General features: G+C 73.7%; 42 protein-coding genes and 1 riboswitch (1 of these 43 running past the window's edge). Of the genes, 17 read left to right on the forward strand and 25 right to left on the reverse strand.

Features of this window, described 5'->3' with window-relative positions; translation table 11 throughout:
- Positions 1–254: 254 nt before the first annotated feature.
- The gene (locus tag K304_RS0124765) at positions 255–1,166 is read right to left on the reverse strand and encodes an aminoglycoside phosphotransferase family protein (protein WP_027765903.1); all 912 of its coding nucleotides are present in this window, start codon (positions 1,164–1,166) and stop codon (positions 255–257) included.
- A 377-nt stretch (positions 1,167–1,543) separates the two neighbouring features.
- Positions 1,544–2,266 (reverse strand): peptidoglycan recognition protein family protein, encoded by a 723-nt coding sequence (locus K304_RS0124770; RefSeq protein WP_027765904.1) that lies wholly within the window; start codon positions 2,264–2,266, stop codon positions 1,544–1,546.
- Between the two features lie 62 nt (positions 2,267–2,328).
- Between K304_RS0124770 and mnmA the strand changes: the two genes are divergently transcribed.
- Together mnmA and K304_RS0124780 are read left to right on the forward strand one after the other, a co-directional pair.
- On the forward strand, positions 2,329–3,516 hold the full coding sequence (gene mnmA / locus K304_RS0124775; RefSeq protein ID WP_486591800.1) for a tRNA 2-thiouridine(34) synthase MnmA: 1,188 nt from the start codon (positions 2,329–2,331) through the stop codon (positions 3,514–3,516).
- A 23-nt stretch (positions 3,517–3,539) separates the two neighbouring features.
- On the forward strand, positions 3,540–4,355 hold the full coding sequence (locus K304_RS0124780) for a thioesterase family protein (RefSeq protein ID WP_037792040.1): 816 nt from the start codon (positions 3,540–3,542) through the stop codon (positions 4,353–4,355).
- A gap of 19 nt (positions 4,356–4,374) precedes the next feature.
- On the opposite strand, the gene K304_RS0124785 is transcribed toward K304_RS0124780, so the two are convergent.
- The 10 genes from K304_RS0124785 to K304_RS0124830 form a co-directional block, all read right to left on the reverse strand.
- A complete protein-coding gene (locus K304_RS0124785; RefSeq protein ID WP_027765907.1) occupies positions 4,375–5,916 on the reverse strand; it encodes a condensation domain-containing protein in 1,542 nt (513 codons plus the stop codon).
- Positions 5,913–19,601 carry a hybrid non-ribosomal peptide synthetase/type I polyketide synthase gene (locus K304_RS34250; RefSeq protein WP_027765908.1) on the reverse strand — a complete coding sequence of 4,563 codons (13,689 nt, stop codon included), beginning with the start codon at positions 19,599–19,601 and terminating at the stop codon, positions 5,913–5,915. Before K304_RS34250 ends, K304_RS0124785 begins: the two co-directional genes overlap by 4 nt.
- Positions 19,583–21,184: an MFS transporter gene (locus K304_RS31155; protein ID WP_051308822.1), complete on the reverse strand. Its 1,602-nt coding sequence runs from the start codon at positions 21,182–21,184 to the stop codon at positions 19,583–19,585. Before K304_RS31155 ends, K304_RS34250 begins: the two co-directional genes overlap by 19 nt.
- Positions 21,181–22,410, reverse strand: coding sequence for a dipeptide ABC transporter ATP-binding protein (locus K304_RS0124800; RefSeq protein ID WP_106965674.1), 1,230 nt, complete (start codon positions 22,408–22,410; stop codon positions 21,181–21,183). The genes K304_RS31155 and K304_RS0124800 overlap by 4 nt, the downstream gene beginning before the upstream one ends.
- Before the next feature lie 14 nt (positions 22,411–22,424).
- Positions 22,425–23,531: an ABC transporter ATP-binding protein gene (locus K304_RS0124805; protein ID WP_027765910.1), complete on the reverse strand. Its 1,107-nt coding sequence runs from the start codon at positions 23,529–23,531 to the stop codon at positions 22,425–22,427.
- Positions 23,528–24,526 carry an ABC transporter permease gene (locus K304_RS0124810; RefSeq protein WP_027765911.1) on the reverse strand — a complete coding sequence of 333 codons (999 nt, stop codon included), beginning with the start codon at positions 24,524–24,526 and terminating at the stop codon, positions 23,528–23,530. The genes K304_RS0124805 and K304_RS0124810 overlap by 4 nt, the downstream gene beginning before the upstream one ends.
- A gap of 110 nt (positions 24,527–24,636) precedes the next feature.
- Positions 24,637–26,406, reverse strand: coding sequence for an ABC transporter substrate-binding protein (locus K304_RS0124815; protein WP_037791968.1), 1,770 nt, complete (start codon positions 26,404–26,406; stop codon positions 24,637–24,639).
- 56 nt (positions 26,407–26,462) lie between these two features.
- Positions 26,463–27,464 carry an ABC transporter permease gene (locus K304_RS0124820; RefSeq protein WP_027765913.1) on the reverse strand — a complete coding sequence of 334 codons (1,002 nt, stop codon included), beginning with the start codon at positions 27,462–27,464 and terminating at the stop codon, positions 26,463–26,465.
- A 279-nt stretch (positions 27,465–27,743) separates the two neighbouring features.
- Positions 27,744–28,565 (reverse strand): enhanced serine sensitivity protein SseB C-terminal domain-containing protein, encoded by an 822-nt coding sequence (locus K304_RS0124825; protein WP_051308823.1) that lies wholly within the window; start codon positions 28,563–28,565, stop codon positions 27,744–27,746.
- Between the two features lie 56 nt (positions 28,566–28,621).
- Positions 28,622–29,413, reverse strand: a complete 792-nt coding sequence (locus K304_RS0124830; protein ID WP_027765915.1) for an enhanced serine sensitivity protein SseB — start codon at positions 29,411–29,413, stop codon at positions 28,622–28,624.
- Positions 29,414–29,618: 205 nt separating this feature from the next.
- On the opposite strand from K304_RS0124830, the gene K304_RS0124835 reads away from it, so the two are divergent.
- Complete coding sequence (locus K304_RS0124835) at positions 29,619–30,308, forward strand: hypothetical protein (protein WP_027765916.1); 690 nt, start codon at positions 29,619–29,621, stop codon at positions 30,306–30,308.
- A gap of 474 nt (positions 30,309–30,782) precedes the next feature.
- On the opposite strand, the gene K304_RS31160 is transcribed toward K304_RS0124835, so the two are convergent.
- Positions 30,783–31,427, reverse strand: a complete 645-nt coding sequence (locus tag K304_RS31160; protein WP_037791970.1) for an AAA family ATPase — start codon at positions 31,425–31,427, stop codon at positions 30,783–30,785.
- A 369-nt stretch (positions 31,428–31,796) separates the two neighbouring features.
- Positions 31,797–31,908: riboswitch (glycine riboswitch) on the forward strand.
- A 144-nt stretch (positions 31,909–32,052) separates the two neighbouring features.
- Here K304_RS31160 and gcvT point away from each other — a divergent pair.
- The 5 genes from gcvT (at position 32,053) to K304_RS34255 (ending at position 36,856) form a co-directional block, all read left to right on the forward strand.
- Positions 32,053–33,195, forward strand: coding sequence for a glycine cleavage system aminomethyltransferase GcvT (gcvT, locus tag K304_RS0124845; RefSeq protein WP_027765917.1), 1,143 nt, complete (start codon positions 32,053–32,055; stop codon positions 33,193–33,195).
- An 88-nt stretch (positions 33,196–33,283) separates the two neighbouring features.
- A complete protein-coding gene (gene gcvH, locus K304_RS0124850) occupies positions 33,284–33,664 on the forward strand; it encodes a glycine cleavage system protein GcvH (RefSeq protein ID WP_027765918.1) in 381 nt (126 codons plus the stop codon).
- Between the two features lie 61 nt (positions 33,665–33,725).
- The gene (glyA, locus tag K304_RS0124855) at positions 33,726–35,000 is read left to right on the forward strand and encodes a serine hydroxymethyltransferase (RefSeq protein ID WP_027765919.1); all 1,275 of its coding nucleotides are present in this window, start codon (positions 33,726–33,728) and stop codon (positions 34,998–35,000) included.
- 74 nt (positions 35,001–35,074) lie between these two features.
- The gene (locus tag K304_RS0124860; protein ID WP_027765920.1) at positions 35,075–36,457 is read left to right on the forward strand and encodes an L-serine ammonia-lyase; all 1,383 of its coding nucleotides are present in this window, start codon (positions 35,075–35,077) and stop codon (positions 36,455–36,457) included.
- A 267-nt stretch (positions 36,458–36,724) separates the two neighbouring features.
- Entirely contained in the window at positions 36,725–36,856 is a 132-nt protein-coding gene (locus K304_RS34255) for a hypothetical protein (RefSeq protein WP_486591801.1), read from the forward strand.
- A gap of 17 nt (positions 36,857–36,873) precedes the next feature.
- Here the strand turns inward: K304_RS34255 and K304_RS0124870 are convergent, their stop codons facing one another.
- Positions 36,874–37,920 carry a hypothetical protein gene (locus K304_RS0124870; protein ID WP_027765921.1) on the reverse strand — a complete coding sequence of 349 codons (1,047 nt, stop codon included), beginning with the start codon at positions 37,918–37,920 and terminating at the stop codon, positions 36,874–36,876.
- A 101-nt stretch (positions 37,921–38,021) separates the two neighbouring features.
- Positions 38,022–38,849: a helix-turn-helix domain-containing protein gene (locus tag K304_RS0124875; protein WP_037791972.1), complete on the reverse strand. Its 828-nt coding sequence runs from the start codon at positions 38,847–38,849 to the stop codon at positions 38,022–38,024.
- Between the two features lie 158 nt (positions 38,850–39,007).
- Between K304_RS0124875 and K304_RS0124880 the strand changes: the two genes are divergently transcribed.
- Both K304_RS0124880 and K304_RS0124885 read left to right on the forward strand, forming a co-directional pair.
- Positions 39,008–39,919 (forward strand): hypothetical protein, encoded by a 912-nt coding sequence (locus K304_RS0124880; RefSeq protein WP_027765923.1) that lies wholly within the window; start codon positions 39,008–39,010, stop codon positions 39,917–39,919.
- A gap of 58 nt (positions 39,920–39,977) precedes the next feature.
- Positions 39,978–40,502 carry a hypothetical protein gene (locus K304_RS0124885; protein ID WP_027765924.1) on the forward strand — a complete coding sequence of 175 codons (525 nt, stop codon included), beginning with the start codon at positions 39,978–39,980 and terminating at the stop codon, positions 40,500–40,502.
- Positions 40,503–40,530: 28 nt separating this feature from the next.
- Here the strand turns inward: K304_RS0124885 and K304_RS0124890 are convergent, their stop codons facing one another.
- The 3 genes from K304_RS0124890 to K304_RS31165 all read right to left on the reverse strand — a co-directional run bounded on the left by K304_RS0124890 (position 40,531) and on the right by K304_RS31165 (position 44,389).
- Positions 40,531–41,556 (reverse strand): LacI family DNA-binding transcriptional regulator, encoded by a 1,026-nt coding sequence (locus K304_RS0124890; RefSeq protein WP_027765925.1) that lies wholly within the window; start codon positions 41,554–41,556, stop codon positions 40,531–40,533.
- Positions 41,557–41,811: 255 nt separating this feature from the next.
- Complete coding sequence (locus K304_RS0124895) at positions 41,812–42,612, reverse strand: SAM-dependent methyltransferase (RefSeq protein WP_027765926.1); 801 nt, start codon at positions 42,610–42,612, stop codon at positions 41,812–41,814.
- 169 nt (positions 42,613–42,781) lie between these two features.
- Positions 42,782–44,389 carry a DHA2 family efflux MFS transporter permease subunit gene (locus K304_RS31165; RefSeq protein WP_486591802.1) on the reverse strand — a complete coding sequence of 536 codons (1,608 nt, stop codon included), beginning with the start codon at positions 44,387–44,389 and terminating at the stop codon, positions 42,782–42,784.
- 328 nt (positions 44,390–44,717) lie between these two features.
- Between K304_RS31165 and K304_RS31170 the strand changes: the two genes are divergently transcribed.
- The gene (locus tag K304_RS31170; protein WP_051308825.1) at positions 44,718–45,377 is read left to right on the forward strand and encodes a PAS and ANTAR domain-containing protein; all 660 of its coding nucleotides are present in this window, start codon (positions 44,718–44,720) and stop codon (positions 45,375–45,377) included.
- Here K304_RS31170 and K304_RS31175 read toward each other — a convergent pair.
- Entirely contained in the window at positions 45,368–46,234 is an 867-nt protein-coding gene (locus K304_RS31175) for a class I SAM-dependent methyltransferase (protein ID WP_078529701.1), read from the reverse strand. The two genes, K304_RS31170 and K304_RS31175, sit on opposite strands and share 10 nt — an antisense overlap.
- Positions 46,235–46,355: 121 nt before the next feature.
- Positions 46,356–46,799, reverse strand: a complete 444-nt coding sequence (locus K304_RS31180; protein ID WP_037791974.1) for an SsgA family sporulation/cell division regulator — start codon at positions 46,797–46,799, stop codon at positions 46,356–46,358.
- 355 nt (positions 46,800–47,154) lie between these two features.
- Here K304_RS31180 and K304_RS0124920 point away from each other — a divergent pair, with 355 nt between their 5' ends.
- Entirely contained in the window at positions 47,155–48,636 is a 1,482-nt protein-coding gene (locus K304_RS0124920) for an NsdA family TPR-like regulatory protein (protein WP_027765927.1), read from the forward strand.
- 290 nt (positions 48,637–48,926) lie between these two features.
- Positions 48,927–50,213, forward strand: a complete 1,287-nt coding sequence (locus K304_RS0124925; RefSeq protein WP_027765928.1) for an MFS transporter — start codon at positions 48,927–48,929, stop codon at positions 50,211–50,213.
- 4 nt (positions 50,214–50,217) lie between these two features.
- Here the strand turns inward: K304_RS0124925 and K304_RS0124930 are convergent, their stop codons facing one another.
- Positions 50,218–50,430 (reverse strand): hypothetical protein, encoded by a 213-nt coding sequence (locus tag K304_RS0124930; protein ID WP_027765929.1) that lies wholly within the window; start codon positions 50,428–50,430, stop codon positions 50,218–50,220.
- 170 nt (positions 50,431–50,600) lie between these two features.
- Here K304_RS0124930 and K304_RS34260 point away from each other — a divergent pair, with 170 nt between their 5' ends.
- Both K304_RS34260 and K304_RS34265 read left to right on the forward strand, forming a co-directional pair.
- Entirely contained in the window at positions 50,601–51,710 is a 1,110-nt protein-coding gene (locus tag K304_RS34260) for a histidine kinase (RefSeq protein ID WP_027765930.1), read from the forward strand.
- Positions 51,698–52,384 (forward strand): response regulator transcription factor, encoded by a 687-nt coding sequence (locus tag K304_RS34265; protein WP_027765931.1) that lies wholly within the window; start codon positions 51,698–51,700, stop codon positions 52,382–52,384. The genes K304_RS34260 and K304_RS34265 overlap by 13 nt, the downstream gene beginning before the upstream one ends.
- Before the next feature lie 102 nt (positions 52,385–52,486).
- Here the strand turns inward: K304_RS34265 and K304_RS31185 are convergent, their stop codons facing one another.
- Positions 52,487–54,103 carry an extracellular catalytic domain type 1 short-chain-length polyhydroxyalkanoate depolymerase gene (locus tag K304_RS31185; protein ID WP_078529703.1) on the reverse strand — a complete coding sequence of 539 codons (1,617 nt, stop codon included), beginning with the start codon at positions 54,101–54,103 and terminating at the stop codon, positions 52,487–52,489.
- 265 nt (positions 54,104–54,368) lie between these two features.
- Here K304_RS31185 and K304_RS0124950 point away from each other — a divergent pair, with 265 nt between their 5' ends.
- Positions 54,369–55,199, forward strand: a complete 831-nt coding sequence (locus K304_RS0124950; protein WP_027765932.1) for a MerR family transcriptional regulator — start codon at positions 54,369–54,371, stop codon at positions 55,197–55,199.
- A gap of 73 nt (positions 55,200–55,272) precedes the next feature.
- On the opposite strand, the gene K304_RS0124955 is transcribed toward K304_RS0124950, so the two are convergent.
- A complete protein-coding gene (locus K304_RS0124955; protein WP_027765933.1) occupies positions 55,273–55,701 on the reverse strand; it encodes a pyridoxamine 5'-phosphate oxidase family protein in 429 nt (142 codons plus the stop codon).
- 94 nt (positions 55,702–55,795) lie between these two features.
- On the opposite strand from K304_RS0124955, the gene K304_RS31190 reads away from it, so the two are divergent.
- On the forward strand, positions 55,796–56,707 hold the full coding sequence (locus tag K304_RS31190) for a S41 family peptidase (RefSeq protein ID WP_037791977.1): 912 nt from the start codon (positions 55,796–55,798) through the stop codon (positions 56,705–56,707).
- Here K304_RS31190 and K304_RS0124965 read toward each other — a convergent pair whose 3' ends face one another.
- Positions 56,708–57,271, reverse strand: coding sequence for a Uma2 family endonuclease (locus tag K304_RS0124965; RefSeq protein ID WP_027765934.1), 564 nt, complete (start codon positions 57,269–57,271; stop codon positions 56,708–56,710).
- Positions 57,272–57,352: 81 nt separating this feature from the next.
- A protein-coding gene (locus tag K304_RS0124970; protein ID WP_027765935.1) for an SDR family oxidoreductase crosses the window boundary here: on the reverse strand, positions 57,353–57,671 show its final stretch. The gene runs 449 nt beyond the window's last position; 319 of the gene's 768 nt are visible here — the last part of the coding sequence; its start codon lies off the right edge, out of view — the gene reads right to left on this strand; it ends in the stop codon at positions 57,353–57,355.

A 57,671-nucleotide genomic window follows, 5' to 3' on the forward strand; every position in this document is an offset into this window, starting at 1 on the left:
ACGGGCAAGTGTTTCCGGGCGCATCGACCCTGCCCTCCGCCCACGCCCCCTCACGTCCCCTGCCGCCGCCCCCGGCCCACCCCCGTGCCCCTGGGGAAGGGAAAGGCGAGGGGGAACCCGGCGCAGGACCGTACCCTCCCCCCGGGCGACCCCGGGGGAAGTCACCGGAGGCACCTTCCCGAGGGGAGTAAGCCCTCCGAGGAGCCCTGGCGAAGACGCCTGGACATGGGCCGGGCACCGCAGAAGGTGGGCTCTCAGCCGGCCGTCGTGGTGAGGCGGCGCAGGGTGGCGTGGGCAGGCGGGCCCCAGGACGGTTTGCCGCCTGGACGGCCGTGGACTCCGGCATCGCCGATCAGGATGCATACCAGGGCCCGCAGCACCGCCCAGCCGCGGGCGCGCCGCAGGGTCGCCGCGTCCGGGGTCGGCCGGTAGGCACCGTAGAACCGGTCGACGGCGCCGTCCGGCAGCAGCACCCACGGAGCAGCGAGGTCGCAGGCGGGGTCTCCCGCGCAGAGCTCACCGAAGTCGATCACCCCGCAGAAGGTGCCGCCTGCGGTCAGGACGTTGGCCGGATGCAGGTCGCCGTGAATCCACAGCGCGGGCCCGTCCCATGCGGGCGCGGCGGCGGCGTCCTCCCAGATCGCGCGGACGGCGTCCGGCTCGGGGATCAGCCCCAGCCCGTCCGCCGTAGCAAGATGCCGGTCGAACCCCTCCGCCAGGTCGGCCAGCGGACCTCCGCGGAGACCGACGGGGGCCCCGGCGGGAGCGGGCTTGTGCAGAGCCGTCAGGAAGGCGGCCAAGGAGTCGGCCGCACCGATTCCGGTCGTGGCGGGCGCACGGTCGGCAGATTCCCCCGGCACCCAGGTGGTGACGATCCACGGCCGCGGAAACCGCTCGCAGGGTTCCCCCAGCCGCTGCGGAACCGGAGTGGGCAGCGGAAGGTGCGGGGCGAGAGCCGGAAGCCAGGCATGCTCCTTGCGCAGCAGCTCGTCCGCGGACTCCGTCGCCCACGGCAGACGGACAGCCAGGTCCTCCCCCAGCCGCCACAACTGGTTGTCCCAGCCCCGCGCCCCGAGCCGCAACGGCTGCCCGGCCAAGTCCGGATGCTGCTCCCGAAGCAAGTCCCGGATCAGTCCCGCATCGATGTCGATCTCCCCGTGTCCCATGCGGTGCGACCCTAGCGAGCCCCGGCCCGCAAGCGCCGACACTTCCCCAGGGGTCGCCCGGGGGGGGGAGGGTACGGTCCTGCGCCGGGCACCCCTTGCAACCTCCCCTCTCCCAGGGGCACGGGGGTGGGCCGGGGGCGGCGGCAGGGGACGTGAGGGGGCGTGGGCGGAGGGCAGGGTCGATGCGCCCGGAAACACTTGCCCGTGATTTGTGGGCCGCGAAATACGAGTCGTGCCCACCGTTCGCCGAGAACGCGGCCCGTAAATCATGGGTTTCCGGGTCGTCGGCCCGGACCGCAGCCCACGCCCCCGACCCGCACCCACACACACCAGCCACCGCCCCGCGCCCACACCGAGCCCCAACACCCCCACCCCCGTCACCCCCGCCGAGAAGCCGTGGCGCGCCGTACGAGCGACAGGTACCGGTCCCAGTCCCAGTGCGGCCCCGGGTCGGTGTGGTCGGCCCCCGGCACCTCGTGGTGGGCGATGATGTGCTCCCGGTCGACGGGTATGCCGTACCGGGCGCAGATGCCGGCGGCGAGCTTCGCCGACGACTCGTACATCGCGTCCGTGAACCCCTCGGGCCGGTCGACGAAGCCCTCGTGCTCGATGCCGATGCTGCGCCGGTTGTACTCCATGTTGCCGGCGTGGTGGCCGACGTCGAGTTCCCGGATCGTCTGCGCGACGTGCCCGTCCTCGGCGCGCACGACGTAGTGGGCGGCGGCGCCGTGTTCCGGGTCCTGGAAGACCTTGAGCGCCACGGCGTAGCTTCCCTGCACGACGTGGACGACGATTTTGTCGATCTCCCAGTCGTACGGGCGGTCGGCGAGGTTGTAGTTCTCCTCGGAGGCGGGCACCCATTCGGCGCCGGGGTGGTCGACGGCGCCGGGCTCACGGTCGCGCTGGTTGCCGGGCATCCGCCACCACCACCGTTCGAGGTCCTCGTGGACGAGGTAGCCGGCGCCGCCGAGTGTCGCGGCGACGGCGCCGAGAACGACGGCGCGGCGACCGGGCCCGCGGCCGGGCCCCCGGCGGCGCTGCTGGTGACGGCCGTCGGCGCGGCGGGAGGATCCGGACTGGGATTCTGTGGTGCGGCTCACGGCCGGAACAACGCGGACGGGACCCCGTTCGGTTCCACGGCGGGCCGTACCCTGGAGGGGTTATGTCTGACTCCCCCGCTGTCCCCACCGAGACCACCGCGCCGTCGAGGCGGTCCGCGCCGCCGAGCCGGTCCGCGCCGCCGAGGCGGCTGAAGGTGCTGGCCGCCATGTCGGGCGGTGTCGATTCGGCGGTCGCCGCCGCCCGCGCCGCCGAGGCCGGGCACGACGTCACCGGCGTGCACCTCGCGCTGTCGGCGAACCCGCAGTCGTTCCGTACGGGTGCGCGCGGCTGCTGCACGCTGGAGGATTCGCGGGACGCGCGCCGCGCGGCGGACGTGATCGGCATCCCGTTCTACGTGTGGGATCTGGCCGAGCGCTTCCGGGAGGACGTGGTCGAGGACTTCGTCGCCGAGTACGAGGCGGGCCGTACGCCGAACCCGTGCCTGCGCTGCAACGAGAAGATCAAGTTCGCGGCCCTGCTGGACAAGGCGCTGGCGCTGGGCTTCGACGCGGTGTGCACGGGTCACTACGCGACGGTCGTGGTGCGGGAGGACGGCTCGCGTGAGCTGCACCGGGCGAGCGACGAGGCGAAGGACCAGAGCTACGTGCTGGGGGTGCTGGACGAGCGGCAGCTGGCGCACGCGATGTTCCCGCTGGGCGAGACGCTGACGACGAAGGACGAGATCCGGGCGGAGGCGGAGCGGCGCGGTCTGGCGGTGGCGAAGAAGCCGGACAGCCACGACATCTGCTTCATCGCCGACGGCGACACCCGCGGGTTCCTGGCGGACCGGTTGGGCCGCGCGGAGGGCGACATCGTGGACGAGGCGGGGACGAAGGTCGGCTCGCACGAGGGTGCTTACGGTTTCACGATCGGCCAGCGCAAGGGCCTCAAGATCGGTCATCCGGCGGCGGACGGCAAGCCGCGGTACGTGCTGGACATCTCGCCGGTGGACAACACGGTCACGGTGGGGCCGGCGGCGGCGCTGGACGTGGCGGGTCTGACCGCGGTCCGGCCCCGGTGGTGCGGGACGCCGCCGCGCGGTCCCGGCCGGTACACCGCACAGCTGCGGGCGCACGGCGGGGAGACGCCGGTGGCGGCGGAGTGGGCCGGGGACGAGCTGCGGGTGCGGTTCGACGCGCCGGTGCGCGGCGTCGCCCCGGGGCAGGCGATCGTGCTGTACGACGGCACGCGGGTCGTCGGTTCGGCGACCATCGCCACCACCGAGCGCGCGGTGCCTACCCACCGGTAACAACTGCGGTGTACGGTGCACGCATGAGCCTCAGCGAGTTCGACCGGGACACCGCCGTCACTCTGCGGGAGCCGGGCGTGTACGACGCCGACCTGTCCGGCGGATGGGCCATCGGGAGCGCCCTCAACGGCGGTTACCTGCTGGCGACGATGGCCCGTGCACTCGGCGACACGATGCCGCACCCGCATCCGTTCACGGTCAGCACGCACTACCTGACGGCCACGGCGGCCGGGCCGGCGACCGTACGGGCGGAGACCGTACGCGCCGGGCGCACCCTGTCCACCGGCGCGGCCTCGCTGTTCCAGACCGGCCCCGACGGCCGGGAGGTCGAGCGCATCCGGGTGCTGGCGACGTACGGCGACCTGGCGACGTTGTCCGAGGACGTGCGGACGGCCGCGAAGCCGCCGGAGATGCCGCCGTACGAGCACTGCCTCGGGTCGGAGCACGCGCCGAGCGGATCGTCGCCGGCGATGGCGGACCGGCTGGACATGCGGCTGGACCCGGCCACGGTCGGCTGGGCGGTCGGCGCGCCGTCCGGGAAGGGTGAGATGCGGGCCTGGTTCGGCCTGGCGGACGGCCGGGACCCGGATCCGCTGTCGCTGCTGATGACGGTCGACGCGCTGCCGCCCACGGCGTTCGAGCTGGGCATCGGCGGCTGGGTGCCGACCGTCGAACTCACCGCGCACGTGCGGGCGCTGCCCGCTCCGGGACCGCTGCGCGTGGCGCTCAGCACGCGGAACCTGGCCGGCGGCTTCCTGGAGGAGGACGCCGAGGTCTGGGACAGCGCGGACCGGCTGGTCGCCCAGTCACGCCAGCTGGCCCGCGCCGTACGGGGCTGACGCCGGCGCGCGGCCCGCGTCAGGTGGTGGGGGGCCCGGTCGTCGCACGCGGTGCCCGGGGCTCGGTGACGGCCTCCCGCAGCAGGCCGACGTAGGCCGTGGCCCAGCTCTCGGCGGTCGCCGCGTCGAACAGGTCCCGGGCGTACCGCAGATGGCCCCGGATCCGGTCCGTCTCCGGCACGAGGACGAGGCAGACCTCCGAGCGCATGCCGTCGACGGTGAGGTCGTGGACCTCGCCGGCCACGTCCGGCAGGTCGAGTGCGGGCGCCGCCTGGTTCTGCATCACCACGACGGCCTGGGGGAACCGGTCGTCGGCCGGCCGGCCCCGGGCCGCCCTGTCCTCCAGGAGCAGGGCGAGCGGGTGATCCTGGTGTGCGGCGGCGCCGAAGAACGCGCGGGCCGCCGCGTCGACGGGCACCACGGGGTCCCCGTCCCCGCCGGAACGCAGCCGCAGCGGCACGTTGTTGGTGAACGGTGCGACGAGCGGCTCGTGCTCCAGCCGGATGCGATTGGCGATGTTGCAGGCGACGACCACCTCCGGGCGGCCGCTCAGCCGGCACAGCAGGGTGCCGTACGCGCTGAGCATCACGGTGAAGACCGTGGTGTCCCGTCGGCGGGCGAGCGCCTCCACCTCGGCCGACAGGTCCGGGGGGACGGTGAACTCCACCGTGGCGCCCCGGTTGGTGTGGCGCTCGGGGCGGGGGACGTCGAGCGGAAGCGGGAGGTCGAACGGCGCGTCCGCGAGTTCCTCGTCCCAGTAGGCGCGCAATTCCCGGACCCGCGGGCCGGAGAGGTGGTCCCGCTGCCAGCGGCCCACGTCGGGGTAGGTGACGGCGAGCGGGGGCAGGGAGGCCTGCTCGTCGGTGGGCGGGGCGTCGCCGGGGTGACGTAGCGCAGCCGTGTAGAGGGCGGTCAGGTCGCGCAGCAGGACGTCCAGGCCCCAGCCGTCGATCACGATGTGGTGGACCACCAGCAGGAACGTCCACTCCTGAGGGCCGCGGCGGAGCAGCGCGGTGCGCAGAAACGGCGCGACGGCCAGGTCGAACGGTTCGCCCGCGGTGCGCCGCACCCAGTCGTCGTCCACCGCGCCCCGTTCCCCGGGTGGCAGGGTGGACAGGTCGGTGACGGGCAGCGGGACCGGTGAGACGGGCAGCACCTCCTGCACCAGTTCCTCGCCGTACTGGACCAGGCGGCAGCGCAGTGTGCCCTGCCGGGCGGTGAGGGCCGTCAGGGCGCGGCCGAGGGCGTTCACGTCGAGTGGGCCGGTCAATTCGATGCGCTGGGCGACGTTCAGCCCGGCGGGCAGCCTGCCGGCGTGGTGCTGCGCGTGCATGCGGCGCTGGAAGTACGTGGCGGGCCCGCTGGACTCGACCGGCGGCTCGTCAGCGTGCGCGGCGAGCCGGCGCAGCAGGCCGGCCTTGTGCGTGCGCAGCCGTTCCAGCAGGTCGCCGGTCATCGCGTGCTCGGGCGCGTCGTAGTGCAGGCTGTCGCCGTCCGGGTGGAGCCGGACGTCGCGGGCGCGCAGCGTTCCGAGCAGGTCGGTGAGAGCGTCGACGGTCATATCGTGCCCCTCACCCTCGCATCGCCGTTCGCGGCTGCGCTCTGCTCCGGTGGCCCGGCGGGGATGTCGGCCTCCGTCGGGACCGGGTCCTCCCGGGTCATCCGGTCGGCCGCCGCCCGTACGGTCGGCGCGCGGAAGAACTCCAGCACCGACATCTCCGTGCCCAGCGCGGCCCGCATCCGGTTCAGCAGCCGCACCACGTTGAGCGAGTGCCCGCCGAGGTCGAAGAAGGAGCGCTCCACCGAGAGGCGCGCCAGTCCGAGTTCGGCGGCCCACAGGTCGTGCAGGCGCCGTTCGAGGTCGGTACGCGGCGGGGCGTCGCCCGCGTCGGACGACAGGTCCGGCAGCGGCAGGTTCAGCCGGTCGACCTTGCCGCTGGACCCCTTCGGCAGGGACGGCGGGAACACCCAGGCACGCGGCACCAGGTGGTCGGGGAGCCGGTCGCCGAGGGCGCGCACGAGCCGGGTGCGTGTCCGCTCCTCCCCGGCCGGGTTCGGCGGGCCGCCGTCGAGGACGGCGTGGGCGACCAGGTAGGGCGCTCCGTCCCGGTCGGTGCGGGCGACGACGGCCGCCTCCCGCACGCCCGGAAGTTCCGTCAGCACCTGCTCCACCTCCCCGGGTTCGGCCCGGTGGCCGCGGATCTTGACCTGGCGGTCCGCACGGCCCAGGAACTCCAGCATGCCGTCGTTGCGGCGCCGGACCAGGTCACCCGTGCGGTACAGCGGTCCGGCGACGCGTCCGTGCGGGTCCTTGAGGAACCGCTCCCCGGTGAGCTCGGACTGACCGACGTAGCCCGCCGCCAGGTGGGCGCCGGCCACGTACAGTTCGCCGGCGACGCCCACCGGGACGCCGTCCAGTTCGTCGTTCAGGACGAACGCCTGGGTCCCCGGCACCGGCAGTCCGATCGACGGTGCCCCGGAGCGGGTGCCGCGCTCGGGCACCTCGGTCCAGGTCGACACGACCGTGTTCTCGGTGGGCCCGTAGATGTTGACCAGCCGGAACGGCGCGCCGTCCGGGCGCCAGCTGCGGAGCCGTTCGCCGCCGGTGATCAGCAGCCGCAGCGCGGCGTCCTGCGGCCATCGCGCCGCCAGCAGCTGTTCGGCCAGCGGGGTGGTGAAGAACGTGCTGGTGATCCGTTCCGCGACCAGCCAGTCGCGCAGCGCCTCGGGGTCCGCCCGCACTTCTTCGGGAACGACGTGCAGGCTCGCGCCCGCGGCGAGGTGCGCCCACAGCTCCAGCCCGCAGGCGTCGAAGGCGGGGCTGGAGATCCAGGCGGCCCGGTCCACGGCGGTCGTGCCGAACTCGCGGTGGTGCCAGTCGGTCACGTTGGCCATGCCGCCGTGGCGGATACCCACGCCCTTCGGCCGTCCGGTGGAGCCGGAGGTGTGGAGCACGCACAGCAGTGCTTCCGGTCCGGAGGCCGCCTCGTCCGGCACGAGGTCGCCGTCGCCGTCCCGGCCCGCGTCGCCGTCCTCGTGGGAGCCGGGGGTCACGGTGAGGACGGGGTACTCGGCGCCGGGGAAGTGGTCCGCGTACGGCTCGTCGGTGAGCAGGGCGACGGCGCCGCTCTCGGCCAGCATGGACGCGTGCCGTTGCCAGGGGTGGCTCACGTCGAGCGGGAGGGCCGCGGCGCCCGTGCGCGCCACGGCGAGGAGGGCCGCCGCCAGTGCGGGGCCGCGGGGCAGCAGCACGCCCACCACGTCGCCCGGTGCACACCCCAGGTCGAGCAGGGTGCGGGCCGTCCGGGCGGACCGGGCGGCGAGTTCGCCGTAGGTGAGCCGGGTGTCGCCGCACCGCACCGCGAGTGCGTCCGGCTGCGCCGCGGCGCGCCGCAGCACCCGGTGGTGCACCGGTTCGCCGGGCTCCGCCCCGTCATGCGTGCCGGTGTAGGCGGGGGTGGCCTCGGTGCGGGCCAGCAGCTCGCGGTCCTCGGGCATGGGAATGTTCAGCGCGGAGAGCGGGCGTCCCGGATCGTCGGCGGCGGCGGCGAGGATCTGCCGGAAGCAGTCCAGGAAGCGCCGCACGGTCGTCTCTTCGAACAGGTCGGTGCTGTACTCCGCGCGGCAGCGCAGCCCGTCTTCCAGGTCGGTCAGGAACAGCGTGAGGTCGAACGGCGCCTTGCGCAGTCGGAGGTCCACGGCGGTGGCCCGGACGCCGGGCAGGTCCATCTCCAGCACCGGCTTGGTCTCGTACTCCAGGAAGACCTGGGCGATCGGTGCCCGGGCCGGGTCGCGTTCCGGTTCGAGTTCCCGCACCACTTCCTCGAACGGGCACTCCTGGTGCTCGAACGCGTCGAAGGCGGTGTCCCGCACCCGGCCCAGGGCCTCCAGGAAAGTCGGATCACCGCCGAGGTCGGTGCGCAGGGCGAGGGTGTTGACGAAGAATCCGACGCGTTCCTCGGTGCCCGGCGGCCGGTTGGCCACCGGTGTGCCCACCACCAGGTCGTCCCGCCCGGTGAAGCGCCGCAGGGTGGCGTAGAAGGCGGTCAGCAGCACCATGAAGGCGGTGGCCCGGCGTTCGCGGCCCAGGGCACGCACGGCGTGGGTGAGCTGAGGGTCCAGCCGGAGGTGGACCGAGTCGCCGTGCCCGGTGGGCGCAGCGGGGCGGGGCCGGTCGGCGGGCAGCTCCAGGTACGGCGGGGCGCCGTCCAGGCGGTCGCGCCAGTGGGCCAGGCTGCGCCGCCCCTCGGGGGAGGCCAGTGCCTGCCGTTCCCGCTCCGCGTGGCGGCCGTCGCCGGCGGGTGCGGGCAGGCGGTCGGGCCGGCCCTCGACGGCCGCGGAGTACAGCTCACCGAGGTCGCGGGTGAGCACCTCGGCCGACACGCTGTCGAAGACGAGGTGGTGAGCGGTGAGCACGAGGACGTGCCGGTGCGGGGAGAACCGCAGCAGCCGGGTGCGCAGCAGGGGGCCGCGGCCCAGGTCGAAGGAGTGCGCGCACTCCTCCGCCACGATCCGCTCCAGTTCCTCGGCCTCGTCAGCTTCCGGTGCCGCGCCCCGCGCGGCGTCGTCGGTGGCGAGGTCCAGCAGCGGAAGGCCGGCGTGCGGCGTGCGGGTGACCACGAGGCGGGGTTCCCCCTCGACCTCGCGGAACACGGAGCGCAGCGCGGGGTGGCGCTCGACGGCGCGGTGGACGGCGGCACGCAGCGCCTCGACGTCCAGCGGTCCTTCCAGGCGGACGGCGGAGCACTCGTTGTACGCGGTGAGGCCGGGGTGCATGCGGTCCAGGAACCACAGGCGCTGCTGGGCGAACGTCAGCGGCTCGCCCGCCTGCTCGGGTTCCGGTTGCCTTTCAGTTTCCGGTTCCGGTTGCGGTGCCGGTTCCGTCTGCGCCGCCGGGCCGGACTCCGGCTCCTGGTACCTGCGCCGGAGCCGGTCGAGGTACGGCAGGCTGTCCAGGGCCTGCTGCGGGGTGACGCCGAAGTCGACGAAGTAGGCGATCTCGTCGACGCCTGCCGCGAGGACGGAGTCCACGACCCTCGCGGCGCCGTCGGGCGTGCCGATGAGGGCGCGGGACTCGCAGTAGCGCCGGTAGGCGCGTTCGAGGAGGAACTCCAGGTCGTCCTCCGGGGTGTTCTGGTAGTCGATCTCCATTCCGAGGCTGTTGCCGACCTGGCCGAACAGGGACAGGGAGGAGCGCATGTAGCGGCTGAAGGCGGGGAGCGCCTCTTCTCGCGCGCGTGTCTCGTCGGCGCCGAGGTAGCTGTGCAGCAGCACGACGACGCGTCCCGCCGCAGGGTCCAGACCGGCCGCCGCGCGCTCGCTCCGGTACAGGGCGATGTTCTCCGCCAGGTCCTCCACGGACTGCGTCATCAGGTTGGTGATGACGCCGAGGTCGTTCCGGGCGGCCTGCCGGTAGCTGTCCGGATTGCCGACGATCGCGGTGTAGAAGGGCGGCATCTCCTGAACCGGGCGGGGGTAGAGGCGCACCGCCACGTCGTCGCCGTGGCCGTTCGGCGCGGTGATCTCCTCGCCCCGCCACAGCCGCCGGACCGTGTCCAGGTGGTCGTACATGACCTCCTTGTGCCGCCCGTAGTTCTCCGGCCGGAGCACGAAGTCGTTGGCGTGCCATCCGCTCGCGCAGCCGATGCCGACCCGGCCGCCGGAGAGGTTGTCGATGACCGACCACTCCTCGGCGACCCGTACCGGATGGTGCAGCGGCAGCACGACGCTACCGGCGTTGATACGGATGCGGCTGGTCTCGCGGGCCAGCGCGGCGCCGAGCACGGCCGGGTTGGGGAAGACGCCGCCGAAGGAGTGGAAGTGCCGTTCCGGCAGCCACACCGCGTGGAAGCCGTTCCGGTCGGCGAAGCGGGCGCCGTCCACGACGATGGCGTACTTGTCGTCGGTTTCACTCTCGCGCGGGTAGTCGCCGAAGAAATACAGGCTGAAGTCCGGCGCGCCCGGGGCCTTGGACCGGAGCTCGCCGCGGCGCGGTGCGGGAAGCGGACGGCCGCCGGCGGACTCCTGCCGCGGCCGGGGGGCGACCGGCGAACCCTCCGCCACCGGTGCGGCAGTGTGCTGCGGCGGCTCGGGCACGTGCGGCACGGGCAGCGGCGGCGCGTAGGCGGGGACGGGCCGCGCAGCCCCCTGCGGGACGAGGAATCCGCCGCGGCGCATGTCCCACAGGGCGTTCCGCACGGCGTGTTCGAGGAACGCGAGGTCGTCGTCGGTGTGGGCGGTGGAGAGGAAGAAGTTCCGCCACTCCCACACGTACACCCCGCGCAGCAGCAGGTGGTGGAAGAACAGCTCCAGGTTGCCGCGGTACTCGAAGCGGAACATCGACCCGAAGCGGGCGATGCGGACCGGGAACTCCTCGTCCTCGAAGTACCGGTTCAGGCTGCCGGTCAGCCGTTCGGTGCGGGTGTTCAGGTCGTCCTGCAGGCCGGGACCGGCCTGCTCGAGCCGACCGAGCACGGCCTCCGCCGCGGCCATGGCCACGGGGTGCTGGATGTAGGTGCCGCCGAAGAAGGTGGTGTCGCGCGGCGGGTAGCTGTCGTCGCCGTAGGACCAGTGGCCGCCGTCGATGCCGTCCATCAGGTCGGCGCGGCCCGCGATGGCACCGACCGGGTAGCCGCCGCCGAGTACCTTGCCGTAGGTGGCGAGGTCGGGGGTGACGCCGAAGACGCCCTGAGCGCCCTGGAGATGGGGCCGGAAGCCGGTGAGCATCTCGTCGAAGAGCAGCACGATCCCGTGCTGCCGGGTGATCCGGCGCAGCGTGTGCAGGAACTCTCCCGGTTGCAGCCCGGGGTGGCGGCTCTGCACCGGCTCGACCAGCACGGCGGCCACCCGGTCGGCGATCGCCTCGATCGTGTTCAGCGACTCGGGCGCGCCGTAGTCGAGGACGACGAGGTCGCCGACGGCGCCGGCCGGAATGCCGGAGGAGGCCGGAACGGTCGTCCGCCGTCCGTCCTCCACCACCGGCTGGCCGAGCACGTTGTCCGCGTGGCCGTGGTAGGAGCCGCGGAACATGACGACGGTGTCGCGGCCGACGGCCGAGCGGGCGAGACGGATCGCTGCGGAGTTCGCCTCCGTGCCGGAGTTGGCGAAGGCGACGCGGTCGAACCCGGTGATGCGGGCGAGGAGTTCGGCGGTCCGGCCGGTCTCCTCGCTACGCGGTCCGAGGCGCAGCCCTCCGGACAGGTGGCGGCGTACGGCCTCGTCCACGAAGTCCGGTTCGTGGCCGAACAGCAGCACGCCGAAGCCCATGGTGATGTCCACGTACGGGTTGCCGTCGACGTCCACCAGCCGCGCCCCGCGCGCGGACCGGGCCGCCAGCGGGTACTGCATCTCCTTGGTGGCGCTGCGGAAGCCGACCACGGCGCGGCTGTCGGCGAGCACCCGCCGGTGCTTCTGCGTGAGTTCCTTGGAGGTGGCGGTGCGCCGGGTCAGCCGGGCGGTCAGATCCTCGACGTGGGCCCGCTGTGCGTCGGTGAGTCTCCCGGCGGCCATACCGGCGGTGCGCGGGACGCTGACCCGGGGGCCGAGAGCCGTGGATGCGGACGTGGCCCGCCCCGGCGACGCCTCCGCGGGTGTCTGCGGCGAACGGGGTGCGGGCTCGGGTTCCGGTACGGCCGGGGTCTCCGGGGCGGGATGAGGGGTGCGGTCGGCATGCCGGACGGACGGCTGCGGCGGTGTTTCGGACGCCCCCGCGACGGGACCGCGCACGATGCCCGCGCCGCCGAGCAGGGCGAGTTGGTCCCCCATCAGCCGCGAGAAGCCCGACATCAGATCGAGCTGGCGTTCCACCAGCCTGCCGACCTCCGTGTCCGCTGCGACGGGTGGAACCGGCGCGGGGAGAGCCGGGGTGGAGACGGCGGCGGGAGCGGGGGCGGCCGGCGGTGCCGGTGCCGCGGCCGATGCCGGTGCCGGTGCCGCGGCCGGTGCCGAGGCCGGTGCCGGTGCCGGTGCTGCGGAGGCCGGCACGGCGGTGTCCGCGCCGAGGAGTTCGCTCGCCCGTTCCGGGCTGATCCGCTCGGCGAGGACCGCGCTGAGCCGCTCCGGGGTGTCGGCCTCCTCGAAGAGCTCACGCATGGCGATCCGCACGTCGAAGACCTTCTCCAGGCGGCGGATCATGTTGATGAGCAGCAGCGAGTCCGCGCCCAGGTCGAAGAACGCGGCGTCCGGCGGCACGTCGTCCACGGCGAGGGAGAGCTGGTCGGCGGCCAGCTCCCGGACCCGCCGGGTGAGCGAGGCCTCCAACCGGTCCGCCGGGGCGGCGGCGTCGGCCGGGGGCGTCGGGTCGGTGTCGTTCGTCATCGGCGTGCCTCCGGCCGGAGGCGTGCCCGCTCCGGCGCTGATCCAGTGGGACGTACGGGCGAAGGGGTGCGTGGGGAGGGGAACGTGGCGGCCGGGGTCCTCGGCCCGGACCAGCCCCCTGAAGTCCAGGGCGACTCCACGGCAGTGGAGCTCGGCGGCGGCCCGCAGCAGGCCGCCGGTGCCCGGCTCGCGGCGGGGCTGGGACGCCGTCCAGTGCGCCGCCGTCCCGGCGCGTCGCGCGATGGCGGTGAGGGTCGCGTCCGGCCCGGCCTCCAGGCAGAGGGCGGTGCCCTCGGCGTCGAGGCGGGCGAGCACCGCCGCGTAGTCCGCGGTCTCCCGGGTGTGCCGGAGCAGGTGCCCGGCGGCCGGCAGCAGTCCGGCGGGCAGCAGTTCACCGCCGACGTTGCTGACCACCGGGGTCCGCAGGGGACGCAGTTCGACCTGTTCCAGGTGGAAGCGGAACTCCTCCAGCATCGGTTCCACCAGGGAGCAGTGGAAGGCGCGGTCGCCGCGCAGCGGGCGGACCGCGTGTCCGGCGGTCTCCAGCCGCTGCGCCGCCTCGGCCACGGAGGCCTCGGGGCCGGCGAGCACGTGGTGCGTCACCGCGTTGACCACGGCGATCTCCACGTCGGGAAGGCCGGCCGTGGCCACGCCGACGGCGCTACGGTCGGCTTGGACCGCCGCCATCGCGCCCGGCGGGCAGTGCCGTCGCATCAGTCGGCCGCGCGCCGCGGTCAGGTACAGGCCGTCGGCGAGGCCGAGCCCGCCGGCGGCGTGCAGTGCGGCGTACTCGCCCACGCTGTGGCCGGCCAGCAGGTGCGGGCGGACGCCCAGCGACTCCCACAACCGCCACAGCGCGACCTCGAACGTGAACAGCGCCGGCTGCGTCACGTCGGTGGTCCAGACGTCCTCGGTGCCCTGGGGGTCGTCGGCGAGCAGCGCTTCGGTGAGGCTGCCGTCCCAGATCTCGCGGTAGAGCTGCTCGCATTCCTCGACGGCCTCCCGGAAGACCGGGAAGCGGTGGTGGAGGGCGCGGGCCATGCCGCGGCGCTGGGTTCCCTGCCCGGAGAAGACGAGAGCGACCGGCCCGGCTCCGCCGTCCGGGGCGCAGCCGTCGGCCCAGGAGGGGCGGGCGACGCCGGGGCCTCCTGCGGGGGTGCCGAGGAAGTCGTCGAGTGCCCGCGCGATCTCTTCGGTGCCGGTGCCCAGGGCCGTCATCCGGTGTGCGTGGTGGGGGCGGCGGAGCGCGGCGGTGGCGAAGACGTCCGCGGGGCGCGGCGGCGGGTCCTCCCGAAGGCGGTCACGATAGGCGGCGGCGAGTTCCCGCAGCGCCGGTGCGGTGCGGGCGGAGAGCGGCAGCAGCCCCGGGCCCTCGCTCGTGCCGTCCGGTGCGGGGTCGGGACGCGCCGTCTCGGTGGGCTCCTCCAGGATCAGGTGCGCGTTGGTGCCACCCACGCCGAGGGCGCTCACGCCTGCCCGGCGGGGTGTGGCGCCGCGCTCCCAGGGCCGGCCGGTGGCGGGCAGGTAGAACGGGCTGCCGTCGAGGGCGAGGGCGGGGTGGGGGCGGGTGAATCCCGCGAGCGGCGGTATCCAGCCGTGGCGCAGTGCCAGGACGGCCTTGATCAGCCCGGCCATGCCGGCCGCGGTGTCGAGGTGGCCGATGGCCGGCTTGGCCGAGCCGAGGGCGCAAAACCCGGCCCGGTCGGTGGTCTCCCGGAACGCTTCGACGAGCGCCTGGAACTCGATCGGGTCGCCGAGTGCGGTGCCGGTGCCGTGGGCCTCCACGTAGCCGACGGTGTCTGCTCCGACGCCCGCCGTCCGCAGGGCGCCGGAGATCACCCGCCGTTGCCCGGTCATGCCGGGGGCGGTGAAGCCGACCTTTCCGGCGCCGTCGTTGTTGACGGCGGAACCGAGGATCACCGCGTGCACCGTGTCGCCGTCGGCGAGCGCCCGGTCGAGGCGCTTGAGCAGGACGGCGGCCACTCCGTTGCCTCCGACGGTGCCGTCCGCGGCGGCGTCGAAGGCACGGCAGGAGCCGCTGCGGGAGAGGATCGAGCCCGGTACGTACGGGTAGCCGGCGTGCTGGGGCACGTGTACCGCGCCGGCTCCGGCGAGGGCCAGTTCGGCATCGCCGGACAGCAGCGACTGGACGGCCAGGTGCACCGCGACCAGGGAGCTTGAGCAGGCGGTCTGCACGCCCACGGCCGGCCCGTGCAGCCCCAGGCGGTGTGCCACGCGGGCGGCCGCGAAGTCGGGCTGGTTGCCGATGGCGACCTGGAGCGCGGTCACGGGGTCGCGGGTGTCCTGGGTGGGTGCCAGGTTGTTGAGCAGGTAGGTCTGCAGGGCGTGCAGGGTCATGCCCGTGGTCGCGAAGACGCCGACGCGCGTGGTCTCCGGCACGCCGGCGTAGCCGCCGCCCTCCAGCGCCTCGTGGCACACCTCCAGCAGGAGGCGCTGCTGCGGCTCCATCAGCGCGGCCTCGCGGGCGCTGATGCCGAAGAACGCGGCGTCGAACAGGTCGGTGCCCTCCAGCGGGCCGCCGGCGGGCACGTGGTCGGCGTGGGAGCGCTGTTCCTCGGTCACCCCGGCCGCGGACAGTTCCGCGGGGGTGAAGCGGCGCAGTGCCGACGTTCCGGAGGTGACGAGCCGCCAGTAGGCGTCGAGGTCGGGGGCGCCCGGGAAGCGGCCGGCCATGCCGATCACGGCGATCCGGCGGTCGTCCGCCGTGCCCGGGGCGGGTTCCGGGGGGCCGGGAACGGGCTGTCCCTGTGCGGCGAGATGTTCGGCGAGTTCGACGGCCGTCGGGTGCTGGAAGAGGAGGGTGCGCGGGAGTTCGCGGCCGAGGGCGCGTTCGAGGGCTCCGTGAGCGCGCATCAGCTGGATGGAGCCGAGTCCGGCGTCGTAGAACGGGCGTCGTTCGTCGATGCCGTGGCCTGCCGCCTCCGTCAGGGCGTGCAGCACCAGCTCACGTATGCGGGTCCGGTCCGCGTCCCGGGAGCGGCCGTCGCCGGGGGCCGCCGGGGGCGGCGCGGCGGGGGGCGGCGCGTCCCGCACGCTTGGTGCGGCGGCCGCCGCGGCCTCTTCGTCGGCGGGGCCCGCCGCTCGTACCGGCACGGGCACCTCGCGGCCGCGCAGGTCGCGCAGGGGCGGCAGCTCCCCCGCGTCGCCCGCGGTCCGGGAAGCCTGGGGCACCTCGAGGGCGGCGGGCCGTTCCGGCCGGACCAGGCTTCGCAGTGCCGGGGAGGTCTCGTCCAGTCCGACGAAGTAGCGGTCCGGCCGGTGTGCGAGCACCGTACGGGCCAGGCGGCGTCCTTCGGCGGCGCTGAGCGCGAGCAGCCCGCGCCGGGCGGCGGCCTCCTCCCACGCGCTGTCGCGGTTCATGCCGACGCCTCGCCACAGTCCCCACACCAGGCAGTGCCCGGGGGCTCCCACGGACGTCAGCTGGTCGCCGAGGGATTCCAGGAAGCGGTTCGCGGCGATGTAGGAGCCGGACGCCGCGGAGGGGGCGGCCGTCAGGAGGGAGGAGAAGGACACGAACCGGGCGCCGGGCCGCTCGCGGACGAGCCGGGCGAGGTGCACGGCGCCGACGGTCTTCGCCGCGGTCGCGGCCCTCCAGTGGTGCGGGTCCTCGTCGCGGAGCAGCACGGCGTCGAAGGCACCGGCCAGGTGCAGCACGCCGTCCAGCGGTCGGCCCCACGTCGCCTCGGCCTCGGCCACGGCCTCGGTCACGGCGGCGCGGTCGGTGACGTCGACGGCGCGGTAGCGGACGTCGCCGCCCAGCGCTCGCAGCCGGTCCAGGGCGCGGGCGGCGGCACCGGAGGCCGCGTCCTCGGGCACCGGGGTGCGGCCGAGCACCAGCAGCCGGAGCCGGACTCGGCCGAGCAGGTCGGTGAGCACCTCGGTGCCCACGCCGCCCAGTCCTCCGGTGACCACGAGGCAGGCGCCGTCGGCGTACGGGGGCTGGTCCGGCTCGCCGTACGGCGGCGTGTCGATGCGGACCTTCACCAGGCGCCTGCGGTGGCTGCGGCCGTTGCGGATCGCGGTCTCCACCGGCCCGGACCGTCCTCCCGGGCCGTGGGGCAGTGCGGCGAGCGCGCGGCACAGGTCCGTCGCGTCCTGTTCCGGGGTGGCGCCGGCGAGGTCCAGGTGGCGTACGTCGGCTTCCGGCGTCTCCAGGGCGAGGCTCACCGCGACGCCCGCGGTGAGCGCGCCGGGGGTGCCGACCGGTTCGCCGCCGGTGATCCGGTGCAGTCCGCGGCTGACCGTGACAACGCGCGCGGCATCCGCCGCGGTGTGCTCCAGGAGGGCCTGCCCGGCGAGCACCAGCGCGGGGCCCGCCGCAGTGAGGGCGGCGGGCAGATCCGCGTCGTCCGGGGCGGCGAGGTCGAGGGTCGCGTAGCCGGCGAGGTGGAGCAGGGTGGTGGGCGTCCGGTCCTCGGCGCGCAGATCGTGCCAGAGGGCTCTCCAGTGACCGGGGTCGGCGAAGTCGAGGGTGAAGCGGCCGGGGCCGGTGCGCGTGTAGGCGCTGCCGTGTGCGGCGACGGCGGCCGCCTCGAACGCCGCGCCGTGCGCGGTCAGTCGTGCCGCCAGGCCTTCCCGGTCGGCGACGATCAGCGTGGTGCCGGGGTCGGGGGGCGGGGCGTGCCCGGGGCCGTCCGGCATCTCTTCCCACACGGCGCGGTGCACCGCGTCGGGTACGTCGAGGGCGTCGTCGGCGCCGAGGCTCAGGGTGCGCAGCACGTCGTCGAAGGCTCCGTCGAGGTACCGGCGGCGGATGTCGGTCCGCTGGATCTTCCCGCTGGTGGTCTTGGGGAATTCGGCGGCGGGGACGGGCACCGCCTGCGTGCCGGCCAGCTGGAAGCGCCGCGCGAGTTGCGCGGTGACCCGCCGGGTGCGGCCGACGGTGGCGCGGTCGGTGGGGGCGGCGTCTCCTTCCGGTACGAAGAAGACGACGAGCCGTTCGCTGCCGGTCTCCGGGTCCGGCACTCCGCAGGCGGCGACGGAGCCGGCCCGTACGCCGTCGACCGCGCCGACCACGTCCTCCAGTTCATGACAAAAGTAGTGGCTGCCGTTGACGATGATGACTTCCTTGCGGCGGCCGGTGAGGGTGAGTTCGCCGTTCCGGAGGAAACCGAGGTCGCCGGTGTCGAACCAGCCGTCGCCGCGGAAGGCTTCGGCGTCGGCCTCGGGGTTGTCGACGTAGCCGGGGGTGACGCGGTGGGAGCGGACCTGGAGCCTGCCGATGCGGCCTTCGGGCAGGACCCGGTCCTGGTCGTCGCAGATGCGGAAGCTCGCCCCGAGCGTCGGCGGCCCCATGCTCAGGAACGTGGTCCGCTCGTGCCCGGGCACGTCCTCGCCCACCCACTCCAGGTCCGTGGAGAGGGACGACTTGCGCACCCGGGTGACGGCCCCGGGCGTGCCGAAGCGCTTGTAGCAGATGGCGGTGCAGGTCTCGGCCATCCCCCAGGCCAGCAGCACGCCGTCCGCGCGAAGACCGAACGGCGCCGTGGCGTCCACGAAGTCGCGGACGACGGGAAGGGTGCACTGCTCTCCGGCGTTGATCAGCGACCGGACCGAGGTCAGGTCCCAGCGCCGGTCCGGGTGCCGCCGCAGGGCCTCGACGACCAGTTTGAAGCCGAAGTTCGGAGACCAGCTGTGTGCCGCCGCGTACCGCTCGAGCAGGTCGAGCCAGAGCAGCGGGTCGGCCAGCACCAGTTCGGTGGGGGTGTGCACGGCGACGCAGCCGAGCACGGTGTCGCGCAGGTGGAACATGAGCAGCCCGGCGACATGGTCGAGCGGGAGCCAGTTGACGGTCGTGTGCTGCGGCGCGACGTCCTGCGCACGGGCGCCGGCCACGTACTCCATCACACCGCGGTGGGTGATGCGGATGGCCTTGGAGCGTCCGGTGCTGCCCGAGGAGAGCTGCAGCAGGGCGGTCTCCTCCGGATCCGGCCGGTGCACCTCGGAGACCGGTTCGGCCTGCATCAGCTCGTCGGCGTCCAGCACCCGCACACCGTGCACGGGGTAGAGCGCGGGCAGCGCCCGCACTCCGTCGACGGCCGGCCCGGAGCAGAGCACCACGGGTTCCCGCAGCGTCTCCCAGGCGTGGCAGAGCTTCTCCAGTACGGCGCTCCGCGTCTCGTACCCGGGCGGCCGGGCCACCGTGACGGGCACGATGCCGCCCAGCAGGCACGCCCACAGGGCGGGGAAGTAGGCGTCGAGCGTGGGCAGTTGGAGGATGGCGCGGTCGCCCGGGCGAAGCCCGGCGGCGCGCAGCCCGCCGAGCATGCGCCGGGCGCGGTCGAGGAGGTCGGGGTAGCCGACGAAGACGGTGCGGTGCGGTTCCAGAGCGAGGTGGAGACCGGCGTGCGGGCGTTCCGCCGCGGTCCGCACCAGGGCTTCCGGAAGCGTGCCCGGGAGGTCGGCCACGAGGTGGAGTTCCGGGCCGTGGCTGAGCGCGGCGGGCTTCGGGTTCCCGTCGGGGCCTCCGGGGCCGCCGCCGGCTCCCCCGGAGGCCGACGGCGGGGCGGCTTCCGCCACGTGTGCGGCGTGCGGCTCCGCGGGCTCGACGCGGGGCCGTTCCCGCCGCAGCGGGGCGAGCGTGACCTCGACGTGCCGGCCCGCGGTCCGGCACGTGTCGCGGTACCGGGCCAGCAGCGCCTCGTCCAGTACCGGAACCTCTTCGAGTGCGGCGTGCTCCACCCCTCCGTCGGGGAGGCGGGGCACGTCGTCGACCAGCACGGCGTGCGCGGTGACGCCGTGCTGCAGCGCGGCGGCCGTGACCTGGCGCCGCAACCGCGCGAAGTCCGCCCGGCCGTCGGGGACGACGTAGGCGAGGACCGCCGTCCGGTGCGGAACGAGGGCGCAGTCGAGGACGTGCCGTATGCCGCGCAGACGTGCCTCGAGCCGGGTCATGTCGTCGGTGTCCATCGTTCCCGTTTCCGAGGTGGGTGGTCGCCCGGCCGGTCGTCCGGCCCAGCGGTCGGGGCTTTGTCCGCGGCCGGGCGGGACAAGGCTGCCGCCGCCCCGTCCGTGCCGCCGTCTTCGGCGCCGGCGGCGCCTGTGCCGTGCGTGCCGCCTGTGCCGTGCTTGCCGTCGGTGCCGTCCGGACCCTCGGCGGGGGCGGCGGGCGGCGGCAGGCGGCGCAGCGCCAGGAGGAAAAGCAGCGCCAGCGCGATGGCGACGCCGTGCGCCGTCGCCACGACGGAGAGCGGCGTGTGGTGGTCCAGCAGGGAGGCCCACAGCACTGTGCCCGCGCCGAGGGCGCCGGTCTCGGCCATCGCGGCGAGTCCGAGCAGACGCCCGCGCTGCACCTCGGGGAGGGCCTGGAGCCGCGAGTGGTACACGATTTCGGTGAAGCCGTCGGCGACGCCCGCCGCGATCGCCACACCCATGAGCGCGACGGCGGGCAGGTCGGCGAACGCCAGGATGAAGAAGCCGGACATCAGGCAGGTACCGACGGCGAAGGCGCGCTCCCCGCCCGGCCTGCCGGACGCGTCGGAGCCTCCTCCCGCCCACCGCGAGACCGTGCGCAGCCGGGAGACCAGCTGGTGGGCGAGCAGACAGCCCACGGCCCAGACGGCGTAGAAACGGCCGACGAAGGCGGCAGCGTCCCCGGGCGCGATCTGCTCCGCGTACACGGGGAGGCCCACCTGGTGCGCGGCGGAGCCCATGTTGTCCACCGCACGGACCAGGATCAGGCAGAGCACGGCCGGAGCGAACCGCCACAGGGCGGACGGCGAGACCGGGTTGCGGGTGCCGGGGCGCCCCCGTGCGGCCCGCGCCCGGTCCGCTCCGCCCCGGGCGCCGCCGGTCTCACCGCCGTCGCCCTCGGCCCGTTCGCCGTTGCGGGCGGCCGGGGCGGCTCCGGACAGTGCCAGCGCCGTGAGGGCGAGGGCGGAAGCCAGGAACGACGCGGCGTCCACCAGGAACGCAGTGGTGTAGCCCGCTCCCGCCACCACGAGTCCGGCCGAGGCGAACCCGAGGATCATGGCGAGCGAACGCCCCGTGACCAGCAGCCCGTTGGCCCGGACCCGCAGCTCCTGCCCGACGATGTCCGGGACGGCGTGGCGCCGGGCCACCCCGGTGAGCGTGGAACCGCCGCCCATGACGGCGGCGAGCACGTAGAGCAGCACGGCCTGCGCCGCCCCGGGCGCCAGCAGGAAGACCAGCAGGGCCGAGGCCTGGCAGAGATCCGCGCCGATCATCAGACGGACGCGGTCGAACCGCACCACGATCCGCCCCGCCACGTACCCGGAGAGGACCGAGGAGGCTATGCGCAGCACGAGGAACAGGCCGAGCGACAGCGCGCTGCTCGACGTCTCCAGCACGTACAGGTTGAGCGCGACCAGGTTGAGGTACGTGCCGTAGGACGAGACCGCGTTGCTGACGACGAGGGCGTGGAAGGGCCGGCCCAGCGAGAGGGCCGGCCGCCCTCTGCCGAGTAACCTCCCGCGCCGACGGCGTCCGGCCTTCGGGACGGCGCCGCCGTCCCGTCCCGGAGTTCCCGTCATCTGTTCTTGTCGACCTGCTGCGACTCCACCTGCGCCTGCTCGTGAGCCTCCTCGAGGGCCTCCTTGGTCGCCGCGCTCACCGCGCTCTGGTCGGCGGCCTCGGACACGGCCTGGTCGGCGGCCTTCTCCGCGGCGGTCAGCAGCACGGTGTCGTCCGGCCGCTGGTCCTCGAAGTCCTCCGGGTGGTGGCAGGCGACCTGGTGGCCGGTGCGCAGCGCGACCAGCGGCGGCTCCTCGACCTTGCACACCCGGGTGGCCTTCCAGCACCGGGTGTGGAACCGGCAGCCGGTCGGCGGCTTGATCGGGGAGGGCACGTCGCCCTGGAGCAGGATGCGTTCCGCGCCGCGCCGGGCGCGGCCCCGCGGGTCGGGCACCGGCACCGCGGACATCAGTGCCCGGGTGTAGGGGTGCATCGGCGCGCTGTAGAGCGACTGGCGGTCCGTCAGCTCGACGATCTTCCCCAGGTACATCACAGCGATGCGGTCCGAGACGTGCCGGATGACCGACAGGTCGTGGGCGATGATCACGTACGTGAGCCCGAGCTCGTCCTGGAGGTCGTCCAGCAGGTTGACGACCTGGGCCTGGATGGAGACGTCGAGTGCGGAGACCGGCTCGTCGGCCACGACCAGCTTGGGGTTGAGGGCGAGCGCGCGGGCGATGCCGATGCGCTGCCGCTGGCCGCCGGAGAACTCGTGCGGGTAGCGGTTGTAGTGCTCCGGGTTGAGGCCGACGACGCCGAGCAGCCGCTGCACCTCGGCTTTGAGACCGCCCTGCGGCTTGACGCCCTGGAGCTTGAACGGTGCGCTGACGATCGCACCGACGGTGTGCCGCGGGTTGAGCGACGAGTACGGGTCCTGGAAGATCATCTGCACGTCGCGGCGCAGCGGGCGCATGCCGGCCGTGCCGAGGTGCGTGATGTCGCGGCCCTCGAACTCGACGGTGCCGCCGGTGGGTTCGAGGAGGCGGGTGATGAGCCGGCCCATGGTGGACTTGCCGCAGCCGGACTCGCCCACCACGCCGAGGGTCTCCCCGGCGCGCACGTCGAAGTCGATGCCGTCGACCGCCCGGACGGCGCCGACCTGCCGCTTGAGGAGCCCCTTGGTGATGGGGAAGTGCTTCTTCAGGCCCTGGACGCGGAGCAGGGTCTCGCCGGGGGCCGGGTCCTCGGTGAGGGTGGCGGCCTGCGTCGCCGACCCGAGTGTGTCCGGCTGCTCGGAAGTCGTCATCTGCTCGTCCTCGCTCACAGCTTCGGCGCTATCTCTTCGTTCCAGATGCGTGTCCGGTCCTCCTGCGACATGTGGCAGGCGGACCAGTGGCCACCGTCGACCTCGCGGAGGTCCGGCCGCTCGGTGCGGGTGACGTTGCCCTTGGGGACGTCCGCGTACGGGCAGCGCGGGTGGAAGGCGCAGCCGTCGGGGATGTTGATCAGGCTGGGCGGCGAGCCCTTGACCGGGATGAGGCGTTCGGTCTGGTCGCGGTCGATGCGCGGCATCGAGCCCAGGAGGCCCCAGGTGTAGGGGTGCTGCGGCTCGTAGAAGACCTTCTCGGCGGTGCCGCGCTCCACGCAGCGGCCGCCGTACATCACCAGGATGTCGTCGGCGAGTTCGGCGACGACGCCCAGGTCGTGGGTGATGACGATGACGGCGGAGCCGAACTCCTTCTGAAGGTCCCGGATGAGGTCGAGGATCTGCGCCTGGACGGTGACGTCCAGGGCGGTCGTCGGCTCGTCGGCGATGAGGAGTTCGGGGTTGTTGACCAGCGACATGGCGATCATGGCGCGCTGGCGCATGCCGCCGGAGAACTCGTGCGGGTAGCTGTCCACGCGCTGGTCGGGCTGCGGGATGCCGACGCGGTCGAGCATCTCCACGGCCCGCTTGCGGGCGGTCTTCTTGTCCACGTCGTGGTGGATGCGGTACGCCTCGACGATCTGGTGCCCGATGGTGAAGTACGGGTGCAGGGCCGACAGCGGGTCCTGGAAGATCATGGCCATCTCGCGGCCGCGCAGCTTGCGCACCTCGTCCGGCGGGGCCGAGAGCAGGTCGGTGCCCTCGAGCAGGATCTCGCCGGAGATGCGGGCCTTCTGCCGGCCGTACTGGCCGACGGTGTGCAGGCCCATGATGCCCAGCGAGGTCACGGACTTGCCGGAACCGGACTCGCCGACGATGCCGAGCGTCTTGCCCTTCTCCAGCGTGAAGCTGAGCCCGTCGACGGACTTGACCAGGCCGTCCTCGGTGGGGAAGTGCACGTGCAGGTCGCGGACCTCGAGGAAGGACGTCGAGGGGGCGGACGCGGCAGAGCCGGAGAGGGGCTCGCCGACTGTCGCGCCGGTCTTGTTCAGGTCGGTCATCCCAGCCTCACTCGCGGGTCGATCACGCCGTACATCAGGTCCACGACGAGGTTCGCGACGACGACGGCGAGGGCGGTGATCAGCGTGACGCCCAGGATGAGCGGCAGGTCGCGCTGGTCGATGGCCCGCAGCACCGCCTGGCCGAGGCCGGGCAGGCTGAACGTGGTCTCCGTCAGGATCGCGTTGCCCATCAGCATGCCGAGGTCGACGCCCAGCAGGGTGAGGATGGGCGTCATCGTCGACCGCATGGCGTGCTTGCGGATCACGACGGGTTCGCGGACGCCCTTGGCGCGGGCGGTGCGGATGTAGTCCTCGCCCATCACCTCGAGCATGGTGGCGCGGGTGAGGCGGGCGTACATGGCGCCGAAGAGGAAGGCCAGCGTCACCCAGGGGAGGACCATGCCGCTGAACCAGGCGGTGAAGCTGTCCTCGAGCGGGGTGTAGTCGCGGCGTACCCAGCCGAGGCTGCCGGCGAAGACCGCGAGCGAGATGAGGCCGGTGAAGTAGATGGGGAGCGAGACGCCGCCGAGGGCGAAGACCATGGCGCCGCGGTCCCAGAGGGTGCCGCGCTTGAGGGCCGAGAGCACGCCGGCGCCGAGCCCGATGATCATCCACAGCACGGCCGCGCCGATGGCCAGGGCGAAGGTGACCGGGAACCGGTCGGTGAGCTGGGGCCAGATCGCCTGCTCGGTGTTGAAGGAGTAGCCGAAGCACGGGGCGGGGCAGTGGGTCACCGAGCCGCCGCCGACGTAGTCGCGGCCGACGAGGATGCCTTTGAAGAACTCGAAGACCTGCACCAGGATCGGATCGCCGAGCTGGAGCTTCTCCCGGACCCCCTCCAGTGCCGCCTGGTCGGTCACCTTGCCGACGTACATCGTGGCCGGGTCGATTCCCGTCCACTTCGGGATGAGGAAGAAGATGCTGAAAACCGCCAGTACGACGACGACCAGCAACACTACGGCGGCGAACAACCGCCTGATGAGATAAGTGAGCACTGCTCTCGGCCCGGGGCGGCCCGGCGGCCCCGGAGATGATCCGGGGCTCGCCGGGCCGCCAGCACGGCCCTCACCTGCCCTTCGTGCCTAGCGGCGGGTGTGCCGGTCGGTTACTTGACGCCAACAGAGGAGAAGTCGTACTGCCCGCTGTAGGCGTAGGTGGAGTAGACGTTCGTCGCGCGGTCCGAACGCCAGGTCAGGATCTTCTCGAAGGTGAAGGGCAGGTAGTACGCGCCCTCCATCACCTTGGTGTTGATGGACTCGGCGATCTTCGTCTTCTCCGCGTCGTCCTGGGAGTCGATGAAGTTCTCGAAGGCCTGGTCGATCTCCGGCTCGTCGATCATGGCGAAGTTGTTGTTGCCGTTGTCCAGGATGTAGTCGCTGTGCCACAGCGGCATGCCGTAGCCCTGGACGGTGTTGAAGTCCGGACCCCAGCCCATAATGATGATGCCGTAGCCCTTGTTCTTCACCACGTCGGGGTTGCCGATGATGCCGGAGGTCTGGGCACCGTCGTACTGCGAGATGCTGGCCTCGATGCCGACCTCGGCGAGGGAGGCCTGCAGCGCCTCGGCGGAGTCGACCTCGACCGGCTTGTTGTTGCGGACCGCGATCTTGGTCTTGAAGCCGTTCGGCTTACCGCACTTCTTCAGCTCTTCCTTGGCCATCTTCACGTTGGCCGCGCCGTCGTTCTTGGCCAGGCCGTAGATGTCGAAGTCCTTGTCGGAGCCCGGCACCATCGGGGGGAGCATGTTGGTGCCGATGTCGCCGCCGGCGATCGGGCCGCCGCGGGCGGTCTGGATCGACTTGTGGTCGGCGCCGTAGATGGCGGCCTTCCGGCAGTGGATGTTGTCGAACGGCTTCACGTGCTGCGGGAAGACGGCGTAGCGGATGTAACCCATGGTCGGGTTGTCCACGTTCGCCTCGTGGTCCTGCAGCGCGTTGGCGCGGCCGGCCGGGCTCAGGCCGGTGCCGTTGAGGTCCAGGTCGTAGTTGCCGGCGATCAGGCGCTTGTCCATCTCGTTGGCGTTGGTGATCAGGTCGACCGTGATCTTGTCCGGCAGCGCCTTGCGGACGGTGTCGCTGGCGCGCTCCCACTCACTGTTGCGCACCAGGACGATGCTCTTGTTCGGCTCGTAGTTCTCGAACTTGTACGGGCCGTTGGAGAACGGGTTCTGGCCGTACTTGGACCGGGTGTCCTTGTCCTCGCGGACCGGGGACGCCGACGGCATCGCCAGCATCTCCTCGAAGTCGCTGTTGGCCTTCGGGAGGTTGAAGACGATGGTCTTGTCGTCCGGCGTCTCGATGCCGGCGAAGCCGTCCTTGTCCTTGTACGGGCCCTCGAACTCACCGTCGGGGTCCATGGTCTGCTTGATGTAGACCGGACCGCCGGGCAGCACGCTCTGCGCCCACTGGCGCTCGATGCCGTACTTGACGTCCATCGAGGTGACGGGCTTGCCGTCCTGCCACTTGACGTCGTCCTTGAGCGTGTACGTGTAGGTCTTGCCGTCGTCGGAGACCTCGGCCAGGCCCTTCGCCAGGTCCGGCTTCAGCTCCAGGCCCTTCTCGCCGGGTGCGGCGGCCGGGGTGACGAGCTGGCGGGTGTAGTACCGCATGAAGTTCCACGCGAAGCCGTAGTAACCGCGCGTGGTGTCCCAGGAGTCGGCGTCCTGGGTACCGATGAACTTCAGTGTGCCGCCCTTGGCGTCGGACGCGTTGGCGACCTTGCCGACACCGGCGTTGCGGCCCGCGCCCTCGCTGCCGCCGCCCTCGTCGCCGCTGCCGCCGCCACAGGCGGCCGTGGAGAGCAGCGCCGCGACGACGGCGGCCGAGGCGGCTGCCCGCCGCCGGCTCGATGTGCGTAGGAATCTCACGATGCGCATCCTCCGTGGTGATGGCGGCCCGTACGGGTGAGGGGCCGTGGGTGATACATGGGGGGTCAGCGGGATCCCTTCGGGTCGAGGGCGTCGCGGACGCCGTCGCCGAAGAGGTTGAAGGCGAGCACGGTGATGAAGATGGCCACACCGGGCACCACCATGAACATCGGGTCCTGCTCGTAGTAGTCGATGGCGGAGGAGAGCATCTGCCCCCAGGACGCCGTCGGCGGTTTCACACCGGCGCCCAGGAAGCTGAGGGCGGCCTCGGTGAGGATGTTGGTCGGGATGATCAGCGTGGTGTAGACGGTGATCGGCGCGATCAGGTTCGGCAGCAGTTCCTTGAAGAGGATGTAGCGCCGGCCGGCACCGAGGCTCTGCGCGGCCTCGACGTACTCGCGCTCGCGCAGCGAGAGGGTCTGGCCGCGGACGATGCGGCCGATGTAGGGCCAGCCGAAGAAGCCGATCACCAGCACCATGACGAACAGCCGGACGCCGGTGCCCTCCAGGCCGAGGAGCTGGTCGGGCATGACGGCGATGAGCGAGATGATGAAGAGGAGCTGCGGGAAGGCCAGCAGGATGTCCATGACGCGGCTGATCAGGGCGTCGATCCAGCCGCCGAAGTAGCCGGCGAGGATGCCCATCACGGTGCCGACGATCACCGCGACCATGGCGGACAGGAAGCCGACCAGCAGGGAGACGCGGGCGCCGTAGACGATGCGCACGAAGACGTCGCGGCCGTTGACCGGCTCGACGCCCAGCAGGTGCTCGGAGCTGATGCCGCCCAGCGAGCCGGTCGGGGTGCCGAACAGCGGGTCGATCAGGTCCTGGTGGTATTTGTACGGGTCCTGGCCGACCAGGCCGGCTATCAGGGGCGCGAAGATCGCCACCAGCACGAGGAACAGCACCGTGAAGCCGCCGGCGAGGGCGAGCTTGTCCCGCTTCAGGCGATTCCAGGCGATTCTGCCCAGCGAACGCCCCTCCACGTCCTTCTTCGGCGTGTCAGCGGCAACCGCGGTCTCGTCGGCTTCCTCGGCCGTGACCGTGTCGTGCAGTGGTGCCGTCATCGTGGTGAGGACCCCTCTCGACCGGTGGTGACCGGCCCACGCCCGCCGCGGTAGCGGCTCTTGTACTGCTGTTCGCTTCGGAGGCCGTCGGGCCTCATGGCTCGGGAGTCTTCATCGGGGCTGCGATCACCCGCCAGGGTTCACCGGGAAAGGATGCGCAACTGTGATGTGCCGCACCCGGCGCCGGTATCCGGACGCATGGACTCCGTCAGCGGTACGAAGGATGCCGTTCTGCCCGCTTCCGCGTGCGTTTGCACGGGCGTTTGCGCGAATCGCGCGTCAGTACGCGCGGGGGTACCCCTGTGCGGACGCCGCGCCGCCGCCGGTGACGCCCCCGGGGGCCGCGCCGGCGTGCGCGTCACGGTCGAAGAACGGGCGGGAGTTGGCGCGCAGCCACATCGCCACGGGGTCGTAGTCGTCGGCCATCGCGACACTGGACACCGCGAGCCCGTCCGGCACCGCGCCGACGGACTGGCGCACCATCAGCCGCACGTCCTCGGCGGCGCGGTCGCCGTCCTCGTACAGGTCGTGGCCGATGGCCAGATACGGCGCCCCCATCGCGGGCTGCACCCAGGCGCGGCGGAGTGCGCGGATGTTGGGCGTGCGGTGCGCGTTCTGCGCGAGGAGCGCGTAGAACTGCGGAAGTTCGAGGGTGGGTTCGCTGATCCGCAGGGGGCCGGCGGGCACCTGGTCGAGACCGGTGGCGATGCGGCGCAGGTCGAGCCAGGGGATGCCGACACCGCCGCCGGGAGCGTGCGGATTCAGCCAGACGCCCCAGCGCTGCCGGTAGAGGGTGGCGGCGACACGGCGGCCGGTGACCACCTCGTGCGCCCGGGTCCAGCCGGAGGCGGCGAGCTCCTGGGGGGAGGTGACGCAGGGGGCGTAGCCGTACCCGTCGACGTCCATGTTCCCGTACTGCGCGTCGTGCGAGCCGGAGGTGCCCTGCCAGAGCAGCATCCACAGCTGGCCGTCGGCGAGGGCGTGCAGCAGAGCCTCGTAGGTGTCGAACCGGTCGGGCGACACCTGGCGCAGTAGCTGTTCGACACATTCACCCGAACCGGAACTCGCGCTCACGAGGCCGCCCCCTTGTCTTGTGGTCATCTCTCGCCGGTGGTCCTCCCGGCCGGGCGCCGCTTGCCCGTACCCATCCAACCAGCTTACGAGTCGGCCCTGACGTAGAAGGGGCGCACACACTGGCGCATCCACTCGACCACCGGGTCCTCGGCGGCGTCCAGCAGCACCAGCTGGACCGGCCACTTCACCGGCACCTGCTCCAGCGCACGGGCCAGTGCGTCGTGCGCGGCCTGCCTCGACTCCGGCTCCAGGAGGTCGAGTTCGACGCCGACGTACAGGGCGGGCGGATCACCCTCGGCGCTGGCGAGCGCCCGGCGCGCGGTGCGCACCGGGGCGACGACGGCGAACTCCCCCGCAGCGGCGGCGAGGAAGTCCACCGGCTCGTCCTGCCAGTCCGGCTCGAACAGCCGCATCCGCGCGCCGCCGGAGACGCCGGTGAGCCGTTCCGCGGGGGTGTTCCGGCAGAGCTGGGCGACGGCCTCCGGCGGCACCGGGGCGCCGACGGTCCCCTCCGGGTTGACCGCGATGCCCACCTGCGGGGGCAGGCCGCGGGCGAACTCCCGCACCGGAGCGATGGCGAAGGACACGTGGGCGCCGACGACCTGGAGGTACTGCTGCTCCGAGCTGAAGACCGGGACGTACGGGGCGCCGTCGAGTTCGACCGTGGGCACGTTCAGGTCGCTGTTCTGCGGTCCTCCGCCCTCCGGCAGCGGCACCCAGACGCTGCTCCGCGCGAGGACCTCCAGCAGCCGTGCGCCCGCGCCGGGGGTGCCGAGCGCGGCAGCGAGGGTCTCCTCCAGCTCGTTGCCGGGCCAGCCTCCGCCGTGGCCGGGCCCGTACTGCTGCGGCTGCTGAGGCTGCTGCGGAATGGTCATACGGTCACCCTAGCGTCGCCTTCCGGCCTCGACGCCCCTCCGGTGCCGCTCCCCTTCCGGCCCGCAGGGGGGTGCGGGGGAACCACCGCCCACCTGCGGCGCTCACCCGAACGGTCACGGATCGCGACCGCCCGGTTGCGGGCCGCACACATCCGGCGAAATCTGGATCCCGCCCCATCGCGCATATTCGAGAGGAATCGTCCCCATGCGTGTCAACAAGACGGTATCCGCCGTGCTCGCCACCACCTTCGCCGGCGCGGTCGCGCTCGGCGGCGTCACCGCCGCCACGGCTTTCGCCGCGGACGAGCCTCGCCCGCAGGCCGCCCAGCAGGCCCCGCTGCCCAAGGCCCAGGAGCTCCAGCAGCAGACCCGCGTGCTCGGCGAGACCGGCGACGTCCTGAACCCCGTGGCCGAGCTGATCGACTCGGTGCTCAACGCCCCCGAGGGCCGGCTGTCCCAGCGCGAGGCCGACCGGCACGCGAAGGCCGTCCAGGAGGCCCTGGCCCCGCTGCAGGCCCAGCAGTCCCGGAACTCCTCGGACCGCGCCCCCCGCGCGAACCTGACCGCGCGCGCCGCGGTCGCGCTGGAGGCCCAGGTCGACGAGCTGCTGCAGGCCGCCGAATCCGGCAACCAGCGCCGCATCGCCAAGGAGGCGGAGGCCACCGTCCAGGCCACCGTCAACGTGATGGCCGCCGTCGTCGCGGACGGCGAGCTGCCCGCCCCGGACATGAACGGCGTGTCGCAGCCGCAGGACGCCGCGCCGAACGCCCAGCGCGACGAGCAGGACGCCCAGGAGGAGGGTCCGCAGCTCGCGGAGAACCGCCTCGCCCCGGGCGACGCCGAACTGGAGATGCTCCCCGGCGACGCGGAGCAGGAGCTGCTTCCCCAGGAGTAAGCCCGACTCCTCCGCCGGGACGCGCCGCACAGTGTCCTCGTACGTGGCCCGCCGCCCCCTCCGGGGACGGCGGGCCACGTGCTGTGCGGGCGGCGGCTTCTGCCGGCGCCGGACGGCGGGTGCGCCACGACGGCGCGGTCGCGGCGACACGGCGACGACCACGCGCGCCGTACCCGCCGCCGCAGGCCCGTCGCGGGACCGTCGCGGACCTTCGCGGACCTTCGCGGGGCCCGTCGTGGCCGGTGCGGCAGGGCGCACGGACGGCGCCGTTCCGTACGGAAACGCAGCCCGCCGTACGTCCCCGGTCCTGCTCGCGCCGCCGGGCAGGACCGGGGACGGCCGGGGGCGTACGTCCCCGGTGCCGATGGCATGCGTCGGGCGACGGGGACGGGGCCGGAACGGGCCTGCGGCGGGTGGCGCGGGGCGCGGGTGCCCCCGCACGAACGCGCCACAGGGCTCCGGGCCGGGGCCGGGCTATTCGAAGGCGACCGAGAGGAGGGCCGCCGCGGCGTCGCGGTCCAGGAGGACCACGGAGGCGCAGCCGTCCGGGAGGCGCCCGGCCTCCACGTCGGCGAGCAGGCGGCCCAGGGCCCGCCGGTGGCGGGCGAAGGCGTAGCGCGAGACCGTGCGGCCGCGCTCGGTCTGCCCGGCGAGCGCGACGGGCGGCGGCACGTCGAGCACCACGAGGTGCAGGCCGCGACCACGGCGCCGGGCGTCGGCCGCCAGCCAGCGCCGCACCCAGCTCTGCGTGCCGCAGTCGTGCACCACCACACTGCCGCCGGAGGCCAGCGAACGCCGCAATCCTGCGTAGTGCGCGGCGCGGGCGAAGGGCCGGTAGAGCCCGTACGGCAGCCGCTGCGGCAGCCGCCGCTGCCAGCGCTCCCGGGTGTCCTGGGAGTCGATGCGGGCCACCGCCCCGGTGCCGACGACGGTGCGGGCGATCAGCGTGGACTTCCCGCTGCCGGGCAGACCGGACACGACGACCAGGTCGCCCGCCGGGAAGCGGAGCGTGCCGGCCGCGGCCGTGCCGCGGAGGTCGCGGCCGGCGGCCGCGGGCACCACCGGCGCCGGGACCCCGGCCCCCACCGCCGTCGCATATGCGCTGCGCAGACTCTCCACCCGCGGCCTCCCCTTCCGGTGCCGCTGACGCGCGGCGCTCTTGAGCGGCATACCCCCAGAGAGTGTCAAGAATAGGTAACGAGCGGCAAGGAGATTCCCGGGCATGCCCGGCCTGCGGGACACGGACCGGCCCGCGGATCGCTTTCGCAGGTGGGCCACCGAGCGGTCCCCCGTGACCGGCGGCGCATGTGCGCGGTCCACCCGCGCACGCCCCGGACCCCGCCGTCCCGTGGCGGGGCGTGGCGGCGCGGCCACCCCTCGCGGTCGCGGCGCGGCGCCGGGCGGGCGCGGAGGAATCGGGCCGCGCCCGCAGGGGTCGCCGTGGGCGGGGGCGTGCAATGATGGCCCCCGAACTCCATACCGGCCGCTTGAATCCGCGCGGGAGAGTTCCCGCCCGTGGTCCGCTGGGCACACGGGTCGGGACGCCGAAGGAGCAAGATCCTCCCTTGAATCTCTCAGGCCCCGATACCGCGCAGGACGAGGCAGATCTGAAAAGCGGGCCGCGGCGTGCCGCCGCAGCCCCACCCAAGGTGCAAGCCGCCGCCCTGCCGGGCTCGTGGCGAACCTCTCAGGTTCCGATGACAGATGGGGAGGACATCCGTGTCACCAGCCTTGGGAGCCCCACATGAGCACGACATCCGGTACCCCGCCGCGCACGACCGCGCTCGACGCCGTGCACCGCGAGCTCGGTGCGACCATGACCGACTTCGCGGGCTGGGACATGCCGCTGCGCTACGGCAGCGAGCGTGACGAGCACCAGGCGGTGCGTACCCGCGCCGGGCTGTTCGACCTCTCCCACATGGGCGAGATCACCGTCACCGGACCGCAGGCCGGTGAGCTGCTGGACTACGCGCTGGTCGGGTACCTGTCGAAGCTCAGGGCCGGCCGGGCCCGCTACACCCACATCTGCGACGAGAACGGCGGCATCCTCGACGACCTGATCGTCTACCGCACCGGCGAGGCGGAGTTCATGGTCGTCGCCAACGCCTCGAACGCGCAGACCGTGCTGGACGCGCTCGTCGCCCGCCAGGCCGGTTTCGACGCGGCCGTGCGCGACGACCGGGACGCGTACGCGCTGATCGCCGTGCAGGGTCCCGCGTCCGCGGGCATCCTCGGCCGGGTCACCGACGCCGACCTGGACGGCCTGAAGTACTACGCCGGGCTGCCCGGCACCGTGGCCGGGGTGCAGGCGCTCATCGCACGCACCGGTTACACCGGCGAGGACGGCTTCGAGCTGTTCGTCTCCACCGCCGACGCCGTGACCGTGTGGCAGGCGCTGACGGCCGCGGGCGAGGACGCCGGCCTGGTGCCGTGCGGGCTGAGCTGCCGCGACACCCTCCGTCTGGAGGCCGGCATGCCCCTGTACGGCAACGAACTGACGACCTCCACCACCCCGTTCGACGCCGGCATGGGCCGGATCGTGAAGTTCGAGAAGACGACGAACGAGGGCCGCTTCGTGGGCCGCGAGCCGCTGGAGGCCGCCGCGAAGCAGGCGGAGACCGCGCCGCCGCGCAAGCTCGTCGGCCTGGTCGCGACCGGCCGCCGGGTGCCGCGCGCCGGGTACCCGGTGGTCTCCGCCGCCGACGGTACGGTGATCGGCGAGGTCACCTCCGGGGCGCCCTCCCCCACTCTGGGCAAGCCCGTCGCGATCGCCTACGTGGACGCGGCGCACGCCGAGCCCGGCACCGAGGGCGTCGCGGTGGACATCCGCGGCAGCCACGAGTCGTACGACGTCGTCGCGCTGCCGTTCTACAAGCGCGAGAAGTGAGCGCCGGGCCGCAGCCCGCGGCCCCGCCCCCGTCTCAGCATCCGCACCCTTCCGCCCGCACACAGCGTCCTTCCAGGAGAATCGCACCATGAGCAACCCCCAGCAGCTGCGTTACAGCAAGGAGCACGAGTGGCTGTCGGACGCCGAGGACGGCGTCTCGACGGTCGGCATCACCTCGCACGCCGCCGATGCGCTCGGCGACGTCGTGTACGTGCAGCTCCCCGAGGTCGGCGACACCGTGTCCGCGGGCGAAACCTGCGGCGAGCTGGAGTCGACGAAGTCGGTCAGCGACCTGTACGCCCCCGTGACCGGCGAGATCACCGAGATCAACCAGGACGTCGTGGACGACCCGTCGCTGGTGAACTCCGCTCCCTTCGAGGGCGGCTGGCTGTTCAAGGTGAAGCTCGACGGCGAGCCGGAGGACCTGCTCTCCGCCGACGAGTACGCCTCCTTCACCTCGGGCAGCTGAGGCCCGCACCGGGCTCGCCCGCCGAGCACCGCCCTTTCCCCGGAAGGACCCAGGACTCCAGATGTCTCTTCTGAACAGCTCCCTGCACGAGGTGGACCCGGACGTCGCCGCCGCCGTCGACGCCGAACTCCACCGCCAGCAGTCCACCCTCGAGATGATCGCGTCGGAGAACTTCGCTCCGGTCGCCGCGCTCGAGGCGCAGGGCTCCGTGCTGACCAACAAGTACGCCGAGGGCTACCCGGGCCGCCGCTACTACGGCGGCTGCGAGCACGTCGACGTCGTCGAACGGCTCGCCCGAGACCGGATCAAGGAACTCTTCGGCGCCGAGGCCGCCAACGTGCAGCCGCACTCCGGCGCCTCCGCGAACGCCGCGGCGATGTTCGCGCTGCTCAAGCCGGGCGACACCATCATGGGCCTGGACCTGGCCCACGGCGGTCACCTGACCCACGGCATGAAGATCAACTTCTCCGGCAAGCTCTACAACGTGGTCGCCTACCACGTCGACGAGAAGACCAGCCAGGTCGACATGGACGAGGTCGAGCAGCTCGCCAAGGAGCACCGGCCGCAGATGATCGTCGCCGGCTGGTCCGCGTACCCGCGGCAGCTCGACTTCGCCGCCTTCCGCCGCATCGCCGACGAGGTCGGCGCGCTGCTGATGGTCGACATGGCGCACTTCGCCGGCCTGGTCGCCGCCGGGCTCCACCCGTCGCCCGTGCCGTACGCCGACGTGGTCACCACCACCACGCACAAGACGCTCGGCGGCCCGCGCGGCGGCGTGATCCTGTCCAAGAAGGACTTCGCCAAGAAGATCAACTCGGCGGTGTTCCCCGGTCAGCAGGGCGGCCCGCTGGAGCACGTGATCGCGGCCAAGGCCGTGTCGTTCAAGATCGCGGCGAGCGAGGAGTTCAAGGAGCGCCAGCAGCGCACCCTGGACGGCGCCCGCATCCTCGCCGAGCGCCTGCTCCAGCAGGACGCGGTCGACGCCGGCGTGTCCGTGCTCTCCGGCGGCACCGACGTGCACCTGGTCCTCGTCGACCTGCGGCACAGCGACCTGGACGGCCAGCAGGCCGAGGACCGCCTCCACGAGGTCGGCATCACCGTCAACCGCAACGCGGTGCCGAACGACCCGCGCCCCCCGATGGTCACCTCCGGCCTGCGCATCGGCACCCCGGCGCTGGCCACCCGCGGCTTCCAGGCGGACGACTTCCGCGAGGTCGCCGACGTCATCGCCGAGGCGCTCAAGCCCGGCTTCGACGACGGCAAGGCCCAGGCGCTGAAGGCCCGCGTCAGCGCGCTGGCCGCGAAGCACCCGCTCTACCCGGGTCTGAACAAGTAGCACCACGGCGGGCCCGCGCCGGCGACCCCGGCGCGGGCCCGTCCACCCCCAACGGACAAGGGAGTCCGCCCACCATGGCCATCTCCGTCTTCGACCTCTTCTCCATCGGCATCGGCCCCTCCAGCTCGCACACGGTCGGCCCGATGCGCGCGGCCCGCATGTTCGCCCGCCGCCTCAAGAACGAGGGCGTCCTCGCACAGACCACCTCCGTGCGGGCGGAACTCTTCGGCTCCCTCGGCGCGACCGGCCACGGCCACGGCACTCCCAAGGCCGTACTCCTCGGCCTGGAGGGCCACTCCCCCGCCACCGTGGACGTCGAGCAGGCCGACGCCTGGGTGCAGCGCATCCGCCACGACGGCCGGCTCCGCCTCCTCGCCGCCGAGATAGGCGACGCGCACGAGATCGCGTTCGACGAGTCGAAGGAACTGATCCTCCACCGCCGCCGCTCCCTCCCGTACCACGCCAACGGCATGACGCTGTGCGCCTACGACGAGGACGGCGCCCCCCTGCTGGAGAAGACCTACTACTCGGTCGGCGGCGGCTTCGTCGTCGACGAGGACGCCGTCGGCGAGGACCGCATCAAGCTGGACGACACCGAGCTGCGGTACCCGTTCCGCACCGGCGACGAACTGCTGCGCCTGACGCAGGAGACCGGCCTGTCCATCTCCGCGCTGATGCTGGAGAACGAGAAGGCCTGGCGCACCGAGGCCGAGATCCGCGAAGGGCTGCTGGAGATCTGGCGCGTGATGCAGGCGTGCGTCGCGCGCGGGCTCGCTCAGGAGGGCATCCTCCCCGGCGGCCTCAAGGTCCGCCGCCGCGCCGCGACCTCCGCGCGCCAGCTGCGCGCCGAGCGCAACGCCGAAGCGCACGCCATGGAGTGGGTCACCCTCTACGCCATGGCCGTCAACGAGGAGAACGCCGCGGGCGGCCGCGTCGTCACTGCCCCGACGAACGGCGCGGCCGGCATCATCCCGGCCGTCCTGCACTACGCGATGAACTTCGTCCCCGGCACCGATGACGAAACGGTTGTGCGCTTCCTGCTGGCGGCCGGCGCCATCGGCATGCTCTTCAAGGAGAACGCCTCCATCTCCGGCGCCGAGGTCGGCTGCCAGGGCGAGGTCGGCTCGGCCTGCTCCATGGCCGCCGGCGGCCTCGCCGAAATCCTCGGCGGCTCCCCCGAACAGGTCGAGAACGCCGCCGAGATCGGCATCGAGCACAACCTCGGCCTCACCTGCGACCCGGTCGGCGGCCTCGTCCAGATCCCCTGCATCGAGCGCAACGGCATGGCGTCGGTCAAGGCCGTCACCGCCGCGCGCATGTCCCTGCGGGGCGACGGCCGCCACCACGTCTCGCTGGACAAGGCCATCAAGACGATGAAGGACACCGGCGCCGACATGAAGGTCAAGTACAAGGAGACCGCCCGCGGCGGCCTCGCCGTCAACGTCATCGAGTGCTGAGGGCTTGGGTCGCGGGGACCGCAGCCGCTCTCGCCGGGCTGCGGTTCCTCCCGGGCCGCAGTCCGACCGGCCACGGCCTTCTCCGCCTTCCGTGGACGGAGCCGATCCGGAGCCCCGCGCCAAGCGGGAGAAGTACCCCACCGGAGATGGGTCCGGCGTACCCGCCCGCGAGACCGGCGCTTCGCGGTACACGGATCACGACGAGCTGAAGTACCCCCTGCGCGCTCCCTGGAGAAGTACCCGCCCTTCGTATGCAACGTCTACATCGTGACGGGCGGGCAGACACCGCGCCGGCTGAACGACGTGCACACGCCTCCGGAGCAGCAGGAGGCCGTTGCTGCGAGGATCGGGGGCTTCCTGGAGGGCTACTTCCCCTTTCCGAGCCGGCTCGAGCGCTGAGTCAGCATCATGGGGCGTCAGGGCGTGTGCCAGTGGCCGGTGAGGGCGGTGGCGGTGAAGCCGGGGCCGTAGGCGAGGAGGAGGCCGGGGGCGCCGGGCGGGGGCGGGTCGTCGTGGTGTCGGGCGAGGACGTCGAGGACGGCGGCGCCGCCGAGGTTGCCGCGTTCACGGAGGCTGTGCCAGGAGTGGCGGAGGTCGCGTTCGGCGTCGAGGCCGAGGGCTGCGGCCGTGTCGGTGAGGATGCGCGGTCCGCCGGGGTGGACGACGGCCCACGCGGAGGCGGGGTGGGTGTCGAGCCAGGGCCGCAGGTGGGGCAGGACGTCGCCGGTGGCGGTGAGCGCGGCGCCGGTGGAGTCGAAGTGGAGGCCGCCGGCGTCGAGTCGGCCGCGGTAGCGGTCGGTGCTGTGGGGCAGCAGGATCTCGGTGTGGTCGGTGACGGCGAAGCCCGGGCCGGCCGGTGCGCGGGTGACGAGGGTGGCGGCGGCGGAGTCGCCGAACAGCGCCTTGTAGATCATGGCTTCGAGCGTGGTGTCGGCGTGCTGGTAGACGGTGCTCAGCGTCTCGGCGACGACCACCAGGACCGTTTCGGCGCGGCCGGTGCGCAGGAGGTCCGCGGCGCGGGCGAGGGCGTGCGCGCCGCCGACGCAGCCGAGGCTGCCCATGGGGACGCGGGCGGCGTCGGGGCGGAGTCCGAACGCGTTGCAGAGCGCCACGTCGAGACCGGGGGAGGTCCAGGAGGTGGTGTGGCTGGTGACGACGGCGTCCACGCGGGAGGGGTCGGTGCCGGTGCGGTCCAGCAGGCGGGAGACGGCCGGCACGGCGTGGTCCCGGGCGTCCTCGTAGGCCTGCCGGTTGCGTGCGGCGATCTCGGTCGTGCCGGTGACCTCGGGCAGCGGGCGCATGAACCGACGGCGTTCGACGCCGAGGCGGGATATCACGCGCCGGATGGCCGCGAGCTTGGGGTGCCCGGGGTGTCTCGCCGTGATGTCGGCGAGGATCTGGTCCGTGGTCACCTCGTGCGCGGGTACGGCGACCTCGGGCCGGGCCGAGTACGCGACCGTCATGTTCCCCCCAGCTTCGGAGCCCGTGGCGGGCGAAGCGAATGTACCGGCACTCCGGTTCGAGCGTAGGGAGAACCGGGGCCGAGGGGAACACCGCCCTGGGCTCAGGAAGGGGCCGGAACGGGGGCGGCGGGGCCGGGGGTGAAGTGGACGACCATGAAGCGGGCGCCCGCGGCGGCGATCAGGTTGGCGGCGCCGATGTGGGCGTGGCCGGGGCCGAGGCGAGGGTGGTGGAGGGGACGTACGTCGCCGTCGGGGTGCATCTCGGCGCGGGGGTCGCGCCGGTAGAGCGGGCCGGCGACCGGGTCGTCCATCACCTCGTGCACGATGCGGGTGAGCGTGTGCTGGTAGGGGCGGGCGGCGTGCGCGATGCGGAGTTGCGACATGACGGCCGGGGCCCACGCGGTCTCCCAGTCGACCAGGGTGCGTCCGCGTGCCTCGTCGTCGAGCAGCATCCAGCGGAGGACGTTGCTCGGCGGCCGTGCGCCGGGGAAGAGTTCGGTGAACGCGGGGTTGTGGCCGAGCAGGGTCCAGTCGCCGCTGATGATGTAGGCCATGCTGGCCAGTTCGCCGCAGATGCGGTGCCACACCTGGGGGATGTGGGTGTCCGCGTGCGGGTCGAGGACGTCCGGCGGCTCCTGGCCGAGCGCGTAGGCCCACAGTTCCCGCCATTCGGTCGCGGTGAGTTCCAGGGCGCGGCCGACGCCTTCGAGGAGTTCGCGGGAGGGGCGCTGGATCTTTCCGCGTTCCAGCCGGGCGTACGTGTCGGGGCGGGCGGCGAGCAGGGTGTCCATGTCGTTCTGGGTGAGGCCCTCGGCGTGCCGTCCGCGGGGGTCCGCGGGGGCGGTGAGCCCCACCTGTTCGGGTGACACGCGGGCGCGCGCGGCGCGGAGAAGGTTCTGCAGTTTCTCGGGCTGACCTGCACGTTTCATGTTCCGTCCCTTCTCGGCCTTTCCCTGACATTATTCACGGGGAAAAAGTCGCTCTGGGAAAGCCGCAGGTGGGCTTGACACGCTCGTGACAGTCGGGCCGTCCCGCCCGGCGCCGCATCGTGGGCACGGCCGTTTCGTGAAAGTCGGCCGGGAGCGCGATGCCCGTCCTCGACCTGCCCGGGAGGCCGGACGTGCTGACCCTTCGCGACCTGACGGACGGCGGGAACCCGCTGTTGACGTACCTCTACCCGGTGCCGGGGCGGGCCGAGGAGCACGGCCGGTACACCGTGGAGCAGGCGGAGGTGTGCGGGGCCGACGGCTCCTCCCCTCGTGACCTGCGGCCCGGGGCGCTCGCCGTTCTTCCGCCCGACGCGTGCCGTGCCGGTGCCCGGGTGGGCGACGTGGCGCGGATCCTCACCCGGCAGCGGGCCGGAGCGGTGGTGCTGGCCGGGCCGGGGCACGAGCCGCCGGACCCGGGCACGGTGTCGGCGCTCGGCGAGGCCACGTCCGCGGCCGGGCTGCCGCTGCTCGTCCCGGTACGCCCGGCGCCGGCCTGGCAGGTCGTCGCGGCGGTACGGGCGGCCCGTCACCACGCGGCCGCCGCCCACGCCCTGCGGCTGGCCGCCCTGATGCGCTGCGTGGACGGCCTGTACCGCGCGGGAGACGGGCCGGACGGCCTGCTGGCGCACCTCGGGGAGTCCACGGACGCCGGTGTCTACCTCGCCGAGCCGTCGAGCACGGGCTGGCGGCTGCTGGCCGGCGACGGGTGCGAGGAGGCGCTGCTGGAGGCCCGTGCGCACGGCACCGGCCCGTCCGGTGCCGCCGTGCGTACGGCGGGCGGGGATCACGTGCTGCTCGCCGCGGTCGGCGACCGGGGGCCGTTCGCGGTGCTGGCGGGCGTCCGGGGCCGTGAGGCCGGGCCCTGGCCGGACCACCTGCTCGAGGTGCTGGTGCTCGCGACCACGCAGACGGCGCTGCTGGCGCGGCGGGCCGCGCGGCCGCCGGCGGCCGCACCCGCGCCCGGCTCCCTCTTCATCCCCCGTCAGCCGACCAGCGCTCCGACGGGCTGAGAAGCAGCCGCCCGCCCGCACCGACCGTCACACGCCCACCTGTGAGGAAGGCCGTCCCATGCCCTTGCTCCCCCGAAGCGTCCGGCGTCCGCCCGACGCCGAGGCGCTCACCGTCTACCGCCCGCTCCGCTCGCCGCGGCCCGCGGCGCCGCGTGGCCAGCTCGCCCGCGGCCGGGACGGCCGGTGGTGGTACCGCACCGACACCGACACCGACACCGACGCGGGCAGGGGCTCGGACGCGGGCCCCGATGCCCGGCCCCGCACGGGCGAGCGGGAGGAGGGGCTGCCGGCGCTGCTGCGCCCGGACCTGGACCACGCGCTGCGGCGCCGGGTCGAGCTGCTGGCCCGGATGGAGCGCGCCGACCACGCCGACGGCGGACTCGTGCCGCTGGTGGAGGCGTTCTGCATGGTCGGGAGCCGGGAGATCGTGGACCTGGAGACCGGTCTGCACGCGGCCCACCAGGCGTGGCGGGCGTCCCGCCGCCCGGGCGCGGCTCCGGGGGCGTGGATTCCGGCGCCGCGTGCGCTCGCACGCGTCGCGGAGAGCCTCCGGCCGGGGGGCGGTTCCGCGCCGGAGGCGTGACCGGAGCCGTCGCGGGGGGCGGCTCCGGTCACGCCGAGGCGCGGTGGACCAGCTCGGTGCGCAGGATGACGTGGCGCCACGCGGTGCCGGGCGTCGCGATCTCCTCCAGGAGGACGCGGATCATGGTGCGGCCCATCTCCTCGATGGGCTGGCGGACGGTGGTCAGCGGGGGGTCGGAGTGGCGGGCGAGTGCGGAGTCCTCGAACCCGACGACGGCCACGTCCTCCGGCACCCTGCGGCCGGCGGCCCGCAGGGCTCCGAGCGCGCCGAGCGCCATCGGGTCGGAGGCGGCGAACACGGCGTCCAGTCCGGGTGCGTCGCGCAGCAGCCGTTCGGTGGCGGCCCGTCCGCCGGCTTCGGTGAAGTCGGCCGCGGCCACCAGCGCGGGGTCGTACGGCCGTCCTGCGGCGTCGAGCGCCTGCCGGTAGCCGGCCAGGCGGCACTGGGCGACGTACATGTCGGCGGGTCCGGCGACGCTGGCGACGGTGGTCCGCCCGGAGTCGAGGAGGTGCCGGACCGCGGCCCTCGCGCCGCCGACGTTGTCGCTGTCGACGTAGGAGCAGGGCTCCTCGGCGGAGCGGCGTCCGCTCATCACGGTGGGCACGCCGAGTGCGGCGAGGGTGTCGGGCAGCGGGTCGTCGACGTGCATGGAGGCGAGCAGGACGCCGTCGATCCGTCCGGCGCGGGCGTACTGCACGAAGCGTCGGCGTTCTTTGTCCGAGCGGACGAAGGTCAGCAGCAACTGCATCTCGCTGTCGGCGAGTTCGTCCCCCACGCCGTGGATGAGGTCGGAGAAGTACGGTTCGGCGAACAGGCGTTTCTGGTGCTCGGGGATCACCAGGGCGATGGCGTCGGTGCGGTTGCCGGCCAGGGCGCGGGCGGCGCGGTTGGGGACGTAGCCGAGTTCGGCGATCGCCTGCTCGACGACGAGGCGCGTCGACTCCCGGACCCGGGGCGATTTGTTGACCACGCGGGAGACGGTCCCGCGCCCGACTCCGGCGCGGGCCGCGACCTCCTCCAGGGTGGGCCGCCCTGCCGGCCTCCGCTGCACCATGACGGCCTCCTGCCGACTTCTTCCGGGTCCGCGAGCACCCTTCGTGAGAGCGCTCCCAGCACTCCTGGCCGTCGAGAACCCCTGCTGAGCGCCGGGCCCGTCGTACAGGAGGAAGAATACGCCCGGGGATCGTGGGAGCGCTCCCGCCATGCCGCGGGCCGTTCCGGAAACGGCCGGGGCCGCCCCGCCGCGCCGTTGCGGACAGGCGCGGCGGGGCCCCTCCCCCACGCCGGGGGCGGGGAGCGAGTGGGACGTTCAGCCGTTCTTGCGGCCGACTCCCCCGTAGCAGGCGACCTCGGGCGGCTCGCCCCACGGCATGGCCTCCGGGCGCCAGCGGGAGCAGGTCACCACGCCGGGCTCCAGCATCTCCAGGCCCTCGAAATAACCGGCGAGCTGCTCCGGGGTGCGGGGCGCGTACGGCGCGGCCGGCTTGGACGCGTTGTGGCGACGGATGGCCTCGACGTACGCGGGGTCGGTGCTGGTGCCGTCGTTCAGCCCGAGGTAGCTGCCCGGCGGGAGGGCTTCCATCAGCCGGGAGACGACCGACCGGGCCTGGTCGTAGTCCGGGACCAGGCCGAGGATGCCCATCAGCATCAGGCCGACCGGCCGGGAGAAGTCGAGGGTCTCCGCAGCCTGTTCCAGGATGCTCTCCGGGTCGCGCGCATCGGCCTCGATGTATGCCGTCACGCCCTCCGGACGGCTGGTCAGCAGGGCTTCGGCGTGCACCAGGACGAGGGGGTCGTTGTCGACGTAGACGATCCGCGACTCGGGGGCCACCCGCTGGGCGATCTCGTGGGTGTTGTCGACCGTGGGGAGACCGGTGCCGATGTCCAGGAACTGCCGTATGCCTTCCTCCCCCGCCAAGTGGCGGACGGTGCGTCCGATGAACGCGCGCGAGTGCCGGGTCACGTCGACCATGCCGGGGAAGAGTTCGCAGATCTTGTCCCCGGCCGCCCGGTCGACGGGGTAGTTGTCCTTGCCCCCCAGGAGGTAGTTCCAGATGCGCGCGGAGTGCGGCACGGAGGCGTCGAAGGCGGGGGAAGGATCGTCGGTCATCGGGCTGCTCCTCGGTGGTGACGGTCTGTTGCCAGCAGTCTCGCCGACCGGGGCGCTTCGCGGGAACGCCCGGTCGTATTCGTCGCCCCGGCCCTCCGGCGGGAACTGCCCGGACCCGGTGCGGTACCGCCCGACGGCGGCCCGTTCCGCCCCCGGGGGCGGAACGCGCTCAGCGCTCTCCGGGCGGGGGCGCGCGGAGCGGAGCGCCGGCCATCGGGCACTCGTACGGGCAGGGTTCGGCCGCCGCACGCTTCACGGTGCGCGGCGCGGCCTCCCGCTCCCGTTCCGCCTCGTCTGCCGGGGGTGCGCCCGGCGGCACGGGTTCCGGGGGCTCCGGGGGCGCAGCGGGCTCCGCGAGGACGTCGCCCCGGATGGTGAAGAGGGCGAGGAGGCCACCGGCGGCGGCGACAGCCGCGGTGATCAGCATGGCCGTGTGGAAGCCGTCGGTCAGGGCGCCGGGGTCGGTGAAGTCGCGACCCGCGATCCCGGCGAGCGGCGGGAGCGCGGCGACGGCGGCGAGCTGGGCGACGCGGGAGACGGCGTTGTTGATGCCGGAGGCCACTCCGGAGTGTTCCGCGGGGGCGGCGGCGAGGACGGTGGCGGTGACGGGGGCGACGGTGGCGGACAGGCCCAGGCCGAAGACGACGACGGCCGGGAGCACGGCGGTCGCGTAGCCGCTGCCCGCCTCGATGCGCAGCATCAGCAGCATGCCGCAGGCCAGCAGCAGCGGCCCGACGGTGAGCGGCAGGCGCGGGCCGATGCGCTGCGCCAGCCCGCCGGCGCGGGAGGAGAGCAGCAGCATCAGCAGGGTCACCGGCAGCGAGGCGATCCCCGCCTCGAGCGGCGAGTAGCCGAGCGAGGTCTGCAGGAAGACCACGAGCAGGAAGAAGACGCCACCGAGCGCCGCGTACACGACGACGGTGACCGCGTTTGCGGCGAGGAACTGCCGCGAGGAGAAGACCGCGAAGGGCAGCATCGGCGTCCGCGCCCGCCGTTCGGTGACCACGAAGGCGGCCGAGGCGACGAGGCCGACGAGGAGGGCCGCGCCGATCACCCAGGCGGAGAGGTGGCCACGCGGACCTTCGATCAGGGCGTAGGTGAGGCAGCCCAGGGCGAGCGTGGCCAGCAGCCCGCCGCGCAGGTCCAGGCGGCCGGTGACGGTGGGGTCGCGGCTCTCCGGCACGTGCCGTGCGGCGGCGGCCAGCACGAGGAGGCCGATGGGCACGTTGATCAGGAAGATCCAGCGCCAGGACAGCGCGTCGATCAGGTAGCCGCCGACGAGCGGCCCGAGCGCGGAGGCGACGCCGGAGAGCGCCGACCAGGCCCCGATGGCGCGGGACCGGTCCTCCGGCCGGTAGGCGGCCTGGATGATGGCCAGGCTGCCGGGCGTCAGCAGTGCCGCGCCGACGCCCTGGAGCGCACGGGCGATGATCAGCGTCAGCGGGTCGGGGGCGAGGGCGCACAGCACGGAGGGCAGCGTGAAGCAGACCACGCCCGCGGAGAAGACGCGTCGGCGTCCGTAGCGGTCGGCGAGCGAGCCGCCGAGCAGGATCAGTGCGGCGAGGGTGAGCAGGTAGCCGTCCAGCACCCACTGGAGTTCGGACACGTCGGCGTCGAGGTCGTCCCCGATCGCGGGGAGCGCGACGTTGACGACCGTCGCGTCCAGGAAGCCCATCGCGGAGCCCAGCACGGTGGCGGCCAGCACCCACCGGCCCGCGGCGGAGCCGTGGGCGACGGTGCCGGGAGCGGAGGAGTCGGGAGCGGAGGAGGCGGTCACGCGCCTACGGGTGGCCGGTCGCCCGGAGGCGAAACGGGCGCGGTGGGCGGCGGGACGGACGCACGATTGCGGCGGGGGCCGGCCGGCCCCGCTTCGGGTCGCGTGGGGGTGCCGCCGCGGACGACACCGACCCACGCTGTCCCACAGGGCCGCTTTCTGACCGAGCGGGCTCCCTGTCGTGTAACCGTCCCTCGGCCTCGTATTCCCGCGGCGGGCCTCGATTCGCCTGTTCCGGGCACCGACCGGGCCTGTGCCCGTGGTCCGCGCGAGGTAGGTTGGGCAGCGTGACGGGGGTCCGTGGAAGGCCGGGGAGGGTGCGGGAGGTCCGATGGCCGAGGATGCCGAGGTCGCCGAGGTCACAGAGCCGTCGGGTGAACCGACGGGTGAGCCGACGGGCGAACTGACGGGGGTCTACCGCTACGACGTCGTCGCCGACTCGTGGTGGTGGTCGGACGAGGTCTTCATCCTGCACGGCCTCACCCCCGGCCAGGTGACCCCGACCACCAAGCTGCTGCGGGAGCACCAGCACCGGGACGACCGCGAGCACGCCCGCGCGCTGCTGGAGGGGTGCCTCGCGGACGGCGAACCGTACAGCTGCTACCACCGGATCGTCGCCGCGGACGGCCGGGTGCGCCGGGTGGTCGTCGTCGGCGACGGCCAGTCGGACGCCGACGGCCGCCTGATCGGCCTGCGCGGTTTCTTCGTCGACGTCACCGATGCCGTCAACCGCCAGGTGCGCGAGATCGCGGACGAGGCGATCGCCGCGGCCCGCGACAGCCAGGAGGACGTCGACCTGGCGCGGGGCATCGTGATGGGCGTGTACGGCGTGGACGCCGAGGCGGCGCTGGCCATCCTGCGGCGGCACTCGCAGCACACCAACACCCGGCTGCGGGACATCGCCGCCTCGCTCGTGGCGGCGGCTCCGGCTCCGCCGGGCAGTCTGCGTACGGAGCTGCGCCGCCGCCTGGAGCGGGCCTTCTACGCCTGAGCGGCCGGAAAGGTTCGTGCGGGCCGTTCTCCGGGCGGCGCGCCCGCGTTGTCCGGCGACACAGGGTGGGGCGCCCGGCCGACCACCAGGGACACCCGCACCGACTCGATGACGTGGCGCACGTCCGGCAGCGCGGCGCGGATGCGCGCGGCGAGTGCCGGGCGGTCGGGCGGCGCGGGCAGGTCCTCCGCGGGGATGGCCGAGAAGACGGTGCCGACGAGCTGGTCCACGCCGAGCCGGTCCTCGTACTCCACGGCCAGCTCCCGCACGCCGGTGAACCCGGCGTCGCGCAGTCCCCGGGCGTAGTCCAGGCGGTCCTGGTCTCCGGTGCCGCAGGTGGCGCGCAGCGGCTGGCGGAAGTACGCCTCCAGGCAGTCGCGGAGGGATCTCGACCAGTCGGTGTCCTGGAGCCACAGCGGGGTGCCGTTGGCCAGCACCGCGACGCCTCCGCCGGGGCGGATCAGCGGGGAGAGGGCGCGGAACAGCTCCTCGTGGCGCATCCAGTGCACGGCCTGGCCGATCACGGCCGCCCCCAGGGCTCGGGGGCCGAGGGCCGCGCCCAGCGCCGGGACGTCGGTGTCGGCGCCGAGCAGCCAGGAGACGTTGTGCACGCCCTGCTCGGCGGCCGTGGCGCGCGCGAGGCGCAGCATGTCGGGCTCGGGGTCGAGGCCCAGGATGGCGCGGACGCGAGCGGCGAGGGGCACGGCGAGCTGTCCGGTGCCGCACCCGAGGTCCAGCACGAGGTCGTCGCGGGTCAGCGCGAACGTCTCCTGGAGGGCGTCCAGCGCCTGCTCCGGGTAGCCGCGCCGGTATTTCGCGTAGTACTCGGCGACGTCGCCGCTGAAGCCCACCGTCATGATCCCAGGCTGCCGCAGGGCGCGGGAGCCGTCCACAGGACGCGCGTTCGCCCTGAGCCGAGTGGCCCTCAGCGCGCGTTCACGCTTCGTGCGCGGACCCCTCGCTCCCGTCCGGCCCGGGCTACAGGTCGTCGGTCGGCGCCTCGCTCGTCGGCGCAGCGGCCAGTACGGCGTCCAGTTCCGCGTCCAGCGCCTGGGCGACGGACTCGGTGCCGGGGGCGACCAGCCGGTGCGTGAGGTGCAGCCAGGAGCGCACCTCTTCGGCGGGCGCGGTCAGCAACGCGTCACCGTCGAGCGAGGCGAGCGCCACGTACAGCACCGCGCGGCCGGCGACGGTCGTCGGCCACAGCCGCACGTCGCCGCGCCCGCAGGGTCTGCGCAGCCCCTCGGCCAGCAGGTCGCGCGCGAAACTCCACTCGACCGGCGCCTCGGTGCCGACGTGGAAGGTGAAGTGCACCGCGAGCGGATCGTCCTCCCGGTAACTCAGCCGCGCCGGCACCGGGATGCCGCGCCTGGGCGACATCGCCAGCCAGAACTCCAGCTCACGTTCGACCGCGACATACATGTTCTTCCCGCCTTCCCCGTCGGTGCGGCGGCCCGCCGCACCCCGATCCCGCTCTCGCCGGGTCGCCTTCCGGCTCCGCGCCGCTCCCGGAGCCGTTCTCCTCGGCTCGCGGAGTGTCCGTCGCCGGGAGCGCGTAAACCGACACCACGGGAAACCGCCGTCACTCCCGTACCACCGCATGCGTGGCCGAGCCCCTTCTCGTCGTCCCGACGTCCTTACGTCCGTCCACCATGGGACGGATCACCTCGCGCGGGTTCTTCCTTACAGAAAGTCAACGAGCCCGTGCTGAGTGTGTGTAGGCTCTGCTCCCCGCCCACTCGCTTAATCCGCTTAACCGCACCGAACGGAGCGAAACTTGGGCACCAGGACGCCGAACGACCGCCTCCGGCGGGCGATTCACGAGGCGGGCTGCACCTACGCCGAGATCGCCAGGGACGTCAGGTCGGTGGCCGCCGAGAGCGGCGGCCGGCCGCGCACCAACTCCTCCGCGGTCGCGCACTGGGTGGCCGGCACCCGGCCTTCCGCGACGACCGCCCGCGCGCTGACGGAGGCGCTCGCCCGCCGGCTGGGCCGGGCCCTGGTGCCGGAGCAACTCGGCCTGCACACACCGGGGTACGGGACGTCGAGCGGTGGCGCGGACGCGGGCGGCGGCGGGGCGGCGGCCGGGCCCGGATCCCCCGGCGACGGTTCCTTCGCCACGGACGGCGGAGCACTCGGTGAGGATCCGGTGGCCGCGCTGACGCGGCTCACCCGCGACGACCTGGCGGGCCGTACGGAGACGGTGCGGGCCGCCTACGCGGTCGCCCTCGCGGCGGTGCCGGCGCACCGGGCGGAGGAGGTCGCGGCCCGCGCCGGAGTCGTGGGTACGGCTGGTGGCGGCGCCCGCGCCGGGGCGGGGGACGTCGCCGCGGCACGCGCCATGCTGGAGCTGTTCACCCTGGCCGACGAACGCCACGGAGGCCGGCACGGCGTGTCCGCGGTCGTGCAGTACCTGCACTCGGACGTGGCCGCGTTCTGCCGCGCACGGTTCCGCTCCGAGACGCAGCGGCGGCAGATGCTCACCACCGCCGGGTGCCTGGCGTACCTGGCGGGCTGGAAGGCGTACGACGGGAACCGGCCCGGGCTGGCACAGCGCTACTACCTGCGCGCCCTGGCGTTCGCCCGTGCGGCGGGCGAACCGGCGCACGAGGCGTTCGTGCTGCGCGTCATGGCGCACCACGGGATGGAGTGCGGTCGTCCCGAGCACACGGTGCAGCTGATGGACGCGGCGCTGGAACGCCTGGGCACGCGGGCCGACCCGGCGTCGGCGTCGCTCTACGCCGCCACCCGGGCGCGGGCGTTCGCCGTGCAGGGGCGGCGCCGGGAGGCGTTCGCGGAGTCCTCCCGCGCCCTGCGGCTCGGGGAGGGCGCCGACGAACGCGCCCTGCCGTACTGGGCCGCGCTCTGGGGGGCGTCGGCGGCCTGCGTGCGCAACCACCTGGGGAAGGCGGCCGCCGCGCTGGGCGAACCCGCCCTCGCGGAGGCCCACTTCGCGCGCGCGGAGTGGAGCTCCGGCGGCGGCGGGGCGCAGCGCCGCATCGCCGCGCTCAGCCTCGCGCACACCGGTGCCATGCAGTGCCGTCAGGGCAAGGTCGAGCGCGCCTGCACCACATGGGGGCATGCACTGGATCTGACGGAGGGCGTGCGGTCGGCGCGGCTCGTCGGCGCGGTGGCGCGGATGCGGACCGAACTCGCCCCGCTGCGGCTGCGGGGCGCGCGCGCCGCCCTCGACTTCGACGCCCGCGCCCGCGACTGGCTCGCCGACGTCACCACCGACGGAAGAGGCGCACCGGGATGACGGACCACCACCCGGAGGCTGCCGAGCCGCCGCAGGCGTCCGCAGCCGTCGATCCGGCGGTGCCGCCCGCAGGGCTGCGGGGCGAGCCCCCCGGAGCGGGAGGCGGGCCCGAGCGGCGGGAGGGCGCGGCCGACCGGTGTCGCCCGACGGGGTCGAGGGTCCCCTCCGCCGCGCCGGTGCGCACGGCGCAGCCCCACGGCCCGGACGGGGACGGCACGAACCAGGCACCCGGCACCGCGGGGGCGTCGCGGCTCGCCACGTCGGCCGGACCGGCGGCGGGGCGCCCGCGGATGGGGCGGATCGCCGCCGCGTGCTTCGCCGGAACCGCCATCGAGTACTACGACTTCAGCGTCTACGGCGTCGCCGCCGCGCTCGTGTTCGGTCCGCTGTTCTTCCCGACCTTCTCCCCCACGGCCGGGCTGCTGGCCGCCTTCGGCGCGTTCGCCGCCGGGTTCCTGGCCCGCCCGCTGGGTTCGGTGCTGTTCGGTCACGTCGGGGACCGGTTCGGGCGTCGCAGGGTGCTGCTCGGTTCGCTGCTGACGACCGGCCTGGCGACGGTCGGTGTGGGGCTGCTGCCCGGCTACGACACCCTCGGCGTCGCCGCGCCCGCCCTGCTGGTGCTGCTGCGCTTCGTGCAGGGTCTGGGCGTCGGCGGCGAGTGGACCGGGGCCGTCCTGCTCGCGTCGGAGCACGCTCCGCCGCACCGGCGCGGGCTGTGGGCGGGTTTCCCGCAGGTCGGGCCGGCGGTCGGCTACCTGCTGGCGAACGGGCTGATGCTGGCGATGTCCGCGGGGCTGAGTGAGGAGGCGTTCCTCGCCTGGGGCTGGCGGGTGCCGTTCTGGGCGGCGGGCGTGCTGATGGTCGCCGGGTACGCGCTGCGCCACGGGCTGGGCGAGACGCCGGAGTTCCGGCGGGTGGCGGCCGAGGGGCGTGCGGCGGCTCCGTTCGCGGAGGTGGTGCGCGGGCACGGCCGCCGGGTGCTGCTGGTGGCGGGTGCGACCGCCGGGGCGTACGCCCTGTACTACGGCGTCGTCGCGTGGTCGCTCGCGCACGCCACCGGCCCGCTGGGGCTGGACCCGACGACGATGCTCGCCTGCCTGATGGCCGCGGTCGCGGTGATGGGCCTCGCGACGCCGGTGGCGGCGGCGCTGGGCGACCGCTTCGGCCGCCGCCGGATGAGCCTGGCCGGGTACGCGGCGATGGTGGTGTGCATCGTGCCGTACCTGCTGCTGCTCCGCACCGGTGAGCCGGTGTGGATCGCGGTGGGCGCGGCGGTGACGCTGCTGGCGCTGGTGGTGATGCTGGGCGTGCAGGGCGCGTATCTGCCCGAGCTGTTCGCCGCCCGGGTGCGCTGCACGGGCACGGCCGTGTCGTACAACCTGGGCGCCGTCCTCGGCGGGGCGGTCGCCCCGCTCGCCGCCACGCGGATCGCCGCCTCGGCGGGGGCCGGGACGGCGGAGTGGGCGGTGGGCGGTTACCTGGCCGCGGTGTGCGCGGCCAGTCTGCTGTGCGTGCTGCGGCTCCCGGACACCCGGCAGCCGCGTCGGGACGAGGAGGGTGTCGCCGCCCTGAAGTGACCGGTCAGGCCGGGGCCTTGACCTTCTCGCCCGCCGTGCCGACGGCGAGGCCGAGAACGATCAGCAGCACGTCGACGTACACGTGGTAGCCGTCCAGGAAGCCGATGCGGTGGGTCAGCGCCCACAGGGAGAACCAGCCGTCCGTCCAGGTGTGCAGGAGGCCGCCGACGCCCTGGCTGAGGAGGACGAAGCACACGAATCCGAGGAAGCCCTTCATGGCGTCGAGGCTGCCGGGCGGCGTGGGCGGGCGGTATCGGCCGTCGGCATCGGGCGGGTACGACGGAAGTACCGGGATGTCGGCGGCCGTGTCGTCCTTCGGTTCATGCTCGCGCGGGGCGGCGATCAACAGAGCGCGGCGAGGCGCGGCGGCCCGTACATTCGGCGGTGATGCGCCCCACGACGCGGGACCGGTCGGCCGACGTCGGTCTCTTCCTCGCCGCGGCGGGCTTCTCGGTGCTGACCGCCGATTCGGTGGTGGTCGACCCGGGCCTGTCGCCCGCGCTGCTGGCCGCCGACCAGGCGACCGGCGCGCTGGCGTGCGGTGCGCTGTTCCTGCGGCGGCGGTGGCCGGTGCAGCTCGCGGTGGCGCTGCTGGTGGCGGGCACCGTCTCGCACTTCGTCACCGGCGCGACGCTGGCGGCGCTCTACACGGTGGCCGTGCTGCGCCCGCCGCGCACCACCGCGTGGCTCGCCGCCCTGGCGTACGCGCCGGTGCCGGTCTTCCTGGCCCGCGCCCCGGACCCGGGCGCCGAGGAGACGGACAGCGCACTGACCTACTTCGCGCTGGTGGCCGCCGCGCTGAGCTGGGGCCTGTACGTGCGTTCCCGGCGCCAGCTGATCGCCTCGCTGCGGGAGCGCGCGGAACGGGCCGCCGAGGAGGCGCGGCGGGAGGCCCGCGAGGGCATCGCCCGCGAGATGCACGACGTCCTCGCCCACCGGCTGTCGCTGCTGAGCGTGCACGCGGGCGCGTTGGAGTTCCATCCGGACGCGCCGCGGGAGGAGATCCGGCGCGCGGCGGGCGTCGTACGGGACAGCGCGCACCAGGCCCTGGAGGACCTGCGCGAGGTCGTCGGCGTGCTGCGGGAGCCGGGCGGGGCGCTGCGGCCGCAGCCGGTTCTCGCGGACGTGACGCGGCTGGTGGAGGAGGCGCGGGAGGCGGGGGCGGACGTGGTCACCGAGTGGCGGGTCGCCGATCCCGGGGCGGTGCCGGCCGCGGCGGGGCGTACGGCCTACCGGGTGGTGCAGGAGTGCCTGACCAACGCCCGGAAGCACGCGGCCGGCCGGCGCGTCACGGTACGGGTGGCGGGCGGGCCGGGCGACGGTCTGGCGGTGGAGGTGCGCAACCGCGTGCCGGGCGCCGGGGAGGCGGCGATCCCGGGCGGCGGCAACGGGCTGGTGGGGCTCGCCGAACGCGTGCGGCTCACCGGCGGCACACTGGTGCACGGCCGGGTGGGCGGCGACTTCCGCGTGGAGGCCCGGATACCGTGGGCGGTGTGAGAGCTTCGCCCCCTTACCGCGTCCTGCTGGTCGACGACGACGCCCTCGTACGGTCCGGGCTGCGGCTGATGCTCGGCGGCGCGCCGGACATCGAGGTGGTCGACGAGGCGGCGGACGGCGACGTGGTGGAGGCCCTGGTCGACGCGCACGCCCCGGACGTGGTGCTGATGGACGTCCGCATGCCCAGGGTGGACGGCCTGGCGGCGACGGAGGCGCTCCGGCAGCGTCCGGACCCGCCGGAGGTGATCGCGCTGACCACCTTCCACACGGACGCGTACGTGCTGCGGGCGTTGCGCGCGGGCGCCGCGGGGTTCGTGCTGAAGGACACCCCGCCGCAGGAGATCGTGGACGCGGTGCGGAAGGTGGCGGCGGGCGAGCCGGTGCTGTCTCCGGCGGTGATCCGCCGGCTGATCGCGCGCGTCGCGGAGGAGGGCGGCGACGGCGACGACCCGCGCGCGGTCCGTGCGGCGCGGGCCCGCGCGCAGCTCGCCTCGCTGGGCGACCGGGAGCGCGAGGTCGCCCGGGCGGTGGGCGAGGGCCGGTCCAACGCGGAGATCGCGGCGCGCCTGTACATGAGCGTGCCGACGGTGAAGACGCACGTCTCGCGCATCCTCACCAAGCTGGCGCTGGACAACCGGGTGCAGATCGCGCTGCTCGTGCACGACGCGGAGTAGTGCGCACGGGCGTCCGGCGGGCCGCCTCGCCCTCGCACGGGACGGCGGGCGGTGCGGGCTGCCGACCGGCCGGTGGCAGCCCGCACGCGCGACGCCCGGGGGTCAGGTCCGGTAGGTCACGGTCAGGGTCGCCCGGTCGGCCGCGCCGAGGAAGACGTACGCCGTACCGGCCGGGGCCTGGGCGAACCGCAGCCGCACCTGCGTCGTCCCGGCGGGGTCGATCGCGGCGAGCCCCGCGGCGTCGAAGGCGCCGGATACCGCCGTTCCGGAGGCGGGACGCGGTACCCGTGCGGCGGCGGGCGCGTCGGCGGGTGCCGACCAGTCGTCGGCCGCCACCGTGCAGCCGCCGCCCAGGCAGCCTCCGTGCACGTCCGCCACCAGCGTGTTCCCCGCCGGGTCGGCCCACGGGTCGCCGCTGCCGGAGGTGCGGGCGACGGTCAGGTGCGCCCCGGTGACGGTCGCGCCGTCGGGCAGGGCGGAGGTGTCGAAGGACAGCACGGTCCGGCTGTGGCGCCCGTCCACGCCGCGGCCGACGGCGAGTCCGAGGCTGCCTTCCAGGGTCCCGACCGTGGCGGAGGAGCCGTCCGCGGCGGCCTTGACGTAGCCGTCGCGCGCGTCGTCGCTGCCGAGCACCGCCGTGCCGTCGCCGGGTTCCGGGTCGGGGTCGGGGCCCGGGTCGCCCCCACCGATGCCCCAGAACTGCGCGATGTGGTGGGCGGCGCAGATGCCGACGTCCAGCACGTACGGTGCGGCCCGGCCGCACTGCCCGGCGCCGCTGCCCGGGTCGACGGGCTGCCCGTGCCCCATGCCGGTGATCTCGTACTCCTCGACGACGGGTTCGCCCCCGGCGTCCCGGTAGACGCGGTGCGGGTATCCGGCGACGGTGTCGGAGGCGTCGGCGGTGGCGTCGGTGCCGTGCACGTGCGTCCACTGCTCGACGAGTTCCCGCTGGTTGACGGGGGCGACGGTGGTGTCGGAGGTGCCGTGCCAGACGGACAGCGTGGGCCACGGGCCGGTGTGCGAGGAGGCGCCGCGCACCGCGTCGCCCCACTGGGCGGCGCTGCGGTCGGAGCCGGGGTTCATGCAGCCGAACGCGTCCACCACGCTGCTCGCGCAGCGGTAGGGGATGCCGGCGACGACCGCGCCTCCGTCGAACCGGTCGGGGTAGGCGGCCATCATGACGGCGGTCATCGCGCCCCCGGCGGACAGGCCGGTGACGTACGAACGGCCGGGGTCGACGCCCGTGTCCGCGCGCATGCGGTCCATCATCTGCACCACGGACAGCGCCTCGCCGCTCCCACGCGAGGTGTCGGTGTTCTGGAACCAGTTGAAGCACATGTTGCCGTTGTTGAGGCTGCGCTGTTCGGGGAGCAGTACGGCGAAGCCGTGGCGGTCGGCGAGTTCGGCCCAGCCGGTCTCGTCGTCGTACTCGGCGGCGCTCTGGGTGCAGCCGTGCAGGGCCACGACCAGCGGGCGGTCCTGCGGAAGTCCGTCGGGGACGTAGCGGAACATGCGGAGGTTGCCGGGGTTGGAGCCGAAGCCGGTGACCTCCTCCAGCCCGGCGGCGCGGGCGGGTGCGGGTGCGGCGAGGGAGACGGCGACGGTCGCGACCGCGGCCAGGGCGGCGACCAGGGCCGCCGCCCACAGGCGGTGCGGGCGGTCGTGTCGGGCGCGGCGGCGGTGGGCGGGAGGCGGAGGTGTGGTGTGGTCGGGACGCATCGCGGCTCCAGCGGGTGGGGGCGTGCGGACGTGTGGGTGTGCGGGTGTGCGGGTGTGCAAGGTTGCGGGTGTGAGGCGGGTCTCACTGTTGCGCTGGACCGTACGGCCGCCGCTGCCGTCCGGCCACGGCCGCCGTCCACACTTTCCACCCCACCGGATGGCGGTCGCGTACATGTCACATAGGCGCCGTCAGGGCGTCGGGGTGCCCCGCGAACGGCGGGCGCTTGACCCTCACACCGTGTGAGGCTGTGCCGTAGGAGGTGCCATGTTCAGCATCGGAGACTTCGCCCGGCACGGCCGCGTGTCCGTCCGCATGTTGCGTCACTACGACGCCGTCGGACTCCTGCGGCCCGCCCACGTCGACCCGTCCAGCGGCTACCGCTCCTACGAGGCGGTGCAGCTCGCCCGCCTCAACCGCGTCATCGCGCTCAAGGAACTCGGCTTCACCCTCGACCAGGTCCAGAAGATCCTGGACGAGAAGGTGACCACCGAGGAACTGCGCGGCATGCTGCGGCTGCGCCGAGCGGAGCTGGCCGCGGCGCGGCGAACGGCGGACGCGCAGCTCGCGCAGGTCGAGGCGAGGCTCCGGACCATCGAGAGCGAGGGCACCATGTCCACCCACGACGTCGTCGTGAAATCCGTACCCGCCGTCCGCGTCGCCGAACTGTCCGCCGTCGCGGGCGGCTTCGAGCCGGAGCACATCGGGCCGGTCGTCGGCCCGCTCTTCGAGAACCTGTGCCGCAGGCTCGATGAGGCGGGCGTACGACCCACCGGTCCCGGCCTCGCCTACTACGAGGACGCCCCCGAGGGCGCGGACGGCTCGATCCTCGTCCACGCCGCCATGCCGGTCGCCTCCGACGCGGCGGTCGGCGACCACGGCGTCGACGTCGTCGACCTGCCGGCCGTCGAGTCCGCCGCCACGATCGTGCACCGCGGTCCCATGGACGGCGTGCTCGGCACCCTCCAGACGCTGGCGCACTGGATCGACGACAACGGCTACACGTCCGGCGGCTACAACCGCGAGCTCTACCTGGAGTGCCCGGCCGACCGGGCCGACTGGGTGACGGAGCTCCAGGAACCGGTCACCCGCGCCTGACGGGCGCGGCCGTCCCGGGGTGGGCCCGCCCTCCGGGACGGCCAGGCCCGCCCCGGGTCCCCGCTCCCCGCGTCTACACCTCGCCCATGTCGGCGGACAGCCACCGTTCCGGCCGCATCCGGATCACCACCTGCTCGCCGTGCTCCCGGGAGGCCATCTCCACGTACGGCTCCAGGACCTCGGCGGGCAGGTACCGCGCCGACATCTCCCGCAGGTGGGCGACCGTCCCCGGCTCCGTCGCCGTCACCGGGCCCTCGACCGACACGTACCGCACCGACGGATCCACGCGCTCGGCCATCAGCGAGAACCGTCCGGCCTTCGCGATCGCCGCGTGCTTGCGCGAATCCCGCCCGGTCAGCACCCACAGCTCGCCACCCGGCTCGTACTGGTACCAGATGGGCACCGTCAGCGGCGCGCGGCCGGCTTCGCCCGACTCCACGGCCAGCGCCCCGATGTGCGGCTCCGCCAGGAACCGCTCCCGCTCCTCACGACTCAGCGCCATCCCGCAGCACCTCTCCTCAGCAGTCGTCCACGTCACATCACGTCCTGTCCCATTGGACAGCACACCACTGACAACCGGGCTAGGCTCACCGCTCATGCCGACCTCGCACGCGCACCTGCTCGACCGGGCCGCCGACCACATCGAGACGGGATACGTCTTCCCCGAGCGCGCGACGGAGATCGCCTCCGCGCTGCGGTCACGCGTCGCCGACGGCGTGTACGACGAGCTGTCCGGCCGGGAACTGTGCGAGAAGGTCACGGCCGACCTCCAGGAGTTCTGCCAGGACCGGCACCTCCGCCTGCTGTGGTCCGACGAGCCGCAGTCCACGGAGCCGGCGGACGCCGACGGGGGCCGGGCCGCCATGCTGGAGACGCTGCGCCGCGAGAACCACGGGGTGCGCCGGGTGGAGCGACTCGACGGGAACACCGGGTACATCGACCTGCGCAGGGTCACCGAGGCGGGTGCGGGCGGGTTCGCCATCGGTGCCGCGATGCAGCTCGTCGCCGGGACCGACGCGCTGGTCCTCGACCTGCGCGCGTGCAGCGGCGGCGCCCCCAGCGGCGCGGCCCTGTGGTGCAGCCACTTCTTCCCCGACGACGCAACGCACCTCAACGACATCTACGACCGCGGCAGCGACTCCACCCGGCAGTTCTGGACGAGCGCGCACCTGCCCGCGCCGCGCTACCTCGACCGTCCCGTGTACGTGCTGACCAGCGCCGACACTTTCTCCGGCGGCGAGGACATCGCGTACACGCTCCAGGCCCACGAGCGCGCCGTCGTGGTGGGCGAACGGACTCGGGGCGGCGCCCACCCCACGGCCTGGCACGCCCTCACCACTCACGTCACGGTGACCGTCCCCACGGCCCGCACCGTCAGTCCGGTCACCGGCACCAACTGGGAGGGGACCGGCGTCACTCCCGACACACCCGCCCCCGCCACCGAAGCCCTCGACACCGCGCTCGCCACGATCCGGGACCGCGCCGACGCGCCCGCGCCGGGTCAGTAGTCAGTAGAGGGGGAACTGGGCGGTGTCTATCGTCCACTGCCCGATCTGCACGGTCTCGCCGAAGGTGAACGGTTCCCGGTGCAGATAGGTGGGGCCTTCGTCCCCGGGACCGATCTCGGAGAGTACGACGCCCGTCCCGAGGCGCGGATCGATGATCACATAGAACGGTACGCCGATGCGCGGGTAGTCGCGCATCTTGCCGCTGTAGTCGTTCTCCGGGTTCGACTTGGAGACGACCTCCAGCACGACATTGACGTCCTTCGGATCGACGTAGTCGCCTGCCTCGTCGAGGGCGGCTTCCGGGAGCACCAGAAGGTCGGGCCGACGCATCACACCGGCCTGGGGGTCCTCGATCTCGGCACCCGAGTGCGCGGCCAGCCCGGGAGACTGAGTGTCGAGTTGACGGTTGAGCTGCCTGGCAGTGCGCAGGACGATCAACTCGTGCCGTTTGGCAGGACTCATCATGATGTGGATCTCTCCCCCTGAGACCTCGACGGCCCACGCCTCGGGCACCTTGGAGACCTCTTCCGCGATCTCTCGCATGCGCTCGTACACAACGGCCACGGCGATCCCTCTCTCGGCGGGGTCTCGTCCCGCATCAGCCTACGCTTTCGACCGGCCTCTGCGGCGCGCGCCGCAGAGGTGCTAGACGCCCAGGTGCTGTTCGAAGGTGAGCGTGCCCACCGCGCGGTCCGCCGGGGTGAGCAGCGCCCCTGCAGCCACGGCCCGTGCGGCGCGGCCCGGTAGCGCGGGCTCGACGAGGCGGCGCTCCCAGCCACCGGCGCGCATCACCGTTTCGGCCAGCTCGCGCAGCGGCCGCACCTGCGGTCCGCCCATGTCCGGCACCCGCCCCGCCGGCTTCGCCTGTGCCAGCTCGGCCAGCCGCACGGCGACCTCGCTCGCCGCGACCGGCTGGAAGCGGAAGCCGCGCGGCGCCAGCACCGCCGGAAGGCGTCGCTGCGCC

Source organism: Streptomyces sp. CNS606 (assembly GCF_000426325.1).

Coding starts and splice junctions, on each gene's coding strand:
- glyA (WP_027765919.1), top strand. CDS start 33,726: ATGTCTCTTCTGAACAGCTCCCTGCACGAGGTGGACCCGGACGTCGCC.
- K304_RS0124870 (WP_027765921.1), bottom strand. CDS start 37,920: ATGACGGTCGCGTACTCGGCCCGGCCCGAGGTCGCCGTACCCGCGCAC.
- K304_RS0124885 (WP_027765924.1), top strand. CDS start 39,978: ATGCCCTTGCTCCCCCGAAGCGTCCGGCGTCCGCCCGACGCCGAGGCG.
- K304_RS0124830 (WP_027765915.1), bottom strand. CDS start 29,413: ATGACCATTCCGCAGCAGCCTCAGCAGCCGCAGCAGTACGGGCCCGGC.
- K304_RS0124860 (WP_027765920.1), top strand. CDS start 35,075: ATGGCCATCTCCGTCTTCGACCTCTTCTCCATCGGCATCGGCCCCTCC.
- mnmA (WP_486591800.1), top strand. CDS start 2,329: ATGTCTGACTCCCCCGCTGTCCCCACCGAGACCACCGCGCCGTCGAGG.
- K304_RS34250 (WP_027765908.1), bottom strand. CDS start 19,601: ATGGACACCGACGACATGACCCGGCTCGAGGCACGTCTGCGCGGCATA.
- K304_RS34260 (WP_027765930.1), top strand. CDS start 50,601: ATGCGCCCCACGACGCGGGACCGGTCGGCCGACGTCGGTCTCTTCCTC.
- K304_RS0124820 (WP_027765913.1), bottom strand. CDS start 27,464: ATGACGGCACCACTGCACGACACGGTCACGGCCGAGGAAGCCGACGAG.
- K304_RS0124895 (WP_027765926.1), bottom strand. CDS start 42,612: ATGACCGACGATCCTTCCCCCGCCTTCGACGCCTCCGTGCCGCACTCC.
- K304_RS0124785 (WP_027765907.1), bottom strand. CDS start 5,916: ATGACCGTCGACGCTCTCACCGACCTGCTCGGAACGCTGCGCGCCCGC.
- K304_RS0124835 (WP_027765916.1), top strand. CDS start 29,619: ATGCGTGTCAACAAGACGGTATCCGCCGTGCTCGCCACCACCTTCGCC.
- K304_RS0124815 (WP_037791968.1), bottom strand. CDS start 26,406: ATGCGCATCGTGAGATTCCTACGCACATCGAGCCGGCGGCGGGCAGCC.
- gcvH (WP_027765918.1), top strand. CDS start 33,284: ATGAGCAACCCCCAGCAGCTGCGTTACAGCAAGGAGCACGAGTGGCTG.
- K304_RS31180 (WP_037791974.1), bottom strand. CDS start 46,799: ATGTATGTCGCGGTCGAACGTGAGCTGGAGTTCTGGCTGGCGATGTCG.
- K304_RS0124875 (WP_037791972.1), bottom strand. CDS start 38,849: ATGAAACGTGCAGGTCAGCCCGAGAAACTGCAGAACCTTCTCCGCGCC.
- K304_RS31175 (WP_078529701.1), bottom strand. CDS start 46,234: ATGACGGTGGGCTTCAGCGGCGACGTCGCCGAGTACTACGCGAAATAC.
- K304_RS31155 (WP_051308822.1), bottom strand. CDS start 21,184: ATGACGGGAACTCCGGGACGGGACGGCGGCGCCGTCCCGAAGGCCGGA.
- K304_RS0124800 (WP_106965674.1), bottom strand. CDS start 22,410: ATGACGACTTCCGAGCAGCCGGACACACTCGGGTCGGCGACGCAGGCC.
- K304_RS0124950 (WP_027765932.1), top strand. CDS start 54,369: ATGTTCAGCATCGGAGACTTCGCCCGGCACGGCCGCGTGTCCGTCCGC.
- K304_RS0124825 (WP_051308823.1), bottom strand. CDS start 28,565: ATGACCACAAGACAAGGGGGCGGCCTCGTGAGCGCGAGTTCCGGTTCG.
- gcvT (WP_027765917.1), top strand. CDS start 32,053: ATGAGCACGACATCCGGTACCCCGCCGCGCACGACCGCGCTCGACGCC.
- K304_RS0124955 (WP_027765933.1), bottom strand. CDS start 55,701: ATGGCGCTGAGTCGTGAGGAGCGGGAGCGGTTCCTGGCGGAGCCGCAC.
- K304_RS0124780 (WP_037792040.1), top strand. CDS start 3,540: ATGAGCCTCAGCGAGTTCGACCGGGACACCGCCGTCACTCTGCGGGAG.
- K304_RS31190 (WP_037791977.1), top strand. CDS start 55,796: ATGCCGACCTCGCACGCGCACCTGCTCGACCGGGCCGCCGACCACATC.
- K304_RS0124880 (WP_027765923.1), top strand. CDS start 39,008: ATGCCCGTCCTCGACCTGCCCGGGAGGCCGGACGTGCTGACCCTTCGC.
- K304_RS0124890 (WP_027765925.1), bottom strand. CDS start 41,556: ATGGTGCAGCGGAGGCCGGCAGGGCGGCCCACCCTGGAGGAGGTCGCG.
- K304_RS0124930 (WP_027765929.1), bottom strand. CDS start 50,430: ATGAAGGGCTTCCTCGGATTCGTGTGCTTCGTCCTCCTCAGCCAGGGC.
- K304_RS0124805 (WP_027765910.1), bottom strand. CDS start 23,531: ATGACCGACCTGAACAAGACCGGCGCGACAGTCGGCGAGCCCCTCTCC.
- K304_RS31170 (WP_051308825.1), top strand. CDS start 44,718: ATGGCCGAGGATGCCGAGGTCGCCGAGGTCACAGAGCCGTCGGGTGAA.
- K304_RS31185 (WP_078529703.1), bottom strand. CDS start 54,103: ATGCGTCCCGACCACACCACACCTCCGCCTCCCGCCCACCGCCGCCGC.
- K304_RS0124925 (WP_027765928.1), top strand. CDS start 48,927: ATGGGGCGGATCGCCGCCGCGTGCTTCGCCGGAACCGCCATCGAGTAC.
- K304_RS0124765 (WP_027765903.1), bottom strand. CDS start 1,166: ATGGGACACGGGGAGATCGACATCGATGCGGGACTGATCCGGGACTTG.